The sequence below is a fragment of the Actinokineospora diospyrosa genome (assembly GCF_024171925.1).
Classification (GTDB): domain Bacteria; phylum Actinomycetota; class Actinomycetes; order Mycobacteriales; family Pseudonocardiaceae; genus Actinokineospora; species Actinokineospora diospyrosa.
This window is the reverse complement of the sequence record NZ_JAMTCO010000017.1, coordinates 115344-173014: the sequence shown is the minus strand read 5'-3', so window position 1 is coordinate 173014 and position 57671 is coordinate 115344. Positions and strand designations below refer to the sequence as shown.

The 57671-nt window shown below is 69.9% G+C and carries 25 protein-coding genes (2 of these 25 cut by a window edge); 21 read left to right on the top strand and 4 right to left on the bottom strand.

Going from position 1 to position 57671, the window contains the following annotated elements; genetic code table 11:
- The 3 genes in view from LV75_RS30390 to LV75_RS30380 are tightly spaced (at most 26 nt apart) and all read left to right on the top strand, a layout consistent with a single transcriptional unit that may run on beyond the window.
- On the top strand, window positions 1-606 hold the 3' portion of the coding sequence (locus tag LV75_RS30390) for a hypothetical protein (protein ID WP_253890795.1). It extends 315 nt beyond the left edge of the window; the window shows 606 of its 921 coding nt (coding positions 316-921); its start codon lies beyond the left edge, outside the window; the stop codon is at window positions 604-606.
- The gene (locus LV75_RS30385) at window positions 581-1585 is read left to right on the top strand and encodes a sensor histidine kinase (RefSeq protein WP_253890794.1); all 1005 of its coding nucleotides are present in this window, start codon (window positions 581-583) and stop codon (window positions 1583-1585) included. Before LV75_RS30390 ends, LV75_RS30385 begins: the two co-directional genes overlap by 26 nt.
- Window positions 1586-1611: 26 nt before the next feature.
- Window positions 1612-2274, top strand: coding sequence for a response regulator (locus LV75_RS30380; RefSeq protein ID WP_253890793.1), 663 nt, complete (start codon window positions 1612-1614; stop codon window positions 2272-2274).
- Here LV75_RS30380 and pip read toward each other — a convergent pair.
- From pip to LV75_RS30365, 3 genes are all read right to left on the bottom strand, one after another.
- Complete coding sequence (gene pip, locus LV75_RS30375) at window positions 2232-3203, bottom strand: prolyl aminopeptidase (RefSeq protein WP_253890792.1); 972 nt, start codon at window positions 3201-3203, stop codon at window positions 2232-2234. The genes LV75_RS30380 and pip overlap by 43 nt on opposite strands.
- Before the next feature lie 74 nt (window positions 3204-3277).
- Complete coding sequence (locus tag LV75_RS30370) at window positions 3278-3802, bottom strand: methylated-DNA--[protein]-cysteine S-methyltransferase (protein ID WP_253890835.1); 525 nt, start codon at window positions 3800-3802, stop codon at window positions 3278-3280.
- A gap of 36 nt (window positions 3803-3838) precedes the next feature.
- Entirely contained in the window at window positions 3839-5326 is a 1488-nt protein-coding gene (locus tag LV75_RS30365) for an AlkA N-terminal domain-containing protein (protein WP_253890791.1), read from the bottom strand.
- Window positions 5327-5626: 300 nt separating this feature from the next.
- On the opposite strand from LV75_RS30365, the gene LV75_RS30360 reads away from it, so the two are divergent.
- The 6 genes from LV75_RS30360 to LV75_RS30335 all read left to right on the top strand — a co-directional run bounded on the left by LV75_RS30360 (window position 5627) and on the right by LV75_RS30335 (window position 13281).
- Complete coding sequence (locus LV75_RS30360; protein ID WP_253890790.1) at window positions 5627-6934, top strand: B12-binding domain-containing radical SAM protein; 1308 nt, start codon at window positions 5627-5629, stop codon at window positions 6932-6934.
- Between the two features lie 11 nt (window positions 6935-6945).
- Window positions 6946-9186, top strand: a complete 2241-nt coding sequence (locus LV75_RS30355) for an ATP-grasp domain-containing protein (RefSeq protein WP_253890789.1) — start codon at window positions 6946-6948, stop codon at window positions 9184-9186.
- Window positions 9187-9744: a hypothetical protein gene (locus LV75_RS30350; protein ID WP_253890788.1), complete on the top strand. Its 558-nt coding sequence runs from the start codon at window positions 9187-9189 to the stop codon at window positions 9742-9744. It begins immediately after the preceding gene.
- Window positions 9745-9812: 68 nt separating this feature from the next.
- Window positions 9813-10781, top strand: coding sequence for a GlxA family transcriptional regulator (locus tag LV75_RS30345; RefSeq protein WP_253890787.1), 969 nt, complete (start codon window positions 9813-9815; stop codon window positions 10779-10781).
- A gap of 329 nt (window positions 10782-11110) precedes the next feature.
- The gene (locus LV75_RS30340; protein WP_253890786.1) at window positions 11111-12100 is read left to right on the top strand and encodes an SGNH/GDSL hydrolase family protein; all 990 of its coding nucleotides are present in this window, start codon (window positions 11111-11113) and stop codon (window positions 12098-12100) included.
- 152 nt (window positions 12101-12252) lie between these two features.
- The gene (locus tag LV75_RS30335; RefSeq protein ID WP_253890785.1) at window positions 12253-13281 is read left to right on the top strand and encodes a zinc-dependent alcohol dehydrogenase family protein; all 1029 of its coding nucleotides are present in this window, start codon (window positions 12253-12255) and stop codon (window positions 13279-13281) included.
- Here LV75_RS30335 and LV75_RS30330 read toward each other — a convergent pair whose 3' ends face one another.
- Window positions 13282-14310 carry an LLM class flavin-dependent oxidoreductase gene (locus LV75_RS30330; protein ID WP_253890834.1) on the bottom strand — a complete coding sequence of 343 codons (1029 nt, stop codon included), beginning with the start codon at window positions 14308-14310 and terminating at the stop codon, window positions 13282-13284. It lies immediately after the preceding gene.
- Between the two features lie 62 nt (window positions 14311-14372).
- Between LV75_RS30330 and LV75_RS30325 the strand changes: the two genes are divergently transcribed.
- From LV75_RS30325 to LV75_RS30270, 12 genes are all read left to right on the top strand, one after another.
- On the top strand, window positions 14373-14822 hold the full coding sequence (locus tag LV75_RS30325) for a MarR family winged helix-turn-helix transcriptional regulator (RefSeq protein WP_253890784.1): 450 nt from the start codon (window positions 14373-14375) through the stop codon (window positions 14820-14822).
- A 51-nt stretch (window positions 14823-14873) separates the two neighbouring features.
- Window positions 14874-15506, top strand: coding sequence for an HAD family hydrolase (locus LV75_RS30320; RefSeq protein ID WP_253890783.1), 633 nt, complete (start codon window positions 14874-14876; stop codon window positions 15504-15506).
- A 46-nt stretch (window positions 15507-15552) separates the two neighbouring features.
- A complete protein-coding gene (locus LV75_RS30315) occupies window positions 15553-16530 on the top strand; it encodes a FecCD family ABC transporter permease (RefSeq protein ID WP_253890782.1) in 978 nt (325 codons plus the stop codon).
- Complete coding sequence (locus LV75_RS30310) at window positions 16527-17567, top strand: FecCD family ABC transporter permease (protein WP_344799730.1); 1041 nt, start codon at window positions 16527-16529, stop codon at window positions 17565-17567. Before LV75_RS30315 ends, LV75_RS30310 begins: the two co-directional genes overlap by 4 nt.
- A 96-nt stretch (window positions 17568-17663) precedes the next feature.
- Complete coding sequence (locus LV75_RS30305) at window positions 17664-19298, top strand: ABC transporter ATP-binding protein (RefSeq protein ID WP_253890780.1); 1635 nt, start codon at window positions 17664-17666, stop codon at window positions 19296-19298.
- Entirely contained in the window at window positions 19291-20988 is a 1698-nt protein-coding gene (locus tag LV75_RS30300; protein WP_253890779.1) for an ABC transporter ATP-binding protein, read from the top strand. Before LV75_RS30305 ends, LV75_RS30300 begins: the two co-directional genes overlap by 8 nt.
- Window positions 20988-21794 (top strand): alpha/beta fold hydrolase, encoded by an 807-nt coding sequence (locus LV75_RS30295; protein WP_253890778.1) that lies wholly within the window; start codon window positions 20988-20990, stop codon window positions 21792-21794. Before LV75_RS30300 ends, LV75_RS30295 begins: the two co-directional genes overlap by 1 nt.
- Before the next feature lie 107 nt (window positions 21795-21901).
- The gene (locus LV75_RS30290; protein WP_253890777.1) at window positions 21902-22129 is read left to right on the top strand and encodes an MbtH family protein; all 228 of its coding nucleotides are present in this window, start codon (window positions 21902-21904) and stop codon (window positions 22127-22129) included.
- A gap of 2 nt (window positions 22130-22131) precedes the next feature.
- The gene (locus LV75_RS30285; RefSeq protein WP_253890776.1) at window positions 22132-22944 is read left to right on the top strand and encodes a siderophore-interacting protein; all 813 of its coding nucleotides are present in this window, start codon (window positions 22132-22134) and stop codon (window positions 22942-22944) included.
- 86 nt (window positions 22945-23030) lie between these two features.
- Window positions 23031-41972 carry a non-ribosomal peptide synthetase gene (locus LV75_RS30280; protein WP_253890775.1) on the top strand — a complete coding sequence of 6314 codons (18942 nt, stop codon included), beginning with the start codon at window positions 23031-23033 and terminating at the stop codon, window positions 41970-41972.
- Complete coding sequence (locus tag LV75_RS30275; RefSeq protein ID WP_253890774.1) at window positions 41969-50635, top strand: non-ribosomal peptide synthetase; 8667 nt, start codon at window positions 41969-41971, stop codon at window positions 50633-50635. The genes LV75_RS30280 and LV75_RS30275 overlap by 4 nt, the downstream gene beginning before the upstream one ends.
- Window positions 50632-57671, top strand: partial view of a non-ribosomal peptide synthetase gene (locus LV75_RS30270; protein ID WP_253890773.1) — the 5' portion only. Its footprint extends 7015 nt past the window's final position; only the first 7040 of its 14055 coding nucleotides appear in the window; the start codon lies at window positions 50632-50634; its stop codon lies beyond the right edge, outside the window. Before LV75_RS30275 ends, LV75_RS30270 begins: the two co-directional genes overlap by 4 nt.

Here is a 57671-nt window from a genome sequence, read left to right as displayed (position 1 = left end):
ATCTCCATGCAGGTGTGGCGCGGGCAGCCTTCGCACTTCAACAACACCTCGCCCTTCGACGAGAAGGTGTTCGAGTTGATGGGGCAGAGCGTGCTCGCCGTGGCCGCGGCGATCGGGCTGCTGCTGGTGTGGGCGGTGTTCGACCTGCGCGGCTCGGCCGTCGTGCGGGTCGCGGCGTTGGCGGGCATCACCGCCCAGGTGGTGGCGGGCTACATCGGGACCCGGCTCATCGCCGAGGGTGACGCCGTGGTCGCCGCGACCGGGCACGTGCCGGAGGACCTGGTGTTCGGCGCGGCGGGCAGCGCGAAACTCGCCCACGCGATCGGCATCCACGGCATCCAGGTGCTCGCCGTGCTGGCGATCTTGTTGGAGGGCACCAGGTTGGCGCCGCGGGCCCGGCTCTCGGCCATGCTGATCGCGACGGTCGGCTACGCGGGCGCCTACACCGCCGTCACCCTGACCGCCTACGACGGTCGACCGTGGACGGACCCGACCGTGTTGTTGGGCGTGCTCGGCCTGTTCGGCGTGGTAGGAGTTGCGGTGGGGTACCTGCGGGCCTTGATGGCTAGGGATGTGGCGGATGAGCGCACGGTGGTGGTTGCTTGACGGGGCCTTGGCCGTCGCGGCGTTCGCCGCGATGGTCGTGGTCGGCCCCGGCCCGTGGTGGCTCGCCGCCGCCGTGGCGGCGGGCCTGGCGTTGCGCAGGCGCGCGCCGCTGGCCGGGTACCTGCTGGGCACCGCCGCGCTGATGGGCGGCGGGTTGCTCGGCGTCGCGGACCCGATCGCCCCGTACGCCAACCTCATGGGCATGCACGCGCTGGGCGCCTTCGCCCCGGTGCGGCGGGCTCTGTGGGGGCCGGTGCTCGTGCTGCCCGGCGTGCTCGCCTACTACGCGCACCTGGACGAGCCCGCGGTGACGGTCACGGGCACGATGTTCTTCTGGCTGCTGGCCTGGGCGGTCGGTTTCGGGACCGCCCGCTCCAAGGAGCGCAGCGCGCTGATGCGCCGCGCGGCGGTCGCCGAGGAGCGGACCAGGATGGCGCGCGAGCTGCACGACCTGGTCGGGCACACGGTCAACGTGATGCTGGTGCAGGCGGGGGCGAGCCGGGTGGTGCTCGACCGGGACCCGGACAAGGCGCGGGAGCTGCTCGCGGGTGTGGAGCGGACCGGTCGCGAGGCCCTCGAGGAGCTCGACCGGGTGCTCGCCGCGCTGCGCCCGGAGGACCCGGACCTGGCGCGCTTGGCGGCCCGGATGACGGAGGTGGGGATGGCGGTCGACCTGCGGGTCGAGGTCGGTGCCCTGCCGGGGCCGGTGGAGTTCGCGGTGTACCGGATCGTCCAAGAGGCGCTGACCAACGCGCTGACCCACGGCGGGGCCCGGTCGGCGACGGTGTCGGTGCGGTCGGCGGGCGAGCAGGTCGCCGTCGAGGTGTGCGACCGGGGCCGCGGGCCGCGACCGGGTTACCGGGTCGGCCGCGGTCTGACCGGGATCGCGGAGCGGGCCGAGGTGCTGGGTGGGACCGTGGTGCACGGTGGTGGTGAGGGGGGTGGGTTCCAGCTGCGGGTCCTGCTCCCGATCTCGTGAACGGGGGTCGTGTGAACGGGGGGCGTGTGATCAGGGTCGTGCTCGCCGATGACGATCCGCTGCTGCTCGCGGGTGTGCGGGTGGTGCTGGGGACCGCGGGCGACATCGAGGTGGTCGGCGAGGCGGGCGACGGTGTCGCCGCCGTGGCCGTGACGCGGGACCTGGTGCCGGACGTGCTGCTGGTGGACGTGCGGATGCCCGGCTTCGACGGGGTCGAGGTGACCCGGCGGGTGGTGGCGGCGTGCCCGTCCACCGCGGTGCTGGTGCTGACGACGTTCCGCCACGACGAGTACGTCTGGGGCGCTCTGCGCTCGGGGGCGCGGGGTTTCCTGCTCAAGCGCGCCTCGCCGGAGCGGCTGATCGACGCGGTGCGGGTGGTGGCCCTGGGGGAGACCGTGCTGGACCCCGCGGTCACCGGCGACCTGGTGGACCGGTTCGTGCGCCAGGTGCCCGCGCCGGTGACCGATCCCCGGATCGGCCGGTTGACCGACCGCGAGACCCAGGTGCTGAAGCTGATCGCGTTCGGGCACAGCAACGCCGAGATCGCCGTCGCCCTGGTGATCGCGGAGTCGACGGCCAAGACGCACGTGAAGCGGGTCCTGGCCAAGATCGGCGTCCGCGACCGGGCCAGTGCCGTGGTGCTGGCCTACCGGACCGGGCTGGTGGTGCCGGGTGAATCCACGGCGTAGCGGTCCAGTGCTTCCCGTTTGAGGCGGTCGAGTTCCGCGCTGCCGGTGTGCCCGGCGTCTTCCACGACGACCAGTTCCGCGTCGGGCCACGCTTCCGCCAGCGTCCACGCGACCTCGACCGGTCCGCCGATGTCGTGGCGCCCGTGCAGGATCGTGCCGGGGATGCCCGTCAACCTGTTGGCGTCGCGCAGGAGTTGACCGTCCTCGAGCCACGCTTTGTTGGACCAGTAGTGGGTCACCAGTCGCACCAGCGTGTACAGGGCCTCGGTCGGGCGGTCGCTGTAGGGCTTGGTGTAGCCCGCCGGTTCCAGCGAGACAACGGTGTCTTCCCACGCCGTCCAGTCCCGCGCGGCCCGCTCGCGCACCGCGGCGTCCGAACTGGACACCAGGTCATGGTAGGCGGCGATCACGTCGTCGGCGTGGGAAGCGCCCGCGCGGAAGCGTTCCAGCGCCTCGGGGAAGAACGCGCCCACCCCGGAGGTGATCCACTCGAAGTCGGCGTACCGGGAGGTCGTCGCCGCGCTCAGCACGATTTCCGTTACGCGGTCGGGATGGCGCTGCGCGTAGGTGAGGATCAGCGTCGAGCCCCAGGAACCGCCGGAGAGCAGCCACCGGTCGATGCCCAGGTGCTCGCGCAGTGCCTCCATGTCGGCGACGAGGTGGTGGGTCGTGTTGTGGGTCAGGTCCGTGGTGTGCGCGCCCGCGTTCGGGGTGCTGCGGCCGCACCCGCGCTGGTCGAACTGGACGATGCGGTAGCGCGCGGGGTCGAAGTAGTCGCGGCTGGCCGGGTTGAGCCCGCTCCCCGGGCCGCCGTGCACGATCAGCGCGGGCTTGCCCCCGGGGTCGCCGGACTCCTCCCAGTGCACGAGGTGGCCGTGACCGACGTCGAGCAGGCCGTGGGCGCGTGGTTCACCGTGGGTGTAGAGCACCCGACCAATCTAACAGCACTGTTGCAATTCGTGGCCACCCCGTTGTCCTGGACGTGTCCTGGATGGGCGCCGTCTCAGACGAGCGTCGAGCCCTCGAGGGTGAGCAGGTGCCGCTTGGCAGGCAGGCCACCGCCGTAGCCGACCAGCGCGCCGCTGGCCCCGATGACCCGGTGGCACGGGATGATGATCGAGACCGGGTTGCGGCCGTTGGCCGTGCCGACCGCGCGCGAGGCCGCCGCGGTGCGCCCCAGCTGGTGGGCGAGCTGGCCGTAGGTGGTCGTGTGGCCCCACGGGATGGTCGTCAGCGCCTGCCACACCTCCCGCTGGAACGGCGTCCCGCGCGGCGCCAGCGGCAGGTCGAACTCGCGCAGCTCGTTGCCGAAGTACGCCGCCAGTTGGGCCTTCGCCGCGTCGAACGGAGCGCCGTCGCTGATCCAGTCCGCGCCGATCCCGGCGAAGTGGCGGTGCCCGATCCCCATGTAGAGACCGGTGATCGCCACGCCGTCGCTGGTGAGCAGCAGTTCGCCGACGGGGGAGTCGACCGTGTGGTAGCGGGTGGGGCCCGTCAGCGGGTCGGCGAGGGTGACGGGGGCGGACAGCGGCACGGGTTTCCTCGTTTCGAGCGGGGGACTGGGTCAGGCGGGCAGGAAGTTGATCGGGTGGTCGCCGGTGGCCCACAGGTACTGCACCGCGTAGGAGCGCCACGGCCGCCACGCCGCCGCGCGGGTGCTCAGCGCGGCCGGAGCGGTGGGTAACCCCAGCGACTGGGCGGCGACCCGGATCCCCAGGTCGCTGCCGACGAACGCGTCCGGGTCGCCCAGGGCGCGCATGGCGATCGTCTCGACCGTCCACGGCCCGATCCCGGGCAGCGCGGCCAGGTCCTCGCGCGCGGCCCGCCAGTCGCCGCCGGGGGACAGGTCGATGCGCGGCAGCGCGGCGACCAGCCCCAGCAGCGTCGCCCGGCGCGACCGCGGGAAGGCGAGGGTCTCCGGGTCGATCCCGGCGAGCGCGGCCACGTCCGGGAACAGGTGCGTCAGGCCGCCGCCGTCGTCGGTGATCGGCTCGCCGTGCGCCAGCACCAGCCGCGCGGCGTGGGTGCGGGCCGCCTGCGTGGACACCTGCTGGCCCAGCACGGCGCGCACGGCCATCTCGTCGCCGTCGACGGTGCGCGGCACCCGCCTGCCCGGTGTCCGGCGCACCAGCGGCGCCAGGACCGGGTCGGCGGCGAGCAGGTCGTCGACGGCCACCGGGTCGGCGTCGAGGTCGAGCAGGCGCCTGCACCGGCTGATCGCCACCGACACGTCCCGCAGGTCGGTCAGCGACAGGTCGCACCGCACGTGGTCCTGGCCGGGCCGCAGGCTCACCACGCCCGGCCCGTTGGGCAGCCGGACGCTGCGCCGGTAGGCGCCCGCGCGCCACTCCTCGACCCCGGGCACGGCGGTCGCGGCGAGGTGGCCGAAGACGTTGTCCGGGGCGAACGGCGCCCGGAACGGCAGCCGCACGGTCAACCCGCCCGACACCGGCCCCGCCTGTCCCGCCTGCCCCGCCTGTCCTGCCTGCCCGGTCGCCCGCCTGCGCAGGTCGGTCGGCGAGAGCGCGAACACCTCGCGCACGGTGTCGTTGAACGTCCGGATGCTGCCGAACCCCGCGGCCATGGCGACCTCGGTCATCGGCAGCGCGCTGGTCTCGATCAGCACCCTGGCCGTCTGCGCGCGCTGCGCCCTGGCCAGCGCCAGCGGCCCGGCGCCCAGTTCCGCGCGCAGTTGCCGCTCCACCTGCCGCACGCTGTAGCCCAGCCGCGCCGCCAGCGCGGGCACCCCGCCGGTGTCCACGACGCCGTCGGCGATCAGCCGCATCGCCCTGCCCACCAGGTCGGCCCGCTCGTTCCACTGCGGCGAGCCGGGCGAGGCGTCGGGCCGACACCGCTTGCACGCCCGGAAGCCTGCGTGCTGGGCCGCGGCCGCGCTCGGGTAGAACCGCATGTTGCGCGCCTTGGGCGGGACCACCGGGCAACTGGGCCTGCAGTAGATGCCGGTGCTCAGCACGGCGGTGAAGAACCAGCCGTCGAACCGCGCGTCACGCGACTGCACGGCGCGCACGCACCGCTCGGTGTCGGAGTGCATGTGCCCAGCATCGCCGGTCGCGACCGGCGACTCCAGCGGGAAAACGACATCACGCTCGGCCGCGCTGCGCCGCCCGGGTGGCCGCCGCGGCCGGGAATACCCTTTTGGTCCAGCGGGACGTCATTTCCGACTACCGAACGTGCCGAACCGCGGCTAGTTCCTGGAATTCCGCGACAACCATTGTCGTGGCGGAATCAGGAAACGGAACGGGGTTTTGTCGCTGGATCGTGTCGCGGTCGACGGGAATGGGTAACGGGGTCCGCCGGGACCACGATGCCTTCTCGAACGAAAGGAGACGCGGTGACCCGAGAACAGGTGCTGCTGGTGCACCCGGGAATCTACGACGAGGTCAATCCGCTCGCGTTCCCGCCGTGGGGCGCGATCACCATCGGGCACGCGGTGCGCGCGGCCGGGCACGGCGCGCGGGTGCTCGACCTCAACGGCGCCGACCCGGCGGCGAGCCTGGACGCCGAGTTCGCCGCGGTGCGCCCCACCGTGGTCGGGGTGACCGCCAAGCAGGGCGTCGCGGCGCGCCGCTTCCGGGCCGTGGTCGACCACCTCGCCCGGGTCGCCCCGGACGTCCCCGTGGTCGCGGGCGGGCCGCTGGTCAGCACCTTCCCCGACCCGCGGGCGCTGATCTGGACCGGCGTGCACACCCTGGTGCTCGGCGACGGCGAGCAGGCGATGGTGTCCTGGCTGGCGCGCCGCCCGCGCCCGGGCGGCCTGGTGCACGGCGCCGAGCCGCCCACCCTGGACGCGGTCGGCCTGCCGTCCTGGTGGTCGGGCCTGGCCGACTACGTGCACCCGGCGCGCAGTTGGCCGAACATGGCCGTGCCCGGCATCCACGTCGCCTCCGCGCGCGGCTGCACCAGGCGGTGCACCTTCTGCTACCTCAACGCGCACTACCCGAACGCGCGGTTCCGCTACGTCACCGCCGGGAAACTGCACGACGACCTGCTGGAACTGAACGCGGTCACCGGCGCCCGCGGATTCTACTTCGTCGACGACTGTTTCATCGACGCCCGGCAACGGCGGGTTCGCGACTTCTGCGCCCGCGCGATCGCCGACGGCGGCGGATTCCGCTTCGGCTGCGACGTCCAGTTGTCCGATCTCGACCGCTATCCCGAGTTGCTCGCGCTCATGCACCGCGCCGGGTTCCGCGCCCTTTATGTCGGGATCGAGTCCGCGTCGGCGCGGACCCGGCTGCTGCTGGCCAAGGGGCGGCTGCGCGGCGAGATCGCCGACGTGCTCAACCGGGCGCTCGACCTGGGGTTCGCGCTGCGCGCCTCGATCGGCATCGGCTGGCCTGGCGAGGACGCCGCCGACGCCCGCGCCACGCTGGACCTGATCGACTCGGTGCCCCGGCTGGCCTTCGACGCGTTCCGCTACTACCCGCTGCCGCACACCCCGCTCGGCGAGCGCTCGCACTGGACCCGCGCGCGGGCCCGGATGAGCCCGGCGGAGCTGTCGGCGACGGCGTTCCAGGACTACTCCGACCACAACGACAACCACTCCGCGATCCCCACCGCCGATTACGAGGCGCTGTGGGCGCAACTGCGCCACCGCGAGGACGAGCGCCTCGCCACCTACTTCGCCACCGAGCACTGAAGGGGACACCGGTGTCGACCACCCCCACCGTCGTGCTGTCCGGCGTGCACTCGGGCCCCAACCCCTCACCCGGGCTCGGCCTGGCCCGGTCGCTGCGGCTGGCCTGGCCCCGGCTGCGGCTCGAGGCGCTGGACTACTCGCCGCGTTCCACCGGGCTCAGCGCCCCGGAGTTCGACCGCACGCACATCCGCCCCGGTTGGCACACCGCCGATCTCGGCGCGCTGTGCGCGGGCCTGGTGTCCATCGTGGAGTCGGCTGGCGCGGTCTTCCTGCCCGGCCTCGACCTGGAGGCCGCGTTGCTCACCGAGCGCGCCCCCGGCCACCCGGCGCTGTTGCTGCCGCCAGCCGCCGCGTTCGACGTCGTTGCCAAGCCGGGCGAGACCGCCGCGTCGCTGCTCGGGCTCGCGGTACCCGAGCACCGCTTCGCCGAGGGCATCGAGGACGCCGCCGACTTCGCCGCCCGGCACGGCTGGCGGATCTGGGTCAAGGGACCGCGCTACCAGGCGGTCGCGGTCACCAACCGCGCCGAGTTGACCGGCGCGCTCGAGCGGGTGCGCGACACCTGGGGCGCGGAGAGCCTGCTGCAGCGCCACGTCGCGGGCACCGAGGAGTCGGTGGTGTTCGCCGCGCTCGACGGCGAACTGCTCGGCGCTTGCGCGATGCGCAAGACGATGGTCACCAGCGAGGGCAAGACCTGGGCTGGCGCGGTCGACCGGCTCGACCAGCCAACCCGCGCCCGGCTGGTCGACCTGGTCCGGGTCACCAGGTGGACTGGCGGCGGCGAGGTCGAGTTCGTGCGCGAGAGCGACACCGGCGTCCCGTACCTGCTGGAGGTCAACCCGCGGTTCCCGGCCTGGATCCACGGCGCCACCCTCGCCGGGGTCAACCTGCCCGCCCGGCTCGTCGCCGCCGCGACCGGGATCCCCCGCCACGAGCGGGAGAAGGCCCACTCGAGCGGGTTCGTGCGCGTCGTCGAGGAGATCCCGGCGGGCCCGCACGCCACCGGCGCGCTCGCGCCGACCCACCGCGCGGTCGCGCCGGAACCCGCCGCGGTCGGCAAGCACCCCTCCGGCATGCCGGTGCTCTCCCGCAGGCTCACCCCGGCGCGCCCCCGGCCGCGCCCGAGCGCGGTCGACCCGGTGCGCACCGCCGACATCGCCGCGGCGCTCGTGGTCGACCCGTACGAGTCGCCCGCGCGGGTCCTGTTCGGCGGGGTGCTCGACCGCGGCCTGGACCGGCTCACCGCGGTCTGCCGCGATGTCGAGGACGCCACCGGGGTGCCCACCCGCTTCGCCTACTCGGTCAAGACCAACCCCGACCCCCGGGTGCTCGACGCGGTGCTGCGCCGCGGCGCGCTGGTCGAGGTGATCTCGCAGGCCGAGGCCCGCCGCTGCGCCGAGGCGGGCTTCCCCGGCGACCGGGTCGTGCTCGGCGGCCCGGCGAAGTGGTGGCGCTTCGACGGCGGCCCGGTCAAGTTCGGCGCGGTGTTCTGCGACTCGGTCACCGACCTCGAGCGCACCGTCGACCTGCTCACCACCGGCGCGGTGTACGCCGACGTGGTCGGGCTGCGGCTCGCCCCGCCCACCGTCGCCTCCCGCTTCGGCATCGACGTCACCTGCCCGCGCACCTACCGCCGGGTCGCCGACGCGCTGCGCCGCGCCCCGCTCGGCCGGGTCGGGCTGCAGTTCCACCACGCCGCCAGCCAGATCGGGCTGCGCGCCTGGCTGCGCGAGTTCACCTCGGCGGTCACCGTCGCCGCCGACCTGCTGACCCGCGTCAACAGCCGCGCCCGCTGCGTCGACCTCGGCGGCGGGTGGCCGCCCTGGCTCGCCCGCGAGGAGCTCGGCAGCCAGCTGACCAGGGCGAGCCGGGTCGCGGTGCGCGAGCTCGGCTCGCTCGACCAGGTGCTGTTCGAGCCGGGCAAGTACCTGGTGGAACCGGCGATGGCGGTGTTCACCACCGTGCTCGACGTGCGCGACGGGCCGCTCGGGCGGGCCGCGGTCGTCGACGCCTCGATCGCCGAACTGCCCGACTGGGCCTCGCACCCGCACCCCGTGCTGTGGCGGGCCCCGGGTGCCCGGTGGCGCAAGCTGCCCGCCGGGGACGAGTCCGTGCTCGGTCGGCTGTGCATGGAGCACGACCGCCCGCGCGCCGGGCTCACCCTGCCCGACGGCATCGCCGCGGGCGACCACCTGCTGTTCCTCGACGCGGGCGCCTACGACGCCAGCATGAGCTACCGGTTCGGAGTCTGAGTGATGACACCCCCCGCCCAGTCGGCCGTCCCCGCGCTGCCCGCGAAGGTGCCCGACCAGCCGCCGTCCGCGCTGGTCGAGCACCCGGACTGCGTCGCGTGCGCCGACACCCGGTCCTGGCTGCTGGCGCACGACCGCGCCGAGGCGACCCCCGCCCGCGAGTGGGACACCACGACCTTCGGCCTCGGTTGGCTGTTCCGCTACTTCCGCTGGGGTCCCAGCCGGTGGCCGTTCGCCTGGTGCGACGTGCCCGGCGCGGCGCACCTGGACTGCGGGGTGCTCGCCTGCGTCGCCGGGATGGTGCTCACCGCGCGCGGGCTGCGCGTGGAGCGGGTCCAGCTGGTCGAGCGGGCCGCGGTGGAGGAGACCGCGCTGTGGCGGGCCAGGTGGCGCGCGGCGGGCTGCCCGGCCGGGTGGATCCTGTCCGACCGCGAGGTCTACCACGAGGTGTTGCTGGTGCACGCCGAGCCGGAACCGGTGCTGTTCGACCCCACCGAGCTGCGCCAGGTCGGCCAGGGCCGCGACCGTCCACTGTGGATGCGCAAGTGGGTGTGGTGAGCCCGTGGCGCGAAAGGTGGGGTACGCGTCGTTGACGCCTTCGCCGCGCACCGAACAACATGGGTGGTGTGCACAACGTCCAGCTGATGCTCTACGACGGCGTCAAGGGGCTCGACGTGGTCGGGCCGGTCGAGGTGTTCGCCTCGGCCAACGACGTCCTCACCGAGCGCGGCGGGGCGCCCGCCTACGCGATCACCACCGGCAGCCTCGGTGCGGTCGCCGTGCGGACCTCCGCGCGGCTGCGGCTGGTCCCCGACATCGACCTCGACGGCGCGCCCGCGCCGGACACCCTGGTCGCGCCAGGTGGCTGCGTACCGGGTGAGCTCGACCTGTCGCTGGTGTCGTGGCTGCGCGGCGCCGGTCCGCGCGCCGGGCGGCTGGTGTCGGTGTGCACCGGGGCGTTCGTGCTGGCCGAGGCCGGGTTCCTCGCCGGGCGCCGGGCCACCACGCACTGGGCGTACTGCGCCGAGTTGGCCGACCTGCACCCGGACATCACCGTGGTCGCCGAGCCGATCTTCGTGCGCGACGGCAACATCGCCACCTCGGCCGGGGTGAGCGCGGGCATCGACCTCGCGCTGGCGCTGGTGGAGGACGACCTCGGCCGCGACGTGGCGCTCACCGTCGCCAGGCACCTGGTGGTGTTCCTGCGCCGCCCGGGCAACCAGGCCCAGTTCAGCGCGCAGATGTCGGCGCAACTGGCGCACCGCGAACCGTTGCGCGACGTGCAGCGCTGGATCGCCGAGCACCCCGAGGCGGACCTGTCGGTGACCGCGCTGGCCAAGCACGCCGGGCTCTCGCCGCGGCACTTCACCCGCGCGTTCACCCAGGAGGTGGGGGTGGCGCCCGGCCGCTACGTCGACCAGGTCCGGCTCGAGGCGGCGCGGCTGCGGCTGGAGGACACCGACGACAGCGTCTCGCGGGTGGCGCGCGCCTGCGGGTACGGCACGCCGGAGGCGATGCGCCGCGCGTTCCTGCGCGCGCTCGCGGTGGGACCGGCGGAATACCGCCGCCGTTTCGCGTCCACTGTGGAGGGCTGATCCGCGCTGGGGGTGTGCCCCGGCTCCCCGGAATCCGGGGAGCCGGGGCGGGATCTGGCTCTCTTGCGCCATTCGGGGGTACCTGTGCCGGTGGTGTTTCTTCTAGCGTGACCCGCGATCGCCCACCTGACCGCGCTCGCCCGGCCGGTTCCCGTGGGCGGGTCTTGGGAGCAAGGCACGGCCGTGGGGCGGCTTATGCCCAGGCTGCCCCACGGTAGGGTCGCCGTCACCAGGGTGGGTGAGGCTGCTGGCGTCCGCCCTCTGTGGACGGTACGACTCGGGATGCCGCGCCGATCCGCGCGGCGCCGTCGCCCCGAGGAGCAGATCCGATGACGCGTGCCCACGTCAGACTCGCCACCGCGCTCGCCGTGACCTTGGCCGCGACCGTGCCCGCGTTGCCCGCCCACGCCGCTCCCGCCGCGCCGTACCAGTGGGTGGCGCTGGGGGATTCTTATGCCGCCGGTGCGATCCCCGCCGCCGGGGTCGAGCTCGCCGTGTCCGGCGGTCGCGACGGCTGTGGTCGGACGGCGGGTTCTTACCCGGAGTTGTTGCGCGAACGGCTGTCAGCGGTGTTCGACCTGACCAATGTGACCTGCGCGGGCGCGACCATCGCGAACCTCTACAACCAGCCGCAAGAACCCACCGGCTACAACTTGCCCTTCTTCGATGTGTTCGACCCGGATTACCCGTTCCCGGTAGTGCCACCGCAGATCGATGCCATCACCGAGAGCGCGAACCTGGTGACTATAGGCGTCGGTGGTAACACCTTCGGGTTCCTGGAGTTGGTCTACGCGTGTTTGCAATTGGGCAGCTACGCGGATAAGGACCTTGACCACCCTTGCAGTGACTACTTCACCTCTGGTGGTGACGGCGTACCTACCGTCACCGAACGGCTCACCATCGTCAGCCAGGAGTACGGCGACCTTATAGAGATGATCCGCGCGCAGGCGCCCAACGTCTCCGTGGTCGTCGTCGGCTACCCGTCGATCATCCCCGAGGACGTCAACACCTGTGTCTACGGCGACTCCCCGCGGGCACTGCGCAACTTCGCCACCGCCACGTACCCAGACCTGCGGTGGCTGCGCTCGGATGTGCTGGAGCGGCTCAACCAGGTGATCGCCCAGCAGGCCGCGATGCACAACGCGATCTATGTCGACACTTACACCGCCACGCTGGGACACGACGTGTGTAGGCCTGATGGGGCCAACTGGGTGGAGGGGATCGTCGACCGCTCCGGCGGTTGGGCGTTGATCCACCCCAATGCGGCGGGTCATGCGCGTATTGCGGACACCATCGAGGCAGTCCTGCCTCCTCGTTGAGCCATCGGTAGTACTGACTCAGGCTCGCTTATCGGGTGTGGTCTGCCGACTCTTGCCCTACCGCCGCTTCCGACCTTTGGCTTGCGACCCTTGACCATGCGTGGCCCGTCCCCGAATGCTGGACGGGTCCGCGCGTGGGAGGGAGACGGTCGGTGCGTGCCGTGGTGTTCGAGCAGTTCGGCGAGGACCCCTGGGTCGAGACGGTTCCCGACCCCACCCCGTCCCCGCGCGGGGTGGTCATCAGCGTCGCCGCGACCGGCCTGTGCCGCAGCGACTGGCACGGCTGGATCGGGCACGACCCGGACATCCGGCTGCCGCACGTGCCCGGCCACGAGCTGGCGGGCACCGTCGCGGCGGTCGGTGCGGACGTCACCCGGTGGCGGGAGGGCGACCGGGTCACCGTGCCGTTCGTCTGCGCGTGCGGCCGCTGCCCGTCCTGCGCCGCCGGTGACCAGCAGGTGTGCGAGCGGCAGACCCAGCCCGGGTTCACCCACTGGGGATCGTTCGCCGAGTACGTGGCCGTCGAGGACGCCGAGGTCAACCTGATCGGCCTGGCCGACGACATGCCGTTCGCGACCGCGGCTGGCCTGGGCTGCCGGGTGGCGACGGCGTTCCGCGCGGTGATCGCGCAGGGCCGGGTGGCGCCGGGGGAGTGGGTCGCCGTGCACGGCTGCGGCGGGGTCGGGCTCTCCGCGGTCGCTGTGGCGGTCGCCGCGGGGGCCAGGGTCCTCGCGGTCGACATCTCGTTCGCCGCGCTGGAGATGGCCGCGTCCCTTGGCGCGGTGACGTGCCTCAACCCGGTGACGACGGTGGACATCCCGGCCGCGATCATCGAGGCCACCCGCGGCGGGGCGCACTTGTCGCTAGACGCGCTGGGTAGCCCCGCCACGTGCGCGGCCTCGATCACCTGTCTACGCCGCCGTGGACGGCACGTGCAGGTGGGGCTGCTACCCAAGGACCCGCCGGTGCCGATGGCGCGGGTGATCGCCTACGAGTTGGAGATGCTGGGCAGCCACGGTATGCCTGCCCACGCCTACCCGGAGATGATGTCCATGGTGTCGACGGGAATCCTCCGCCCCGACCTGCTCATCACCCGCACCATCCCACTGGAGAAAGCGCCGTCAGCGCTAACGGCCATGGGCAACACCCCCGGCAACGGCGTCACCATGATCGAGCCGTGACTACTCGCCGAACTCCTTGCGGACCTGCGGCAGCACCTCGGTGCCCAGCAGTTCGATGGCGTTCATGACCTCCTTGTGCGGCACACCCGCCCAGTCCATCTGCATCGCATAGCGATCGGCCCCAACGAGCTTGCCCACGGTGATCATGCGGTCGGCGATCTCGTCCGGGCTCCCCGCGAAGAGCGCCTGGGCGTTGTGGGTGTAATTGTCGTAATCGGCGCGCGATGGCACAGACCAGCCGCGGGCCCGGGCGCCGTACTTCATGGTTTCCAACCAGTACGGGTAGAACGTGTCTTTGGCTTCCTGCGACTTCCGCGAGATGAAGCCGATAGCGCCCATGGTCACGTGCAACCCGGTCTGGCCGCCGCTCTCACCTGCCCGCCGGTAGAGGTCTACGAGCGGGGCGAACCTCTCCGGCTGCCCGCCGATGACCGCGTACACCACCGGTAGGCCCAACAGTCCCGCTCGGACGGACGACTGCGGGTTCCCGCCCGTGCCGACCGAGATGCGCAGGTGCTCGCCGTAGGGCCGCGGCAGGACGCGCGCGTCCTCCAGCGGCGGGCGGAACCGGCCCGACCAGGTGATCGGGTCCTCGCGGTCCAGGTGCAGCAGCAGCGCCAACTTCTCGTCGAACAGGTCGTCGTAGTCGCCGAGGTCCGCGCCGAAGAGGGGGAACGACTCGGTGAACGACCCCCGGCCCGCGAGCAGCTCGGCACGACCCCGGCTGAGCTGGTCGAGGGTGGTGAACTGCTGGTAGAGCCGGACCGGGTCCTCGGTGCTGAGCACGGTCACCGCGCTGCTGAGCGTGATCCGCTCGGTGATCGCCGCCGCCGCGGCCAGGACCGTGCCCGGGTTGGAGATGGCGTAGCTGTCGAGGTGGTGCTCACCGAGCCCGTAGAAGGACAGGCCGAGCTCGTCGGCGAGCTTGATGCGCTCCAGCGTGTTCGCCAGCGCCTCGGCCACCGTGACCTGCGCGCCGGTGACCGGGTCTGGGTGGCGGTCGGCGAAGCTGTAGATGCCGAGTTCCATGCGGGCCTCCATTCACCTTATGATGACACATCAACAAACTTGGTGGACGGGAGCTTCCCCGCATGTGGCTCAACGACCGCGAGGCCCGCGTCTGGCGGGCCCACCTGGCCCTGCACCGCGACCTCCAGGCCGTCCTGGAACGCCGCCTGGCCCGCGACAGCGGCCTCTCCCTCGCCGACTACGCCCTGCTCGTGCCCCTCTCGGAGTCCCCGGACGGCCTGGTCAGGGCCCGCGACCTGGCCACCGCCGTCGGCTGGGAGCGCAGCAGGCTCTCCCACCACCTCAGCCGCATGGAGTCCCGAGCCCTGATAACCCGGGAAACCTGCCCCGACGACGCCCGGGGCGCCATGGTCCGCCTCACCCCCGAGGGTCGAGCCGCCATCACCGCCGCCGCCCCAGACCACGTGGCGACCGTCCGAAGGACCTTCCTCGACCCTCTTACCGACGCCGACCTGGCCGCCCTCGACGACATCTACAGCCGCCTCTCGGCGGCGCTCGCAGCGGAGGAGTGACCGCTAGCGTGAGGGCGGCTCTCCGTGGTCGGTGAAGGTGAGGGAGGCGTAGTGGGGGTTCGCGATGTCGTGTGGCAGGCGAAGGCGGTGGTCTTCGACCTGGATGACACGTTGCTCATCACTCGAGTCGTCAAGTGGGCACACCACCAAGCCGTGGCTGCGCGGTTCTACGGGATTGAGCTCAGCGAAGACGAGCTAAGAGAGCACTGGGGCAAGCCGTACGACCAGTTGATCGGGCTCCTCTACCGCCACTCCGCACCTCTAGACGAGATGAAGGCCGCCAACCTCAGCCTCGAACACCTCTATCGCAAGACCGCTGCCACGGGAGCCCTGGACCTCGTTCAAGCCCTCCTCGACAACGGCACCCACGTAGGCGTCGTCACCTCCGCCAACACCGACCCCGCCATCACCGACCTCCACCACGCGGGCTTCTCCGCCGACCGCCTCGCGTTCGTGCACGGTGCCGATAGGACGACCAAGCACAAGCCCGACCCCGAGGTCTTCGCGGAAGCCCGGCGGATCCTCGCCAAGAGTGGCGTCCGCGACGCCGACACCGTCTACATCGGGGACGCGCTCATGGACCTGCACGCGGCCAGGGGTGCGGGCTTCGGGTTCGTCGGCGTTGGACCCGAGTTCGAGGTGGAGGGGGTCCAGTGGGTGCGCGACCTGGGCGAGCTAAGGTGAGCCTAACCTGAGTTCACAGGGTGGTCTTGGTGGTCTGGGAGGTGCGGTGCGGGTCGGCTTACTCGGGGTGGGGTTGGTCCTCGTCCTCCTGGCCAGCGTGGCGATCGGGTCCCGGACCATCCCCCTCTCGACCGTCTGGGACGTGCTGACCGGGGCGCTGCCCACCGGTGACGAGGCGACGATCATCTGGGACCGGCGGGTCCCGCGCACGCTGCTCGGCCTGCTCGTCGGCGTCGCGCTCGGCGTCGCTGGCGCGCTGATGCAGTCGCTGACCCGCAACCCGCTCGCCGACCCCGCCCTGCTCGGCGTCGACATCGGTGCCTCCACCGCGGTCGTGGCCGCCATCGCCTTCTTCGGCATCACCACCGTCGGCGGCTACATCTGGTTCGCCTTCCTCGGCGCCGCCGTCGCGTCCACCCTGGTCTACCTGCTCGGCTCGACCGGGCGCGCGGTGACCCCGGAGCGGATGGTGCTCGCAGGCGCGGCCATCACCGCGACCCTCGGCGCGTTCGTGGCCGCGACGATCGTGCTCGACCCGGCGGCGTTCCAGCAGTTCCGGTTCTGGCAGATCGGCTCGCTCGACCAGCGCGGCATGGACGTCGTGTCGCAGGTCCACTGGTTCATCCTCGCCGGGCTGCTCATCGCGGCCGGGCTGGCCGCGCCGCTCAACGCGATCGCACTCGGCGACGAGACCGGGCGCGCGCTCGGGGTCAACCTGAGCACCGTCCGGCTCGGTTCCGCGGCGGCGATCACCCTGCTCTGCGGGGCCGCGACGGCCGCGGTGGGGCCGATCGCGTTCATCGGGCTGACCGTGCCGCACATGGCCCGCGCCGTCGTCGGGCCGGACCTGCGGCGGGTGCTGCCGCTGTGCGCCCTGCTCGGTCCGGTGCTGCTGCTCGGCGCGGACGTGGTCGGCCGGTTGATCATCTCGCCCCGGGAGATGGAGGTCGGGATCATCACCGCCTTCGTCGGCGCCCCGGTGTTCATCGCGCTGTGCAGGCGCCGGAAACTGGCTCACCTATGAGCCTGGTGACCGGCATCCCCCTGCGCGTCGGTGGCCTGTCCACCCGAGCTCACCCCCGCGCGATCATCGTGGTCATCGCCTTGCTCGTGGCCACGCTTGGTCTCGCCGTGCTCGGCATGCTCACCGGCGACTTCCCCCTGAACCTGACCCAGTTGCTGAACACGCTCAACGGCGCGGGCACCGGCGGCCAGAAGTACATCGTCTTCGACCTGCGCCTGCCCAGGGTGACCATCGCGGTCATCGTCGGTGCCGCGCTGGGGATCAGCGGCGCGATCTTCCAGAGCCTGTCCCGCAACCCCCTGGGCAGCCCCGACATCATCGGCTTCTCCACCGGCTCCGCCACCGGCGCCATCCTCGTGCTGATCGTCTTCGGCGGCGGGATCACCGAGATCGCCCTGGGTTCTATCGCGGGCGGCATCGTCGCGGCGATCATCGTGTACGGACTCGCCTATAGGGCAGGCGTCCAGGGCTATCGACTGATCCTCATTGGCATCGGCGTCACAGCCGTCCTGGGTTCGCTGAACACCTACATCCTCACCAGGGCCGGTCTTCGTCAAGCCCAATCAGCCCAGGTTTGGCTCGTCGGCAGCCTTAACGGTCGGGGCTGGTCGGAAGTACTTCCGGTAGCTATAGCGCTCGCGCTCCTCCTTCCGGCCGCATTGGTGCTAGGCCGAAGGTTGGGTCTACTCGAGATGGGTGACGAGACCGCGACCATGCTCGGCATCCGCACCGAGCCCACCCGTCTCGCGCTTGTTGTCATCAGCGTTGCCCTTACAGCAGTGGCGACCGCGTGCGCGGGTCCTATCGCGTTCGTCGCACTTGCCGCGCCACAGTTGGCGCGTCGACTGGCCGGTTCGGCCGGGGTCGCCATATTGCCCGCCGCGGCCATGGGTGGGGCGCTATTGCTGGCAGGAGATGTGTTGTCGCAACGCGTTTTCGGCCAGAACGCGCTACCGGTCGGAGTTGCCACTGCCGCTCTCGGTGGGCTCTACCTTGCCTGGTTGTTGGCGAGTGAGTGGCGTTCCGGACGGCGCTGATCCATCACATTGACACCCCACCGGGTGGCAAGTAAGGATGACCTAACTTTTCTTAGCGCGCCCTGACTCGCGCGCGCCCACAGGGAGGACACCGGGGTGGATCTGCTGCGCAGCGGCCTGCGGGGGGAGCGGGTCGTGCTCGGCGCGGGCCTGGCCGCCACGGTGGTCCAACAGGCCGCGCTGCTCGCCCTGCCGTGGTGCGTCCAACACGGCCTCGACGAGGGCATCGCGCCCGGCGACACCGGCCGCACCGCGTTCTGGTCGGTCACCACCGCCGTGGTCGCCCTCGTCATGCTCACCGCCGCGATCGCGGGCAAGTGGTGGGCGAACCTGGCCGCCAACCGGATCGCGCACGCCCTGCGCGCCGACCTCGCGCACCGCGTCGGTGCCCTCGACCGCGCCGCCCTCGCGCCGTTCGGCCGAGGTGACCTCGCGATGCGGGTCACCAGGGACACCGAGATGATCACCGCCTGGGTGCAGGGGCTGACCCGCTGGTCGCGGGTCGCGGTGACCGTGCTGGTCGTGGTGCCCGCGGTCGCCGTGCTCGACCCGGTGCTGCTCACCGTGCTGCTGGTCGCGATGCCGCTGCTCGGCCTGCTCAACGCCCAGTTCCCCGGCCGGTACCGCGCCGCCAACGAGCGCCTCTCCGGCGCGCACGGTACCCGCGCGGACGCGGTGGAGGACCTGCTCTCGGCCAGCGCCGCGGTGCGCGGCCTTGGCGGCGAGCAGGTGCTGGTGCGCAGGCACACCGAGGTCAGCGCGCACGTCACCCGGCACACCCTGGGCGTGGCCCGGATCTCGGCGTGGTGGGTCTCCGCCCCGCCCGCGCTGCTGCGGCTGGCCGTGGCGATCGGCCTCGCGGTCGGCGGGCTCGCCGCCATCGACGGCCGGATCAGCGTCGGCTCCCTGGTCGCCTTCACCTCCTGGATGATCACCATGACGGTCGCCGTGACCGTCCTGGTCGACCTGCTGGTCAACCGCGGCCAGGCCAGGGTCGCCGCGGCGCGCGTGGCCGAGGTGCTGGCCGCCCGCCCCGCCGTCGCCGCCCCCGCCGACCCGCGGCCGCTGCCCGAGACCGGCATGCTCGCCGCCGTCGGCGTCACCGCGGTGCGCGAGGGCCGCACCGTGCTCGACCCGGTCGACCTGGTCGCCGGTCCGGGGGAGTTGGTCGTCGTGACCGGCCCGACCGGGTCCGGCAAGTCGGTGCTGGTGCGGTTGCTGTGCCGGTTGGACGATCCCGAGCACGGCACCGTCCACTTCGGAGGGATCGACCTGCGGCTGGCCGACCCGGAGCAGGTGTGGCGCCGCATCGGCGTGGTGCCGCAGCGCCCGGTGGTGCTATCCGGCACGATCCGCGACAACATCACTCTTGACCGGGACATCGATCTCGACCTCGTGCGTGAGGCCTGCCGCGTCGCCGCCCTCGACGAGTTCATCGAGGGCCTCCCCGACGGTTACGACACCGTCGTGGGCGAGCGCGGTGAGACTCTCTCCGGCGGGCAGGTCCAACGGCTCGCGTTGGCTCGGGGTCTGCTGGACAAGCCGCCGGTCCTGGTGCTCGATGACGTCACCTCCGCGGTCGACGCCGACACCGAGCGCACCATCTTGCGCAGGCTGCGCGACTGGTCTCCCGACACCGCGATCATCTTCGTCACGCACCGCCCGGCCGTTGTCGCCGCCGCGGACCGCTTGATCACCCTCGCCGAAGACATGGAGGTCGTCGGTGGCTGAGATCCGCACCCTCGCCGAGGCGCCGTCCACCAAGGGTGTGCTGCGCCGCTTCTGGCCCTACCTGCGGTCGCACCGCTGGCGCATCGCGGCCGCCCTGCTCACCACCGCCGCGGCCACCGCGGCCGTGGTCGGCATCGCCCCGGTCATCGGGTCGGGCGTGGACGCGGTGCTCGGCAAGGACCGGGACGGGTTGTGGCTGGCGGTGTTCGTCCTCGTCGGACTGACGCTGTGCAGGCTCGTGCTGCTCGCCGCCGCCGAGTTGCAGCTCACCTCGGTCGGCGAGCGGGTCGTGCGGCACCTGCGGGAACTGGTCGTGGACCGGCTCGCGACCGCGCCGCTGCGCTTCATCGAGGCGCACCGCACCGGTGACCTGCTGCGCCGCAGCACCGGCGAGGTCGCCGAATTGGCCCAGTTCGTCCGCGCCAGCCTGCCCGACCTGCTCGGCGCCCTGATCACGCTGAGCATGACGATCGTGGTCCTGCTCGCCTACTCCTGGCTGCTGACCCTGATCCTGCTGGCGGTCTTCGTGCCCGCCGCGGTGCTGGTGCTGCGCTGGTTCGAGCGCGACGCCGACGACGCGTTCGGCGACCAGGCCGCCGCCGAGGCCACCATGGCCGCCCAGTTCACCGAGTTCGTCGCGGCGGGGGAGACGCTGCGGCTCGGCGGCGGTGTCGGTGCTCGGTTGCGCCGCTTCGGCCGATCGAACGATGAGGCACTTAAAGCGGCCAACCGCACGGTCGCGGTGCAGAACCGCCTAGAGACGATGAGTCTGCTTGAGGGCCTCTCCACCGCCGTGCTGCTGCTCCTCGGCGTGTGGTTCGTGACCTCCGACCAGATCAGCGTCGGCACCGTCGTGGTGTTCGTGCTGGCCACCAGGAACCTGTTCGAGGGCGTACTCAACCTCTCCGAGCTCTTGGCCGAGATGCAGCTCGCCCGCGTTGGCCTTGCCCGACTGCTCGACCTCCTGGACGCGACCGAGCGGCAAGGTAAGAGCGGCGCGTCCGCTACGGCTCCCGAGCGCGCGGAACTGTCCACTTCGGATCTTGGCTATGCCTACGTCAACGGATCCGAGGTACTGCACGATGTTTCGGTGTCCTTCACCGAAGGCGACCGCGCTGGGCTGGTAGGCCAAACGGGCTCCGGTAAGACAACCCTCGCCAAGCTGCTTAGCGGCCTCTACACCCCTGACCGCGGCAAGGTCACCTTCGGCGGGGTCGACCTCGCCGACCTCGATGAGGCTGACCTGCGTGGCAGGCTTGTCCTCGTCCCGCAACAGGTCCACCTGGTCGATGGCACGATCGCCGATAACCTCGCCTTGGCGCCGACAGCGCCAACTCGCCAGGACATGGTCGCCGCCGTGCACGCGCTCGGCCTCGACGATTGGGTGGCGTCGTTGCCCGATGGCCTCGACACGGTCGTCGGGCGTCGCGGTGATCGGCTCTCCGCGGGGGAGCGGCAGATCCTCGGTCTGGTCCGGGCCTCGCTCGTCGACCCGGCGGTCCTGATCCTCGACGAGGCCACCGCCGACATCGACCCGCAGACCTCGGCCCGCCTGGAACGGGCTGTCGACCGGCTGCACACCGGCCGTACCCTCATCGTCATCGCCCACCGCGAGGCCACCATCGAGCGGCTGCCGCGCGTGGTCCGGCTCGCTGAGGGAAGGGTCGTCCACGAAGAAAGGGCCATCTAGTGCCGGTAGTCGACCTCAACGGCATCAGTCTGAGCTACCACGACAAGGGCACCGGTGACCCTGTCCTGATGCTGATGGGCACTGGCAGCTCAGGCCGCGTGTGGCACCTGCACCAGCAGCCCGCTCTTGTCGCCGCCGGGTACCGCGTGATCACCGTGGACAACCGGGGCATCGCGCCCACCTCCGAGTGCGCTGATGGCATCACCGTGCCCGACATGGCAGCCGATGTCGTTGCCCTTGCCGAGCACTTGGAGCTCCCGAAGATCGCTCTTGTCGGTACATCCCTCGGCGCGCGCATCGCCGTTGAGGTCGCTGCGACCCGGCCCGGGTTGGTCGACCGGCTCGTGCTGATCGCGACCCGCTCCCGTCAAGAGGCGCTGCACGCCGCCTTCGACGCGGGCGAGTTGGAGTTGGCGGCCGCGGGCATTCGATTGCCGCCGCGCTATCACGCAGCTTCTACAGCTTTGTGGAACCTTTCTCCGCGCACGCTGTTCGACACCGACAAAGCGCGGGAATGGCTCGACATCCTCGAGTTCGCCACCCAGCCCGCGGGGCCCGGCGTGCTGGCGCAGATGGCGATCGTGGACGATCCCGGACTGCTCGCCCACTGCGCCCGGATCACCGCGTCCACGCTGGTCATCGCCTTCGCCGACGATGTGGTCACCCCGCCGCACCTGAGTCGTGAGGTCGCCGCCGCGATCCCCGGCGCTGGCTTCGAGGTGGTCGCCGACGGGGGGCATTACGGCTATTTGGAGCAGCCCGGCGCGGTCAACGCGCTGCTGCTGGACTTTTTCGGCCACCGTTGATCTCGACTGTGTGACCGAACGCGCACCGGGGTGGCTGGCACTTTTCCCGACCGGCGAATTAGGTTAGCCTAACCAACGATTCCGGTATCCCCTGAGGAGTGCGCGCGATGTCGACCAACCCGTTCGACGACGAGAACGGCACCTTCCACGCCCTCGTCAACGACGAGGGCCAGTACTCGCTGTGGCCGACGTTCGTCGACGTCCCGGCGGGCTGGCAGGTCGTGTTCGGCCCGGACACCCGCGCCGCCGTGCTCGCCCACATCGAGGCCACCTGGACCGACATGCGCCCGCGCAGCCTGGCCCAGCGGATGGACGCCGACCGGGCGAGCGCCTGACCGTGGGCGCGCCAGCGGTGGCGGGCCGGGGCCCGGCCGGACGCGATTCGTTGCGCCCGTACCGGCTCACCGTGGCCAGGACCACCAGGGTCACCCCGCACACCGTGCGGATCACCCTGACCGGGGCGGATCTGGCGCACTACACCGAGGTCGGGCCGGAACCCCGCTGCAAGGTGCTGCTGCCGCCCGCCCCGGGTGCCGAGGTAGTGGTACCGGACGCGGTCCCGTTCTGGGACGCGATGCGCGCCATCCCGGAGAGCTTGCGCCCGATCGTGCGGACCTACACGGTGCGGGCGGCGCGACCGGACGAGCGTGAACTCGACATCGACTTCGTATTGCACGGCGACACCGGCCCCGCCTCGCGCTGGGCTGCTGCCGCGCGGGAAGGCGACAAGATCGGCCTCTATGGCTGCCTGAGCAGCTTTGGCCCACCTACCGACACGAGCGCTTACCTGCTGGTCGGCGACGAGACAGCGCTGCCCGCGATCAGCGGGATCGCCGCGTCACTCCCGGCAGGTGTGCCTGCCCGGGTGCTGGTGGAGGTCGATTCCGCGGCCGAGGAGCAGCCGTTGCGGTCCGCGGCCGACCTGTCGGTCACCTGGCTGCACCGCGATGGCGCCGAACCGGGTACGGGAACCCGGCTCGCCGACGCCGTGCGCGCCGAGTCGGTCGACCCGCGCACCTACGCGTGGGTCGCGGGGGAGTCCTCGGCCGTGCAGGCCGTGCGCGCGACCCTGGTGCTGGAGCGGGACCTCACCAAGCAGCGCGTGTACTTCAGCGGCTACTGGCGGCGTGGGCACGCCGAGGACGAGTAGACCGCTTCCTCCGATGAAATCCAACCGACGCCGGGACGACACGGGTCCCGGCGCGGTGAAGGCCGTCCCGGAAAGGGTGTGCGGGGATGTCTGTCCGAGTGGGTCTCTCGCCCGCGCAACAGGCGCTGTGGTTCGCTCAGCGGCTCGACGCCACCGGCGCCGGGTACACCGTTGCCGAGGCGGTTGAGCTCCGCGGACCGCTTGACGCACCGGCGTTCTTGCGCGCCCTTACCGCTATCGCGGGTGAGGTCGAGGCACTGGGCACGGTGTTCACCGTGGACGGCGACGAGGTCACTCAGCTCCCTGGCGCTGTCGAGGTCCCGGTAGACCTAGTGGACCTGAGCGGTGCACCTGACCCACGGGTGGCTGCCCGGCGCTGGATGGACGACGACCTAGCCCGGCCGGTCGACTTGGTCGAGGGACCAGTGGCCGCGCAAGCGTTGCTCGTGCTGGGGCCCGAGCACCACCTGTGGTACCTACGAGCGCACCACATCGTGCTCGACGGTTACGGGTTCTCGTTGGTCGGACGCCGGGTGGCGGAGGTCTACCGGGCCCTTACCGCTGGAGAGCAAGCTGGCCCCAATCCGTTCGCGCCGGTGTCGGCGTATGTAGCGGAGCAGGCGAAGTACCACGCTTCGGACAAGTTCGACGCAGACCGCCAGTGGTGGGCTGAGCGAGTCGCTGATCTGCCTGAGGTCGTGTCGCCTTCGAGCGTGACCGAGTCGGCGGTGGGGTTCCGCCGCCTGCGCGGCAGCATTGCCTTGCAGCTGGACGCGTTGCACGGTCCGGCTCTGGTAGCGGCAGCGGTCGGCTTGCTGGTGCACCGGACTACCGGGGCCGACGAGGTCGTGTTGGGCCTGCCGATGATGGGGCGGCTCGGTTCAGTGTCGGCGCGTATCCCGACGACGACGGTCAACGTCCTGCCGCTGCGGGTCGCGGTGTCGCCTGGCATGACAGTGGGGGATCTGCTCGCAGCTGTGCGTGGCGAGATGCGAGCGGTCAGTCCACACCAGACCTATCGCGGTGAGGACGTGCGCCGGGACGCGCACCTGCTCGCTGCGGGGCGTCGGTTGGTCGGTCCGTGGGTGAACCTGAAGCCGTACCGGGCGGAGTTGGATTTCGGCGGGGTCGAGTCGGGCGTGCACTACTTGGCGGCCGGACCCGTGGAAGACCTGTCGTTCACGGTCTACAGCGCGCAGGGGTCGCTGGAGGTCGAGGTCGACGGCAACCCCGCCCGGTACACCGACGCGGACCTCTCCGGCTACCTCGACGCGTTCGCCACCGTGCTGCGCGGCCTGGTTGAGGCACAGGCAGATCTGCCGACGGGTCGGTTGGGTCTGGTGGACGAGCCTGTTTCGGCAGTGGGGCCGGCTCTTACCCGCCCAGCTGCTGGGCTGGCTGAACTGGTCGTGGCGCAGGCGGAGCGCACTCCGGACCGGGTAGCTGTGCGAGATGGCTCGCGCTCGATGACCTACCGCGAGCTGGTGGAGCGCGTCGGCGGGATCGCGGCCGCGTTGCGGGAGCGTGGAGCTGGACCTGAAACGGTTGTGGCGGTAGCCCTACCTCGCACGGTTGACCTTGTCGCGACGCTGTTGGCGGTTGCTTCGACTGGCGCCGCATACCTGCCGCTGGACTTAGGTTTCCCGGCAGACCGCTTGGAGTACATGCTCGCGGACTCCTCGCCTGTGCTCGTTGTAGGTGCTGGCGGACTGCAGCTCGACTCGATCGGCACCGGCCCTGCTAGCCCTGTCAGCCCTGTCGCGGTGAGTTTCGACCAGGCCGCGTATGTGCTCTACACCTCGGGATCCACGGGCCGCCCCAAGGGCGTGGTGGTCCCGTCAGGCGCGTTGGTCAACTTCCTGTTGGACATGGTCGAGCGGTTCGCTCTTGGCGCCGACGACGTGTTGGTCGCGGTGACGACGGTCGGGTTCGACATCTCCGCGCTGGAGTTGTTCGTCCCGTTGCTCTCCGGTGCCACTGTCCGGTTGGTGGACGGCGACACGGCACGCGATCCGGCCCTGCTGTCCGCTGTCATCGCCGATGGCGCCACCGTCATGCAGGCGACTCCGTCGCTCTGGCAAGCACTGGTCGCCGCGCATCCCGGCGCCATCAAGGGACTGCGGGTCTTGGTCGGCGGGGAAGGACTCCCAGGTGACCTAGCCCGGGAGCTCATCCGCTCTCGTGGTGTCACGAACCTCTATGGGCCTACCGAGACCACAATCTGGTCGACCGCGCACGACTTGGCTGGCGCCGAGACCGCCATCGGGCGGCCTATCGCCAACACAACCGTTTATGTGCTTGATGGTGCTCTTAAGCCTGTGCCCGCAGGGGTGGCTGGTGAGCTCTACATCGCCGGTGATGGCCTGGCGCGCGGGTACCACGCCCGGCCGGGGCTGAGCGCGGAGCGCTTCACCGCCGACCCGTTCGGGGCGCCCGGTAGCCGCATGTACCGCACCGGTGACCTCGCCCGGTATGGACAAGACGGACTTCTGCACGTCCTTGGCCGAGTCGACCACCAGGTGAAGGTGCGCGGATTCCGCATCGAGCTCGGAGAGATCGAGACCGTCCTCGCCCGGCATCCCGCGGTTGAGCGGGCTGTCGTGGTGGCGCACGGCGCGAGCCTGGCGGAACAACGACTGGTCGCCTACCTCGTCCCGTCCGTGCCAGACGATCTGACCGAATGGGCCCGGGCAGCTCTACCGGAGTACATGGTGCCCTCAGCGCTCGTAGGCCTCGGCGAGATTCCCTTGACTCCCAACGGCAAGGTAGACCGTCGTGCGTTGCCTGCGCCGGATGTTGTCGGCGGTGGGCGGGCGCCGCGCAACCCGCGCGAGCGCGCGCTGTGCGATCTCGTGGGCGAGGTCCTAGGCGTTCGCAGCGTCGGCATTGACGACGACTTCTTCGCTCTTGGCGGTACCTCGCTGCTGGCGACTCGATTGAGTGTTCGGGCTCGGGTCGAACTGGGCGTGGAACTGTCCATCCGATCGGTGTTCGACGCGCCGACGGTGGCCGGGTTGGTAGATCACCTCACGGCAGCCGCCGCCGTAACCGGTCCGCGCGCGGGGGAGCGGCCGGAGCGGGTGCCGTTGTCGTTCGCGCAGCGCCGGCTGTGGTTCGTTCACGAGCTCGATGGTCCGGACCCGACCTACCACATTCCCCTGCTGCTGCAGTTCAACGAGCAAGTAGATGTCACTGCGCTGCGTGCGGCGGTAGCGGATGTCGCGCAACGGCACGAAGTTCTGCGCACTGTCGTCGCCACTGACGCTGACGGGATCGCCTACCAGGTCATCGGACAAGCTTGGCCTACCGTCATCGAGGGTGGTTCTGTCGATGAGGCTGCGCGTGCGCCCTTCGACCTACGCACGGACGCGCCACTTCGAGTACATGTCCTCGAATACGCTGTCCTGCTCGTCTTGCACCACATCGCTGGCGACGAATGGTCGCTAGGACCGTTGGTAGCCGACCTAGAGGTCGCATACAAGGCCAGGGTGGCCGGTTCAACGCCATCGTTGTCCCCGTTGGCCGTGCAATACGCGGACTTCACGGTATGGCAGCGGGGACTGGCTGAGGACGGCCTGGAGTTCTGGGCCGAGACCCTGCGTGGCGCGCCGGACGAGGTCGGCCTCAGGCCAGACCACCCCCGCCCCGCACGAGCCTCGCACCGCGGCGACACAGTGCCGCTGGAGATCCCGGCCGATCTGCACGCCGCCGTGCGCGCGCTCGCGCTGAAGTCCGGCACGAGTGTGTTCATGGTCCTGCACGCCGCAGTCGCTGCCGTGCTCGCACGCTCGGGTGCGGGAACCGACATCGTCATCGGCACACCCACCGCGGGCCGGGTCGACCCGGTACTGGACCCGCTGATCGGCTTCTTCGTGAACACCGTGCCGTTGCGCACGGATGTCTCCGGCGACCCTTCCTTCGCCGCGCTGCTGGCTCGTGTTCGCGCGGCGGACCTGGCCGCCTTCGACCACCAGAACACCCCGTTCGAGCGGCTCGTGGAGACCGTGGCGCCACGCCGGTCCGCGGGCAGGCACCCGGTGTTCCAGGTGCTGTTCGCGTACCACCCGGAGCTCCCAACCCCGTCCGCTGAACTCGTGCACACCGGTACGGCGAAGTTCGACCTGACGGTTGACGTGTCCGAGAGCGCCGACGGTGTGACCGGGTTCGTCGAGTTCGCCGAGGACCTGTACCGCCGCGCGACGATCGAGGCGTTCGCCGCGCGCCTAGTGACCTTCCTGCTTGCCGTAGTGGCGTCACCGGATGTCCCTGTGGAGTCGGTGGAGCTGCTGTCTTCCGCCGAACGCGCGGCCGTGACCTCCTTGTGGCAGGGCGCCCGCGTGCCGGTGGCCGGTGAGTCGATCCCCGCACTGTTCGCGGCACAGGTTCACGATCACCCATCTGACACCGCCGTGATCGTCGACGGCGGCACGAGCCTCACCTACGCGGGACTCGACGTTCAGGTGTCCGCGCTCGCGACCGAGCTGCGGTCTCGCGGTGTTAGAGCGGGTTCCGTCGTCGGCGTGCTGTTGGAGCGTTCAGCTGCTCTTATCGTGGCTCTGCTCGCCGTCCAACGTGCCGGTGGCGCCTACCTTCCGTTGGACCCCGACTACCCACTTGAGCGCCTGTCGTTCATGCTCGCTGACGCCGCCCCGACAGTGGTGATCTCGTTCCCCGGCGGGCCTGCCTTGGTCGAGGACCCGCTCGTCCTCGATGGCACCTATCCGTGGAAGCCGTCCACGGCACCGGAGGTGAACGGTGACCGCGCGGCCTATGTGATCTACACGTCCGGATCGACTGGTCGTCCCAAGGGCACTGTGGTCCCACAGTCGGGGATCGTGAACCGGCTTGCGTGGATGCAGGCCGAGTACGGCCTCACCCAAGGGGAGCGGGTGCTGCAGAAGACGCCCGCCAGCTTCGACGTGTCGGTGTGGGAGTTCTTCTGGCCGCTGATCACCGGCGCCACCCTCGTGTTCGCGAAGCCGGGCGGGCACCGCGATCCGGCGTACCTGGCCGAGGTGATCGAGCGGCACGACGTCAGCACGGTCCACTTCGTGCCGTCCATGCTGCGCGCGTTCGTGGCCGACCCGGCTGCCAAGCGAGTCAGCTCGCTGCGCAGAGTGCTGTGCTCAGGCGAAGCCCTACCGGAGGACCTACGAGACGAGTTCCGATCGGTTAGCTCCGCCGAGCTGCACAACCTGTACGGGCCTACCGAGGCATCTGTCGACGTCACCGCAGCTCAGGTTGCCGACGCTGGAACTGTCTCTATTGGACGCCCGGTGTGGAACACCCAGACCTACGTCCTGGACCGCAACCTGCGCCCGGTTCCCCCACGCATCCCGGGCGAGCTGTACCTGGCGGGTGTACAGCTCGCCTGGGGCTACCTCAACCGGCCGGGGCTGACTGCAGAGCGATTCGTCGCGAATCCGTTCGCGCCGGGAAGGCTCTACCGCACCGGCGACCTCGCCCAGTGGAACAACGGCCTCTTGGAGTACCTGGGCCGTGTTGACGACCAGGTCAAGCTGCGCGGGTTCCGCATCGAACTCGGAGAGGTAGAGGCGGCCATGATGGCCGTCGATGGCGTCACCCACGCCGTCGCCGCTGTCCGGCAAGACAGGCTCATCGGTTACGTGGTTCCCGCCGACGCCAGCACTCGCGTCAAGGACGAACTCGCAAAGACACTTCCCGCTCACCTAGTGCCGTCAGTCGTGGTGGGCATCGACAGTGTCCCGCTGAGCCCTAGCGGTAAGACAGACCGCAAGGCGCTACCGGAGCCGCAGGCAATCACCGACGTAACGCGCGCACCGGCGAACGCCGTCGAGGAGTTTCTCTGTGCTGCCTACGCCGACTTGCTCGGACTGGACGCGGTCGGTGTTGAGGACGACTTCTTCGCTCTAGGCGGCCACTCTCTGCTGGCCACCCGGTTGGTCAACCGAATCCGCACGGGGCTAAGCGCCGAGCTGTCGGTAAGAGACGTCTTCGAGGCCTCCACCGTCGCTGGCCTGGCCGCCCGCACGGACGTAGCCGCTACTCATCGCCCGGTTCCCGGGGAACTAGTTCGTCCCGAACTCCCCCCGTTGTCCGCGGCCCAGCAGCGCCTCTGGTTCGCCTATCGCGTCGAGGGGCCTTCCCCGACCTACAACATCCCCTTCACCGCCCGCCTCACCGGCGACATCGACATCCCCGCTCTCCAAGCGGCGCTGAACGATCTGGCCGTCCGCCACGAAGCGCTGCGCACGATCCTCACCGACACCCACCAGGTCATCACCGAACGGCAGCCCACCCTCGATGTGGTCCCCACAACCGAGGCAGAGCTACCTGCGCTGCTTACGTCCGCCGCCGAGCACGCGTTCGACCTCGCTACCGACATCCCGGTCCGCGCCTGGATCTTCACAACGGAGACGGCATCCGTCCTGCTCGTCCTCGTGCACCACATCGCCGCTGACGAGTGGTCCGAGGCGACCCTCTGGGCTGAGCTGGGCACGGCCTATAGCGCGCGCAAGGCAGGCCAAGCGCCGGTATTCGCGCCACTGCCGGTCCAGTACGCCGACTACGCCGTCTGGCAACGAACCCTCCTCGACACCGTCGCCGACACCCAGCTCGCCTATTGGCGCCGCGCGCTCGACGGCCTGCCCGACGAGATCCCCCTGCCCACCGACCGGCCCCGGCCCGCCGCGAGCGACCACCGCGGTGCCAGGGTGCGCGCCGAGCTCGGCGCCGACACCCACCGGGCACTCACCGAGCTCGCCGCCGACCAGGGCGCGTCCCTGTTCATGGTGGGCCACGCCGCCGTCGCCGCCCTGCTCACCGGCCTCGGCGCGGGCACCGACATCCCGCTCGGCGCGCCCGTCGCGGGCCGCGTCGACGAGCGACTCGACGGGCTCATCGGCTTCCTGGTCAACACCGTCGTGCTGCGCTTGAACACCGCGGGCGACCCGTCGTTCACGGACTTGATCGCCCGCGCCCGCACCGCCGACCTGGCCGCCTATGCCCACCAGGACGTGCCGTTCGACCGCGTCGTGGACGACCTGGCGCCGACCCGGCTGCTCGGCCGCAACCCGCTGTTCCAGACCATGCTCGTGCACCGCGCCGCCCCGACGGCCCGCCCTGGCCTGCCCGGCCACGGTGGCGACGTCGAGCCGGTCGAGCTGACCACCGCCAAGGTCGACCTCACGATCACCCTGGCCGAGCGCGCCGAGGGCGGCATCGACATCTCCGTCGACCACGCCACCGCGCTGTTCGATCACGCCACCGCAGTTGACCTCGCCTGGCGGCTCACGACTCTGCTCGAGGCGATCGCGGCCGACCCCGGGGCTCGGTTGTCCACCGTCGACATCCGCACGGCCACGGAGCGAACCTGGCCGGTGTCCCACCCGCTCCCTGAAGGCGCGCGCACCTTGCCGGAGTTGCTCGCCGCCCAGATCACCGCTCGGCCGGACGCCATCGCGTTGGTGGCCGACGAGACGCTCACTTTCGGCGAGCTGGGGTCACGGGTGCGCAAGCTCGCGCACCACCTGACCAGGCTCGGGGTCCGTACCGAAGACATCGTCGCCGTCGCCCTGCCCCGGACCACGAACCTCGTCGTGGCTCTGCTTGCCGTGATCGAGGCAGGCGCCTCTTACCTGCCGTTGGACCCGGACTACCCCCGTGCCCGACTTGACCACGTCCTCAGCGACGCCCGGCCGGTTCTCCTCATCACCGACAGCCTCGCGGCGGACGTGCCGACCCTGCACCCGGATGACCCGGCGATCGCAGGTAGCCCTGACACTCCGCTCAACCGGCTACCGCACGCCGACAGCGCCGCCTACGTGATCTACACGTCGGGGTCCACCGGCCTGCCCAAGGGCGTCTCGGTCGCTCACCGCCAGATCACCTCTCTATTCAGCGCCAACCACGCCGATGTCTTCGAGCCTGTAGCGGCCGGTGGGCGCCTCAAGGTCGCGCACGGGTTCTCCTTCGCCTTCGACGCGTCTTGGCAGCCCTTGCTGTGGCTGCTCGATGGACACGAGCTGCACTTGCTCACCCGCGACGAGTACGCCGACCCGGCCTCTTACCTCGCCGCCGTCACCGAGCGCCAGATCGACTTCGTCGAGGCCACCCCCAGCACCATCGCCATGCTCGTCGACCGCGGTTTGCTCGAGACTGGCGTTAGGGCCGTCGCGATGGGTGGCGAAGCCGTGCCCACTGCGCTGTGGGATCGATTGGCCAATCATTCCCAAGACCTGCACGACTTCCGGGCGTTCGACTTCTATGGCCCGACCGAGACCACCGTCATGGTCACGATGGCCACGATCACCGGCGACACACCCAACATCGGTGCGCCGGTCGCGGGTTCCACCGCCTACGTCCTCGACGAGTGGCTGCGGCCCACGCCTGCCGGCGTCGTCGGCGAGCTCTATGTCGGAGGAGCCCAGGTCGCGCGTGGCTACCTGAACCGACCGGCACTGACCGCCGAGAAGTTCGTGGCCAACCCCTTCGGCGAAGGCAGGCTCTACCGCACCGGTGACCTTGTCCGCCGCGATAGGGACGGCTCGCTGAGGTTCGCGGGCCGCTCCGACGACCAGGTCAAGATCCGCGGATTCCGCGTCGAACTCGGCGAGGTCGAGGCAGCCCTATCCGCGTTGCCCGGTGTCCGCACCGCCGCTGTCGTTCTCCGCGACCGACGGCTGGTCGGCTATGTCACCCCCGAATCAGTCGACGCCGCCGCCGTTCGCGCAGCCCTTAAGGACACCCTGCCTGAGCAGGCTGTACCGGGTGCTGTTGTCGCCTTGGCACAGTTGCCGCTTACTGCCAACGGCAAGGTCGACCGCGCGGCCTTGCCAGAACCCGACTTCACGGCTGTGGTGTCGTCCAAGCGTCCGGAAACCCCTGCCGAGCGTGCGTTGGCGGAGGTCTTCGCGACGGTGTTGGGCCTGCCGTCGGTCGGCATCGATGACGACTTCTTCGCCATCGGCGGCGACAGCATCATGTCCATCCAGTTGGTCACTGCTGCCCGAGCCGCTGGCATCGGCATCGCACCACGTGATGTCTTCGAACGCCGCACCGTCCAAGTTCTTGCCGCACATAGCTCTACCGTCGCGACCGGACTAGTCGGCTCGCCTACTGGCGAGATGCCCTTCACCCCCGTCATGCGGGACCTGGTCGAGCGGGGCGGCCCTAACCGCCGGTTCGCCCAAACCACGGTGCTGGTCACTCCTGAAGGTCTCACCGAGGACACCCTCAGGCTCGCTATTGGTCGGGTCCTCGCGACCCACAGCATCCTGGGCGCCCGTCTTACCGACACCGGGCTGACCATTGGCGATGCCCCCCGCCTCAGCGATGTGCTGCGAGTTGGTGCGTGGGACGTGGCTGAGGCACTCGACGCGCTCGACCCCCGGGCAGGCTCGATGATCGCCTTCCGCTGGGACGGTGTCGGCAGGCTCCTCATCGCTGCCCACCACCTTGTGGTCGATGGCGTCTCTTGGCGAGTACTCGCAGGCGACCTTGCCGCAGCGTGCGATGGCGACTTGCCCGCGGAGTCCACCGCGTTCCGGCTCTGGGCACGGGAACTCATCACCCGACCCAGGACCGACGGCGACTTCTGGCGAGCATTGCTCAATGAGCCGGTTCGACCCTGGGGAACAGAGCCCCTGGATCCTGCTCGCGATACCGCAGGCTCTACCCGTATCGAACGGGTTGAGCTGGACCCGGAGACCACCTCGACCCTGCTGACCACGCTGCCCCGCCGCTTCGGCGCGGGCGTGCGGGAGGCCATCCTCGCGGGGCTTGCCGCCGTGGCCGGTGGTCCGACACGAGTCGACATCGAGGGGCATGGTCGCGAGGAGCAGGCCGTCCCCGGCGCGGACCTGACCCGTTCCGTCGGTTGGTTCACCTCGCTGCACCCGCTGCGCTTGGCAGGTGGGCTCAAGCAGATCAAGGAACAGGCACGCGCGGTGCCCGACAATGGCATCGGCTACGGCCTCATCGGAGGCCCTGCCTCCGAGGTCTTGGTCAACTACCTGGGCCGGTTCACTCTGGACGGCCGACCCTGGACACCGGCCCCTGATGCCAACGCGCTCGGTGGCGGTACAGAACCGCAGATGCCGGTAAGCCATGCCATCGCAGTTAACGCTGCCGTGGAAGACCGCGCTGATGGTGCTGTTCTCGTCGCAGAGTGGACCTACGCTCCCGGCGCCTGCGCAGCTATTGATGTCGCCGATACTGCCTCGGCCTGGGCCGCAGCAGTCACCGCTCTCGCTGCGGACGCCCGTTCGTCCAACGTTGTCGAACACACGCCGTCTGACTTCCCACTCGTGGCACTTCCCCAGTCCGATGTGGATGCCCTGGGCGCTACCTACCCGACGTTGACCGACATCTGGCCTCTTAGCCCGCTCCAGACAGGGCTGCTCTACCTGGCTGAGATGAACGACGTCTACACCGTCCAGCTAGTGCTCGACCTCGAAGGCGACATCGACCAGGTTCGCCTGCGGGCGGCCGTTGGCGCTCTGCTCGACCGACACCCCAACCTGCGCACCTCATTCCTGACAACGGAATCAGGCACGCCGGTCCAGGTGGTCTCGCCGCTGAACGGGATCCCCTTCCAGACCGCTGAGGACCTGGACACCTTCCTGGAAGAGGACCGAGCGCGCGGGTTCGACATCGCGGCCGGGCCGCTTGTGCGGTTCACCCTGGTCGGCTCCAGGCTCGTAGTCACGAATCACCACCTGGTGCTCGACGGCTGGTCAGGTCCGCTGCTGGTGCGTGACCTCATCGCCCTCTACTCCGGCACTGACCTGCCCGAGGTCGGTGACTACCGCCGCTACCTCGCTTCCCTCGCCGAACGCGACACCACCCCGTGGCAGACCGCGCTCGACGGCACTACCGAGCCCACGATCCTTGCGCCAGCCGCGCAGGTCTCCGGTGCCCCGCGCGAGGTAGTCGTACCGGTGCGCGGTGACCTCGCCGAGATCGCCCGCACACACCGGGTCACGGTCAATACCGTCATCCAGGTCGCGTGGGGGCTCACCCTGGCCCGGCTGCTGGGCCGCGACGACGTCCTCTTTGGCGCCACCGTGTCTGGTCGCTCGAGCACGGTCGAAGGCATCGCCGACATGGTCGGGCTGTTCATCAACACCGTGCCCGTCCGGATCCGGCTCGACCCGGCGGAGTCACCCGCTGCCCTGCTCGGTCGCGTCCAGGACGAGCAGGCGGCGCTCATCGACCACCACGACGTGGGCCTCGCCGAGATCCAGCGGCTTGCGGGCGTGGGCGAGCTGTTCGACACCCTGTTGGTCGTCGAGAGCTACCCCGTTGCCGAGCAGTCCACGCAGGCGGAACTCCGGGTCACCGGCGCCGTCGGCCATGACGCGACGCACTACCCCATCGCCGTAGTGGCCCACCCGGGCCAAGACCTGCGGTTGCGCTACCACGGCGAAATCGGTGACCTTCCCGAGCGCCTCGCTATCGCGCTGGACAACCTCGCCACTGCGGAGCGCGTCGGCCAGATCGACCTCTTGGCCGAAGCCGAGCGCCGCACGGTCCTTGACGCGTTCAACGACACGGCCGAACCCGAGGTGACCCGCACTCTTACCGCGATGGTCGCCGACCGAATGGCAGCCGCACCCGACTCGGTCGCCGTTGTCGACGGATCGCGCAGGCTCACCTACGGCGAGCTGGACGCACTTACCGCGTCCCTGGCCGCGAAGCTGCAAGCCGAAGGCGTTGGGCCAGAGGTCACCGTTGGCATCGCCTTGCCGCGTTCCGCGGAGATGGTCGTGGCACTCGTGGCGGTGCTGCGCGCTGGCGGCGCGTTCGTCCCCGTCGACCCGACCTGGCCCGCCGACCGCCGTGACCGTGTCGTGGCCGACTCCCGAGCGGTCGTCGCGATCACGGGTGCCGACCCCGTCCCGCTGCCCGTGCCCACGGTCGTCGCCGACCTGGACACGTGGCCGCACCCGGCGGCGACACCCGCCCCGGTCCCGGTCGCCGGTCTCGGTCTGGCCTACGTGATCTTCACGTCCGGGTCGACCGGTGTGCCCAAGGGCGCGATGATCCGGCACGAGGCCATCAGCGCCCGCCTGCACTGGCAGAAGGGGCTGCTCGGCTTCGGCACCGACGACGCCACCCTGTTCAAGGCGCCACTGGCGTTCGACATCTCCATCAACGAGATCTTCCTACCGCTGGTCCACGGCGGACGGGTGGTCGTCGCGGCGGCGGGCGGCGAGCGCGACCCGGACTACCTGCTCGACGTGATCGACAGCGAAGGCGTCACCTTCGTCTACCTACCGTCGTCGATGCTGGACGCGTTGCTGACAGCGGCAACCGAGCCCGGATCTCTCTCCGGGCTCCGGCACGTGTGGTGCGGCGGCGAGGTGCTGACGCCTGACCTGTTCGACCGCTTCCGCCGCAGGCTCGACACCACGATGTACCACGGCTACGGACCCGCCGAAGCCACGATCGGTGTGTCGCACGTGGTCTATCGCGACGCCGCCGAGCGCATCGCGACCTCCATCGGCAAGCCCAACCCGAACACGCGCCTCTATGTACTAGACCCGAATCTGCGGCCTGTGCCCGTTGGCCAGGCAGGGGAGCTCTACGCGGGCGGCTACCTCCTCGGCCGTGGCTACGTCAACGCTCCTGACCTCACTGCGAACCGGTTCATCGCGGACCCGTTCGGTCCCGCGGGCTCACGGCTCTACCGCACCGGTGACCTCGCCCGGTGGAACGCGGACGGTTCGCTCGACTTCGTCGGTCGGGCAGACAACCAGGTCAAGGTCCGCGGCATGCGACTGGAGCTCGAAGAGGTCGAGTCCGGCCTTTCCGCGCACCCCGCCGTGCGCCGCGCGGTCGTCACCGTTCGCAAGTCCTCGCTGGTGGCCTACATCGTTCCCGATAGCGCCGTTCCCGATGGCTCTGGTCCCGATGGCTCTGGTCCCGCTAGCGCGGTCACTGCGGCCGAGCTGTCCGACTGGGCGAGGTCGGTCCTGCCGGACTACATGGTCCCGTCGACCTTCGTGCTCATGGATGTCCTGCCGACCACCGTTAACGGCAAGGTCGACCGGGCGGCCCTACCTGAGCCGGAGCGGGTAGTCACAGCTACTCGCGCACCCGCCACTGCGGCCGAAGCCGCTCTTGTCAGCTTGGTGGCCGAGGTTCTTGGCCTCGACGTGGTTGGGGCAACAGACGACTTCTTCGCTCTCGGCGGCGACAGCATCATCTCGATGCAACTGGTCGCACGCGCTCGAGCGGCTGGCATCCGTTTCACTACCCGTCAGGTCTTCGAAGCCCGCACAATCGCTGCTCTGGCCGCGATCGCCGAGTTCGGCGCGGCAGCGCCAACACTGCCGGACAACGCGGTCGGCGAGATCCCCCTGACTCCCGTGATGCGCGACCTCGTCGCCCGAGGTGGGCCCATCAATCGGTTCCACCAGTCACGGCTCTTGCTCGCCCCAGCCACGCTCACTCTTGACAGCTTCGCCGCCGCACTGGCAGCCGTGCTCGACACGCACGCAGTCCTCCGCACCCGTCTAGAGCGCGACACCTTGATTGTCGGCGATGCCCCCGAGGTCGTCACCCGTGTCGACGCTGTCGGCCACTACGGCCCGCAGTGGAGTAAGACCCTGCACGACGCCACCGAACAGGCGATCGCCGGGCTGAACCCCACCGAAGGCAACATGGTTCGCGTCGTCTGGCTCGACCGTGGCCCCGGCGAACCCGGCCGCGTCCTGATCGTCGCGCACCACCTGGTCATCGACGGCGTGTCGTGGCGCGTCCTCGTGCCCGCCCTGGCCGCCGCCGTCAACGGTGAACGCCTCGATACGCCCACCTTGTCGTTCCGGGGCTGGGCAACCGCCCTTGTTAAGCAAAGCCGAGACACTGAACTCCCGGCATGGCAAGAGATCATCGCCCCGGCGCACAACATCAGTGCTCGCCCGCTAGATGCGGCCATCGATACCGTAGGCACCGCAAGGACCTTGACTGTCACCATCCCCAACGCGGCCACCTTGCTTAGCGCGGTCCCAACGGCCTTTCACACCGGCCCGACCGAGGTCCTCCTCTCGGCACTTGCCACCGCTGTCGGCGAGCCGATCGTGGTCGACCTAGAGGGACACGGCCGCTCTGATGACGTCACCGACACCGTTGGCTGGTTCACCAACATCCACCCCGTCAGGCTCACCCCGGGCGATAGCCCTGCCGCGACTCTCAAGCTCACCAAGGACGCCGTCCGCGCGGTCCCCGGTGACGGTCTCGGCTACGGCCTGCTGCGCGAACAGCTTCCCGCCACGACCCAAGACATCCTGGTCAACTACCTGGGTCGGATCGGCGTGGGCGAATCCGGCGACTGGTCCACCGCTCCGGAAGCTGCCGCGCTGACCAGCGGCGCCGACGACGCACTGCCCGTCGGCCACCCCATCGCCCTCAACATCCTCGCTGACGACGACGCGCTCACCGCGCACTTCGCCTGGGTCGGCGCCGTCGCCGACGAGACCGTGCGCGACCTCGCCGACCGGTGGGCCGCCGCCCTCGCGGCGCTCGCCACGACCACCGGCGGCGGGCACTCCCCGTCCGACTGGCCGCTGGCGGCGCTCACCCAGGCCGAGGTCGACGAGATCGACCAGCTCGGCGAGATCGACCAGGTCGACCAGGTCACCGGGATCGGCAGCGGTCACGCCGTCGCCGACGTCTGGTCGACCACGCCGCTGCAGGAAGGGCTGCTGTTCCTCTCCCGCTTCGACGAGTCCGAGGTGGACGTCTACACCACGCAGCAGGTGCTCACCCTGCGCGGCGCGGTCGACGGCAATCGTTTGCGCGCCGCTGCCCAGGCCGTGGTCGACCGGCACGCCACGCTGCGCGCCGCGTTCCCGACCCTGGCCACCGGCCGCCTCGTCCAGGTGATCGCCAGCCAGGTCCACGTACCGTGGCGGGAAGCGACCGCGAGCACCGCGGCCGAGGCCCAGGCGCTGGTCGACGCCGAGCGCGCCACCCGCTTCGACCTCGCGACCGCCCCGCTGATCCGGTTCCTGCTGGTGCGGTTGCCCGGTGACGAGGCGCGACTGGTCCTCACCAACCACCACGCCATCCTCGACGGCTGGTCGACCCCGCTGCTGGCCCGCGAACTGTTCGCCCGTTACGCCGGGCAAGAACCGCCCGCTGTCCGGTCCTACCGGGAACACCTCACCGACCTCGCCGCACGCGACCACGACGCCGCCCAAGCCGCCTGGCGTCTCGCTCTAGCCGAGCTCGACGCGCCGACCTTGGTCGCGCCCGACGCGCCCCGCGCGGGTGTGCTGCCTGGTCAACTTGACCTAACGCTGTCCGCCGAGACCGCGGCAGCGTTGACGTCAACTGTCCGCGGTATCGGTGTCACGCTCAACGCGGCCGTGCAAGCCGCGTGGGGTCTTGTACTTGCCACGCACACCGGCCGGAACGACATCGTCTTCGGCGCCACGGTGTCCGGCCGCGACGGCGACATCCCGGGTGTCGAGTCGATGATCGGCCTGTTCATCAACACCGTGCCCGTGCGGGTCCGGTTGGACCCGGCCGAATCGGTAGCCGCGCTGCTGGCCCGTCTGCACGGCGAACAGGCCGCGCTGCTCGACCACCAGCACGTCGGGCTGGCCGATATCCAGCGCACTGCGGGCCTCGGTGACCTGTTCGACACGCTCACCGTGTTCGAGAGCTACCCGGTCGACTCCGACGCACTAGAGCGAGCGGAGACCGCTGCGGGATTCCGAGTCACCGAGGTCGTCGGCCGCGATGCCACCCACTACCCGCTGACGCTGTTGGTCCTACCGGGCGCTCAGACAACACTCACCTTGCGCTACCGCCCGGACATCTTTGACGAGTCCGCCGCGAACGCGCTCCTCAGACGAGTGATCCGAGCGCTTGAGGCCATCGCCCAGCAGGCAAACCAATCGGTGGGCTCCCTGTCACTGCTCACTCTCGACGAGCGTTACGACGCTTTGACGGCATGGCAGGGCCAAACGGTCGCCGTTGACGCCACCACCCTGCCCGCGCTGTTCAAGGCACGAGTCGCCGATACGCCCAACGCCACTGCTGTTGTTGTCGATGACGGCCCAACGTTGACCTACGCCGAGTTGGACAGGCGCGTCGCGACCCTGGCTGGTGTTCTTGCCGCTAGAGGTGTCCGGCCGGGTTCTGTAGTAGGCGTGCGGTTGGAGCGGTCCGCTGCCCTGATCGTGTCGCTGCTCGCGGTGCAACGGGCTGGCGGCGCGTACCTGCCGCTGGACCCGGACTACCCGCAAGACCGGCTCGCGATGATGGTCGCCGACGCCGCCCCGACGGTGGTCCTCACGAGCGACCCCAGCGACGGCGGGCTTCTCTTTGACTCCGACGGTTTCGTGGGGGAATTGGCCCCACCTCTCGTTGATGAGGTCACCTCCCAGGATCGGGCTGCCTACGTCATCTACACCTCTGGGTCGACCGGTCGGCCCAAGGGCGTTGTCGTTCCGCATTCCGGCATTGTCAACAGGCTCCTGTGGATGCAGGCCGAGTACGGCCTAACGCCAGGGGAGCGGGTGCTGCAGAAGACCCCAGCGAGCTTCGACGTGTCGGTGTGGGAGTTCTTCTGGCCGCTGATCACCGGCGCCACTCTTGTGTTCGCCAAGCCAGGTGGGCACCGCGACCCTGCTTACCTCGCCGAGGTCATCGAGCGACACGACGTCACTACGGTCCACTTCGTACCGTCGATGCTGCGCGCGTTCGTGGCCGACCAGGCATCCCACACCGTCACGACACTGCGACGAGTCCTCTGCTCCGGGGAGGCGCTCCCGGCGGACCTACGTGATGAGTTCCGAGCGGTGTCCGGCGCCGAGTTGCACAACCTCTATGGCCCGACAGAGGCGTCGGTTGACGTCACCGCGGTCCAGGTCGCCAACACTGGGTCGGTTCCTATCGGACGCCCCGTCTGGAACACCCAGACCTACGTCCTCGATTCATTCCTGCGACCGGTACCGCCTGGCCTACCGGGCGAGCTGTATCTCGCGGGCGATCAGCTCGCGTGGGGCTACCTCAACCGACCTGGCCTTACCGCGGGCAGGTTCGTAGCCAACCCCTTCGGCCCCGGGCGGCTCTACCGCACCGGCGACCTCGCCCGCTGGCGGGATGGGGTCCTCGACTACCTGGGCCGCGCTGACGACCAGATCAAGCTGCGCGGGTTCCGCATCGAGCTCGGCGAGATCGAGGCAGCCCTGTCGGTACATGTCACCCAGGCCGTTGCCGCTGTCGTCGACGACCGACTCATCGGTTACCTCGTCGGTGACTTCGACACAGATGTTCTCCGCGTCGAGCTCGGTAAGACCCTGCCCGACCACATGGTGCCGTCGGCGTTCGTCAGCCTTGACCGCATCCCGCTCACCCCTAGCGGTAAGACCGACAGGAAGGCCCTACCGAAGCCCGACTTCGCGTCCCTGGTCACGGATCGCGAAGCGGCGACCAACATCGAGCGAGTCCTCGCCGATCTAGTCGCTACCGTGCTCGGGTTGTCCAAGGTCGGCGTAGACGACGACTTCTTCACCCTGGGCGGCGACAGCATCGTCTCCATCCAACTGGTCGGGCGTGCCCGCGCCGCCGGGATCCGGTTCTCCCCGCGCGACGTCTTCGAGCGGCGCACGGTGGCTGGGATCGCGCTCGTCGCCGAGACCGACCACCGCGAGCCGGAGGCCGAGGGTGATGGCATCGGCATGGTGCCGTTCACCCCGATCATGCGCGACACCCTCGCCCGCGGCGGGCCGCTCGGCAGGTTCTCCCAGGCGAGGCTGCTGCGGACCCCGGTCGACCTCGACTTCGACCGCCTCATCCAGGCCGTGGCCGCTGTCCGCGCCCGGCACCACGTCCTGCGCGCCCAGCTCACCGACGACGGGCTGCTCGTGCCGGAGGTGGCACCCGCCGACGTGGTCCGCAGGGTCGACGCCACCGCGTTCACCGACGCCCAGTTGGCCGCTGCTGCCGCTGCCGTCGCCGACGAGCTCGACCCCGCCACTGGCGAGGTGCTGCGAGCCGTCTGGTTCGACCGTGGCGGGGTCGAGGGCAGGCTCCTGGTGGTCGCCCACCACTTCGTGGTCGACGGCGTCTCCTGGCGCGTTCTGGAGCCCGATCTGGTCAAGGCGTACCGGGGCGAGCCGCTGGACCCGGTCGGCACCTCGTTCCGCCAGTGGGCACTCGGGTTGGCCGAAGCCGACCGCAAGGTCGAACTCGACCACTGGGGCGACCTGGCCGACTGCTCCAGCGCGCTCATCGCGAACCGGGAAGTCGACGCCAACGACACCGTCGCCACCGGCCGCGAACTCCGGTTGACGTTGTCAGCGCAGGAAACGCTGCCGTTGCTGACAACCGTGCCGGAACTGTTCCACGGCACCGTCAACGACATCCTCCTCGCCGGATTCGCCATCGCCGCTGCCGCGACCCGGAGCAACATCGCCCGCGTAGTCGACGTGGAAGGGCACGGGCGCGAGGAACAGGTCGTGCCGGGGGCAGACCTATCGCGCACCGTTGGCTGGTTCACCACCGTCTACCCGATCCGGCTCGACTTGACCGGCATCGACGCCGCCGACGCCTTCGCGGGCGGCCCGTCGGTGGACGCGGCCGTGAAGAGGGTCAAGGAGCACCTGCGGGCCGTGCCGGACAACGGGATCGGCCACGGCATCCTCGGTGACACCGGCATCGGCAGGCGGGAGGTGCTCGTCAACTACCTCGGCCGGTTCGGTTCCGCCACCGAGACCGGACCCTGGACGGCGGCACCCGAGGCCGCGGCCCTCGGCGGCGGGGTCGACCCCGCCATGCCCATCACCCACGCGGTCCAGGTCAACGCCGTCACCGTGGACGGGCCCGACGGGCCGACGCTAAGCGCGACCTGGGCGTGGGGCGCCGCCGCGGTCGACGACACCGCGGTGCGGGACCTGGCCGAGGCCTGGTTCACCGCGCTGCGCGCGATCACCCGGTCCGGCGGCGGTGGCCACACCCCGTCCGACCTCACCTTCAGTGACCTGTCGCAGGACGAACTCGATGAGTTCGAGTCGGAGTGGAATCTGTGAACACGCGCAAGTCCGGACTGGAAGACGTCCTGCCCCTCTCGCCGCTGCAGCAGGGGCTGCTCTTCCACAGCGAGTACGCCACCGAGGCCGATGACCCCTACCTGGTCCAGTTCGTGCTGGACCTGGAGGGGCCACTTGAGCCTGCCGTCCTCAAGGTCGCCGCGCAGGCGCTGATCGACCGGCACGCCAACCTGCGCGCCTGCTTCCGGCGGCGCAAGAACGGCGAGGTGCTCGCCCCGGTCCCGCGCGTGGTGGAGCTGCCCTGGAGCGAACTGGATCTGGATGAGTCCGACTGGGACGGTGTTCTTGCCGCCGACCGAGTTGAGCGATTCGACCTGGCCCAGGCTCCGCTGCTGCGCGTGTTGCTCGCCAAGCTCGGTCCCAACAGGCACCGGTTGCTGCTGACCTACCACCACATCCTCTTGGACGGGTGGTCCACGCCGCTGCTGGCTCGCGAACTGTTCCAGCTCTACACCGCGAAGGGCGACGCGTCGAAGCTACCGGCGGTCCGCCCGTACAAGGACTACCTGTCCTGGCTGCGTAACAAGGACGCTGACGCGGCTCGCTCCACCTGGGCTGAGGCGCTGCGCGGCGTAGAGGAACCCACCTTGCTTGCCCCTGGTGCGGACCCGTCCGGGTCGGCCGAGCAGACGCCTATCGCGTTGCCGGATGGCCTGCTCGACGGCATGGCCAACCTCGGCCGCTCGGCGGGCGTCACGCTCAACACCGTGGTGCAGGCCGCTTGGGCGCTGCTGCTGGCACGCACCCTGGGCCGCCAAGACGTTGTCTTCGGGGCCACTGTGTCCGGGCGTCCGGCAGACCTACCCGGCGTCGAGTCGATGATCGGCCTGTTCATCAACACCGTGCCCGTGCGGGTCAGGCTGGACCCGGCTGAGACGGTGACCGCGCTGCTGGCGCGAGTGCAGGCAGAGCAAGCGCGGGTTATGGACCACCAGCAGTTGGGGCTGGCCGACATCCAGCGGACCGTGGGCATCGGCGAACTGTTCGACACGCTCACCGTGTTCGAGAGCTACTTCGTTGACACTGCCGCTCTCGAGAGCGCTGAGGCCGCTACCGGCCTGCGGGTACGCGCGGGGGAGACCCGCGACGCCACCCACTACCCGGCCACCCTGGTCGCGACCGGTGGCGAGCTGCTCCTGAAGTACCGGCCCGGGCTGGTCGACCCGGACGCGCTCGCCACCCGACTCGTCCGCGTCTTAAGCGCGCTGGTGGCCGACCCCACTTCCCCCGTCGCGAAGATCGATGGGCTGTCGGACACCGAGCGCGGCAACCTCGTCCACGGTTGGAACCCGACCGGACAACGGGGTGCGGCCGCCACGATCCCGGCCCGGTTCGCTGAGCAGGTCGGTCGCGCGCCAGAAGCGCTTGCCCTTGTCGCTGGGTCGGAGCGGCTCACCTACGCGGAGCTGGATGCTCGGTCGGACCGCCTCGCCCGGGTTCTCGTCGAGCGTGGGGCGCGACCCGGTGGGATTGTTGCGATCGGCTTGCCCCGCTCGGCGAATCTTGTCGTCGCAGTGTTGGCCGTGCTCAAGTCCGGCGCGGCATACCTGCCGCTCGATCCCAGCTACCCCCGTGCGCGCCTAGACCTCATGCTGGCGGACGCAGCACCTACGCTCCTCGTCAGCGACCTCGACGACTTCGATGTCCCGACGGTGTCACCCACCGACAGCACTATCGGCACCGACGAGCCGCTTGGCCAGGTAGAGCTGTCGCCGGACAACCCCGCCTATGTCATCTACACCTCTGGCTCTACCGGAACCCCCAAGGGCGTCCTGGTGCCTCACCGCACCGTGGACCGGCTTCTTAGCGCCACCGACCACTGGTTCGGGTTCGGAGCCAACGACGTGTGGACGCTGTTCCACTCGTACGCCTTCGACTTCTCCGTGTGGGAACTGTGGGGCGCCCTCTTGCGTGGGGGAACCCTCGTCGTCGTCGACCACGCCACGAGCCGATCTCCAGAGGCGTTCCTCGAACTCCTCGAACGGGAGCGGGTAACGGTTCTCAACCAGACCCCGTCCGCGTTCCACCAACTCGACGCTGCTGACGCTGCCCGGGGTGGGGTTGACCTCGCGCTGCGGTACGTCATCTTCGGCGGTGAAGCGCTAGAGCCCCGCAAACTGGCCAGCTGGTTCGAGCGCCACGCAGACGACGCGCCACGCCTGGTCAACATGTACGGGATCACCGAGACCACCGTGCACGTCACCTACCTGCCGTTGACGCGCGCTAGCGCCGCCGAGGGAACCCCAGACATCGGCGTCCCCATCCCAGATCTCCGCGCTTACGTCCTCGACGACGGCCTAGGTCTCACCGCTCCTGGGGTGGTTGGCGAGCTCTATGTGGCGGGCGAGGGTCTTGCCGATGGCTACCTCAACCGTCCCGGGCTGACCTCAACGCGGTTCGTTGCCAACCCGTTCGGGCAGGGTCGCCTTTACCGCTCGGGCGACCTCGCCAGGTGGCGCTCGGACGGCACACTGGAGTACTTCGGCCGCGCGGACGGGCAGGTCAAACTGCGTGGGTTCCGCATTGAGCTGGGTGAGATCGAGGCAGTCCTATCGGCTCACCCGGACGTTGCGCACGCTGTTGCCGTTGTCCGTGAGGACCGCACCACCCGACTCGTCGCCTACGTCGTGCCGACCGCCGGCGCGGCACTAGAGGGCCTGCGGGAGTGGGCCGCGCGGGATCTTCCCGAGCACATGGTCCCCGCTGCGGTCGTCGTACTCGACCGCATTCCGCTAACCCCCAACGGCAAGGTCGACCGCGCCGCGCTTCCTGCCCCGGACTTCGCGGGTCTTACCACTGCCAGGCAGGCCGAGACCGAAGCAGAACGGACCCTCGCGGCTGTCTTCGCCGAGGTCCTCGGCGTGCCTACCGTCGGCATGGACGACGACTTCTTCGCCCTTGGCGGCGATAGCATCATCTCGATCCAGCTCGTCGCCCGCGCCCGCGCCGAAGGGCTGCGGTTCTCCCCGCGTGACGTCTTCGAGCGCCGGACGGTCGCCCGCCTCGCCGAGGTCGCCACCGAACCCGCAGCTGTCGTCACCACCTCCGGCACTGGCACGCTGCCGTTGACCCCGATCATGCGGGAGCTCCTCGGCCGGGGTGGCCCGATCACCCGCGTCGCCCAGGCTCGGCTGCTCATCGCCCCCGCCGGGCTCACCCCCGCGAAGCTGACCGCCGCTGTCCAGTCCGTTGTGGACACCCATGACGTGCTGCGCTCCCGGCTCGTGGGCGCCGAACTGGAGGTCCGGCCGGTTGGATCGGTCACCGCCGCGGTGCGCCAGGTCGAGGGCACCGACTTCGCCGCCGAAGCGGCCCGCTCCTACGCGGAGCTCGACCCCGCCGCCGGTGAGGTTCTGCGGGTCGTGTGGTTCGCGCCGGACCGGCTGCTGATCATCGCGCACCACTTGGTCGTCGACGGCGTGTCCTGGCGGATCATCGTCCCGGACCTCGCCGACGCGGTCGAGGGCAAGGCGCTCGCCCCGGTCGGCACCTCGTTCCGCGAGTGGGCGACCGCGCTCGCGGCGCAGGACCGCGCGACCGAGCTCGACTACTGGCGCACCGCGCTGGAGGGCATCGGGGGTCGGCGGATCGTCCCCACGCGCGACACCGTGTCCACCGTGCGGTCCGTGCGCGTGTCGGTGTCCCAGGAGACCACGGCCAGGCTGCTCGGGGCGGTCCCGGCCGCCTATCACGCCGGGGTCGAGGACGTCCTGCTGACCGCGTTGACCTTGGCCCTCGCCTCTACGCGGGGCGTCCCGTGGCACGTTGTGGACCGAGAGGGGCACGGTCGCGTCGAGGATGCTGTCCCAGGGGCCGACCTGCACCGGACGGTCGGCTGGTTCACCACACTGCACCCGGTCCGGCTCGATCTGTCCGGCGTGGACATCGCCGACGCGGTAGCAGGTGGACCGGCGGCCGGGTTGGCGCTCAAGCAGGTCAAGGAGCTCCTACGAGCTGTGCCGGGCGACGGCATCGGGTTTGGTCTGTTGCGCGACTCGCTGCCCGCAGCCTCCCCCGAGGTCCTCTTCAACTACCTCGGCCGGTTTGGCTCACCTGGTTCGGCGGCTGGTTCTGCGGTGGCCTGGTCGGGCGCGCCGGAAGCGGCCGCACTCGGCGGAGACGCCAACCCCGAACTCCCCGCCAGCCACCCGCTGACGATCAACGCCGTCACCGCCGACGGCGCGCTCACGGCCACGTTCTCCTGGCCCGCCGCCCTGTTCGACCAGGCCGAGGTCGACCGGTTGGCCGCGGCCTGGGTCAGTGCCCTCGACGCCATCGACCGGCACGCCGCGACCGGCGCCACCGGCCGCACCCCCTCGGACTTCCCCCTGGTCGACCTCGGCCAAGGCGAGGTCGACGCCCTGGTCGAGGCGCACCCCGGCCTGGTCGACGTGTGGCGGCCGACGCCGCTTCAGCAGGGCATCGCGTTCCTGTCGCGCTTCGACGACACCGGCACCGACGTCTACACCGTGCAGTTCGCCTGCGAGCTGACCGGGCCGCTGGACCCCGCCCGCCTGCGCGCGGCCGGGCAAGCCCTTCTCGACCGCCATGACACGCTCCGCGCGGCTATCGCCCACATCGGCTCCGGTGACCCTGTCTTGGTCGTGCAGCCGCAGGTAGACCTGCCGTGGCGCGAGGTCGACGGCAGCGACTGGGACGAGGTGGTAGCGCAAGACCAGCAGACGCGGTTCGACGTGACTACCGCCCCGCTGGTCCGTTTTACCCTCGGGAAGGTCAGCGAGGACTACCACCGGCTGCTCTTGTCGTTCCACCACGTCCTCTTGGACGGCTGGTCTACGCCGTTGCTGGTGCGGGAACTCTTCGAGCTCTACGCGGGCAACGCGTTGCCCGCTGTACGGCCCTACCGCGACTTCCTCAACTGGCTGTCCCAACGTGACGCTGGCGTCCAACCGTGGGCGGAAGCGCTTGCGGGAGCTGAGTCCACACTGGTCGCTCCCGCTGGTGCTGCACGTTCGGGCGCATTGCCACGCCGTGTGGAGTTGGCACTGCCTGAAGGACTCTCGCAGGTAGCGCGAGAGTGCGGCGTCACGCTCAACACACTCGTGCAGGCTGCGTGGGGGCTGACCGTCGCGCGCGGTCTCGGGCGCCAAGATGTCGTCTTCGGGGCCACCGTGTCCGGTCGTCCGGCAGACCTACCTGGCGTCGAGTCGATGATCGGTCTGTTCATCAACACGTTGCCGGTGCGCGTGCGCCTTGACCCTGCCGAGACCGTGGCGGCGTTGCTCACGCGAGTCCAGGCAGAGCAAGCCGCCCTGCTCGACCACCAGCACGTCGGGCTCGCCGACATCCACCGCGCCGTCGGCGTGGGGGAGCTGTTCGACACGCTGACCGTGTTCGAGAGCTTCCCGATCGACACTGCCGCGCTGGACCGGGCCGAGACCGCCGCCGGGTTCCAGGTGAGCGGCGTGACCGGTGCCGACGCCACGAACTACCCCATCACCCTCACCGTCGGCGCGGGTCTGTCGGCCTGGCTGGACGTGCGTGACGACCTGATTTCCGCAGAGCTGGTGACCGCGTGGGCTGAGCGGTTCGTGCGCGCTATTAGCGCATTCGCGGCTCCGGGCACGCGGGTACGCGACCTGGACCTGATGTCCAACGAGGAACGGTCCGCTGTTGTCGTTGCCGGGCCGGTCGTCGAGGTCACCGATTCCTCCGTGCTCGACGTTCTAGCCCGGCAGGACTCCTCTACGCGGGCCGTGGTCGGGCCGGATGCCGAGCTCACCTACGGCGAGCTGGCTGCTAGATCCGACCAGATTGCCGGGCTCCTTCAGTCTCGCGGCGTACAGCCCGGCGATGTGGTGGCGTTGGCGCTACCGCCCTCCGCTGGGCTTATCGCGGCGATCATCGGTGTGTGGAAAGCCGGGGCTGCTTACCTCGTGCTCGACCCCGAGTACCCGGCCGACCGGCTGCGGCACATGGTCGAGCAGGCGCGGCCCGCGCTGACCCTGACCATCGCGGCCGTCGGTCTGCCGGGAGCCGTCGAGATCGACTCGGTGTCGGGGTACTCGTTCACCGGTGGCCCGGTCTCCGGCGCCGCCTACGTGATCTTCACGTCCGGGTCCACCGGGCGACCGAAGGGCGTTCTCGTCGAACACGCGGGCCTGGTGAACCTCTTGGCGTCGCACCAAGCGTCGGTGATGCGGCCCGGGTCCGTCCTACAGGCGGCATCGTTCTCGTTCGACGCCTCACTCGACCCGCTGCTGTGGATGATCGCAGGCCACGAGATGCACGTCGTGGCCGAGCCGAGCGTGGCGTACGTGCGCGACAACGGCATCGCCTACGTGGACGCCGCGCCCTCGCTGCTCGGCCAGCTGGTGTCCGACGGATTGTTGTCTTCCGGGGTGTCCGTTGTGGGCACTGGCGGTGAAGCCATTGGTTCCGCGTTGTGGGCGGAGTTGGCCGCGAGTTCGGTTGAGGCGTTCAACTTCTACGGGCCGACTGAGTGCACCGTGGACGCCGTGGTGGCGCCCGTTGTCGGTTCGGACGTGGTGATCGGGCGTCCGGTCGCGAACTCGACCGTGTACGTGTTGGACTCGGCTCTCGGGTTGGTGGCGCCGGGTGTTGTTGGTGAGTTGTACGTGGGTGGGCCAGGCGTGGCGCGGGGCTACCTGGGGCAGCCCGGGTTGACGGCGTCGCGGTTTGTGGCGAACCCCTTTGGTGCGGGGCGGTTGTACCGCACGGGTGACCTGGTGCGGTGGTCGGCGGGCTCGCTGGAGTTCCTGGGGCGCCTCGATGACCAGGTGAAGGTCCGCGGGTTCCGGGTCGAGCTGGGTGAGGTCGAGACCGTCCTGGCCGAGCACCCGGCGGTGACCGCCGCCATCGCAACAGTGCGAGACGGCCGACTGATCGCCCATGTGATCGGCACGACCGACCTCCGTGCTCACGCGGCGTCGTTGTTGCCCGACCACATGGTCCCGTCCGCATTCGTTGCGGTGGACGAGTTCCCGTTGCAGCCCAACGGCAAGGTCGACCGCGCCGCGCTGCCCGACCCCGACTTCGCCGCGCTGGTCTCCGCCCGGGCCGCGACCACCGAGGTCGAGGCCACCCTGGTCGAGATCTTCGCCGCCGTCCTCGGCCTGCCCACCGTCGGCGTGGACGACGACTTCTTCGCCCTCGGCGGCGACAGCATCGTGTCGATCCAGCTGGTCAGCCGCGCCCGCGCCGAAGGGCTGCGGTTCTCCCCGCGCGACGTCTTCGAACAACGCACCGTCGCGGCCTTGGCCCTGATCGCCGAACCCGACAAGCCAACGCCCATCGCCGACGACGGCACCGGCCTGATCCCGTTCACCCCGATCATGCGCTCCCTCCTGGAGGTCGGCGGCCCTATAGGCCGTTTCGCTCAGGTGCAGGTGCTGCGTGCCCCCGCCGACCTGACTGCCGCGCGTCTTGTGGTCGCCGTCCAGAAGCTCGTGGACACCCACTCGGTACTCCGCGCCCAACTCGTCTCCGACGGCCTCCAGGTCCCCGATTCCCTCGATGCCGTGGATGTCGTCTCCCGGGTTTCTGGCCCTCTAGACGTCGATTCGGTTCTCGACTCCCTCGATCCGTGTGCTGGATCGATGATTCGTGTCGCGTGGTTCCCTGACGCCTCCAACGTGGTTGTAGCGGTCCATCACCTGGTGGTGGATGGGGTGTCGTGGCGGATCTTGTTGCCGGACTTGGTGGCGGCGTATGGGGGCGCTGAGCTGGAGCCGGTTGGGACGTCGTTCCGGGGTTGGGCCCTGGGGTTGACCGAGGCTGCGCGGGCCAGGGGCGAGGAGTTGGCGCACTGGCGGGCAGCGGTTGCTGGGGATGCGGCGCCGCTGGGGGATCGCGAGCTCGATGGGGACAAGGTCTCCCAGTTGAAGCAGGTAGTGACAACGGTCCCTGATGACGTTGCCGAGCCGCTCTTGGGAGCTGTGCCTGAGTTGTTCCACGCTGAGGTCGACGACATCCTGTTGACTGGGTTTGCGTTGGGTCTTGCGCGGTGGTCGGCGCGTTATCGCGGGCAGCAGCGCAGCGCGATCACTGTGGACCTCGAGTCGCACGGTCGTGATGAAGATGCCGTCCCCGGGGCGGACCTACACCGCACAGTCGGCTGGTTCACCAGCGTCTACCCCGTCCGCCTCGACCTCGCTGGCGTTGACGTCGCCGATGCGGTGGCGGGGGGACCTGCGGCAGGTAGGGCTGTCAAGCAGGTCAAGGAATGTCTGCGCGCGACGCCCGGTAGCGGTATCGGCTTCGGTTTGCTCCGCCACCTCAACCCAGAGTTAGGTAGCAGGCAGCAAGTCCTCTTCAACTACCTGGGCCGATTCGACACCTCTTCGTCTACCGGTCCGTGGTCGTCCCTACCGGGTATCGGTGGGGGAGCCGACGCGGATATGCCTGCCGAGTACCCGTTGCAGGTGGACATCACCACCATCGACGGGCCTGAGTTCCGCATTGCCTGGACCTACCCCGACGGGGTCTTCACCGAGCGCGACATCCGCGACCTCGCCACCTGCGTCGCCGGGGCGCTGCGCGCGGTGGCCGAGCACAGTGCCGAAGCGGGCGCTGGCGGCCTGACCCCATCCGACCTGCTGGTTCCTGGTTTCGCCCAGGAGCAGATCGACCGCTTCGAGGCGAACTGGAGAAACCTGTGACCCTGCAGGACATCTGGCCCCTGTCCCCGCTGCAGGAGGGCCTGCTGTTCCTCTCCGGCTACGACGAGTCCGAAGTGGACATCTACACGGTCCAGACCGTGCTGGAGGTCGAGGGACCGCTCGACGCCGAGCTGATGCGCGAGTCGGCGGGCGCGCTGTTGCGCAGGCACCCCAACCTGCGGGTCTGCTTCACCACCGAGGAGCGCCCGGTGCAGCTCGTGCCCGCCAGGGTCGCGCTGCCGTGGACCGAGGTCGACACCACCGAGGCCGAGTGGCAGGCCCTGGTCGAGCGCGACCGCGCCACCCGGTTCGACCTGGAGCGACCGCCGCTGATCCGGTTCCTGCTCGCCCGGCTCGGCCCCGACCGGTACCGGTTGCTGGTCACCAACCACCACATCCTGCTCGACGGGTGGTCCACGCCGCTGCTGCTCGGTGAGTTGTTCGAGATCTACGGCGCGCGCGGCGACACCGGTGGCCTGCGCCGCGTCCGCCCGTTCCGCGACTACCTCGTCTGGCTGAGCCGCCAGGACCGCGACCTCGGTGAGAAGACCTGGGCCGACGCGCTGGCGGGCGTCACCGAGCCCACCCTGGTCGGCCCGCCCGGCGCGGCCAACTCCGGCTCTCTTACCCAGCGCGTCCCGGTGCCTGTCCCCGCAGACCTGGCTAAGAGCCTCGGCGACCTCGCCAGGCGCCTACGCGTCACCGTCAACACGCTGCTGCAGACCGCGTGGGGTCTTGTCCTTGCCCGTCACCTGGGCCGCTCCGACGTCGTATTCGGTGCCACTGTCTCCGGTCGCCCGGCAGACCTACCTGGCGTTGAATCGATGATCGGCCTGTTTATCAATACCGTTCCTGTGCGCGTGCGGCTCGACCCGGCGGAGACCGTCACCGCGCTGCTTACCCGCGTGCAGGCCGAGCAGGCGCGGGTCATGGACCACCAGTACGTCGGCCTGTCCCGCGTGCAGCGCGGCACCGGGCTGCCGGAGCTGTTCGACACCATCACCGTGTTCGAGAGCTACCCGGTCGACACCGAGGCGCTCGGCCGCGCGGAGGACGCGGCGGGCCTGCGCGTGGTCGGCGTCCAGGGCACGGACGACACCAACTACCCGCTGACCCTGACCGCCGAGGCCTCCGACGGGCTCGAGGTCTGGATCGACCACCGGCCCGATGTCGTCGACACCGAGGCCACGGGGCTGTTCGCCGCCCGGCTCGTCGCGGCGCTGACCGCGTTCGTCACCGACGCCGAGGCGCCAGTTCGCATGCTTGACCTGATGACGTCCACTGAGCGCGCGTCCATCGCGGCGCTCGGTCGCGGCGTGTTGATCGGTGTTGTGCAAACCTCGGTGCTGCAAGCGTTTGCGACTACAGTCGCGGACACGCCTGAAAACATCGCGGTCACCGACTCGGCGCGGTCTCTTACGTTCGCGGAGTTGGACGAGCGGTCGGACTGGCTGGCGGGATGGCTCCAGACCCAGGGCGTCGCGCGTGAAGCCGTGGTTGCGTCAATGCTGCCGCGCTCTGTTGACGCTATCGTCGCGCTGCTCGCCATCTGGAAGGCGGGTGCGGTACACCTACCTGTTGACCCCGGATACCCAGCCGACCGCATCCGCTTCATGCTGGACGACGCGCAGCCCGCACTGGTTCTGTCCGCCATCGAAGACGACATGTCAGCGCCGCCCGCTCCGGTTGTCGTCGATGGCGCTGCCTACATGATCTACACGTCGGGCTCCACCGGTAGGCCTAAGGGCGTCGTGGTCGAGCATGCCGGTCTGGTGAACCTGCTTGCGTCGCACCGGTCCGTGATGTGTCCAGGGCCTGTTCTGCACGCCGCGTCGTTCTCCTTTGACGCTTCGCTAGACCCGTTGCTGTGGTTGTTCGCCGGAAGCACACTGCACATCGCCGACGACAACCTGATGCGCGACTCGCGCGCCATGGTCGACTACGTGCGGGCGAACGGCATCTCATACGTTGACTCCGCACCGCTGCTACTCGGGCAGTTGGTATCCGACGGGTTGCTGACGTCGGGCGTGTCGGTCGTGGGCACCGGCGGCGAGGCCATCGGCGCTGCGCTGTGGGCGGAGTTGGCCGGGAGTTCGGTTGAGGCGTTCAACTTCTACGGACCGACCGAGTGCACTGTGGACGCGGTCGTGGCGCCCATTGTCGGCTCGGACGTGGTGATCGGCCGCCCTGTCGCGAACTCCACCGTGTACGTGCTGGATTCGGCCCTCGGGCTGGTCGCACCGGGCGTCGTGGGTGAGCTGTACGTCGGCGGGCCGGGCGTTGCGCGCGGGTACTTGGGCCAGCCTGGGTTGACGGCGTCGCGGTTTGTGGCGAATCCGTTCGGCGACGGTCGGTTGTATCGCACGGGTGACGTGGTGCGGTGGTCGTCGGGCTCGCTGGAGTTCCTGGGCCGCGTGGACGACCAGGTAAAGGTTCGCGGGTTCCGGGTGGAGCTGGGTGAGGTCGAGGCCGTGCTGGCCGAGGTCGCCTCGCAGGTGACCGTCGCGGTCCGCGACTCCCGACTCATCGCTTACGTCGTTGGCGCTAACGCTGACTCGGTACGCGATCACGCCAAGGCAGTGCTACCTGAGCACATGGTCCCCTCGGCAGTCGTGGTGCTTGATGAGTTCCCCACGTTGCCCAGCGGCAAGGTCAACCGCGCCGCGCTTCCCGCGCCGGACTTAAGCGGGCTCGTAACCGTCGGCAGGGAACCCCGCACGGAGACCGAGTCCTTGCTGCGCGACCTGTTCGCCGCAGTGTTGGGTCTGCCTTCGGTCGGTATGGACGATGACTTCTTCACCCTTGGCGGCGACAGCATCGTCTCCATCCAACTGGTCAGCCGTGCCCGCGCTGCTGGTCTTACCCTGTCTCCGCGCGATGTCTTCGAGCAGCGCACGGTCGCTGCGCTCGCTGCCGCTGTTAAGACGGAACCAGCGGCGGTCGAAGAGGAGGGGGCAGCCATTGGGCACGCTCCCCTTACGCCGATCATGCACGACCTCTTGGCTAATGGCGGGCCAATCAACCGCTTCGCTCAGGTGCAGGTGCTGCGTGCCCCCGTCGACCTGACCGCCGCGCGTCTTGTTGCTGCTGTGCAGAAGCTGGTCGATGTGCACGCAATCCTGCGTGCTCGCCTGGTCGCCGACGGTCTTCAGGTCCCCGATTCCCTCGACGCGGTCGATGTCGTCTCCCGGGTTTCTGGCTCTCTAGACGTCGATTCGGTTCTCGAGACACTTGATCCGTCTGCTGGTTCGATGATTCGTGTCGCGTGGTTCCCTGACGCCTCAGGTGTGGTTGTGGCTATCCATCACTTGGTGGTGGATGGGGTGTCGTGGCGGATTCTGTTGCCGGATCTGGTGGCGGCGTATGGGGGCGCTGACCTGGAGCCGGTGGGGACGTCGTTCCGGCGGTGGGCGCAGGGATTGGTGGCTGCCGCGGAGCGGTCGGACGAGGTGGAGTTCTGGGCGGCCACGGTGGCGGGCGATGAGCCGTTGCTGGGGGCCAGGGCGCTAGAGCAGACCGACACGTTGGCTACGGCGCGGAACGCGCGGACTGAGGTTGGGGAGTTGCCCAACGAGGTCGCGGGGCGGTTCAAGGCCGAGGTCGACGACATTCTGCTTGCGGGGTTGGCGGTCGCCGTGGGGCGGTGGCGGGGGAGGACCTCGCTGTTGCTGGACCGCGAGGCGCATGGGCGCGATGAGGATCTCGTGCCTGGGGCGGACTTGCACCGCACGGTCGGGTGGTTCACCAGTCTCTACCCGGTCCGCCTCGACGGGATCGATGCGCGGGATGCGTCGGCGACGGTGAAGCGGGTTAAGGAGAGTTTGCGGGCCACGCCAGGCAGTGGGGCGGGCTTTGGGTTGTTGCGCCACCTCAACGCTGACACCGCGGGCAGGCTTACCGCGAAGCCGCAGGTACTCGTTAACTATCTCGGCCGGTTTGAATCTGCCACGCAGCAAGGGCCCTGGACGCCGGTAGAGGCGGGTATCGCGGGCGGCGCCGACAAGGACATGCCGCTTGAGCACGCCCTGCAGATCGACATCGTGGCTATCGGGACGACTCTTACCGTCGACTGGACTTGGCCCGACGGCGTGTTCACTGACGCCGAGATCGAGGTACTTAGCGGGCACTGGCGCGACGCCCTGGCTGAGCTCTCTTCCGCTACCGGCGGACGCACCCCCTCCGACTTCCCTCTAGTCACCCTCGACCAGCCCGAGGTCGACTCCCTCCTCGCCGACGGCGTCACCGACATCTGGCCGTTGTCCCCGCTGCAAGAGGGCCTGCTTTTCCTCTCCGGCCTTGAGGGCGCCGATGTGTACACCGTGCAGACAGTGCTCAACATCGACGGTGACGTAGACGCCGCGCGGCTGCGCAGTGCGGCAGACGCGCTACTGGCGAGGCACGCGAACCTGCGGGTGTGCTTCCGGAGCCGTCCTAACGGCGAGCTCTTGCAACTCGTCCGCGACGTGCGCGCACCGTGGCGGGAGGTCACCGGCGACGAGTCCGTCATCGCGGAGGACCTAGACACGCCTTTCGACCCCGGAACCGGCCCGCTGATCCGGTTCCTGCTGCTCCGCCTGCCCGACGGCGGCCAGCGCCTGGTGATCACCAACCACCACGTCCTGCTCGACGGCTGGTCGACCCCGCTGCTGGGTCAGGAGCTCTTCCAGCTCTACGGCGGCGAGACACCCCCGGCGCCGCGCCCGTTCACCGACTACCTCACCTGGTTGTCCGCACAGGACAAGACGGCGGCCGCGGCCGCGTGGGCCAAGGCGCTCGACGGCACCGAGCCGACCCTCACGGCGAAGCCGACCAGCACCACGGTCCGCCCTGAGAAGGTCGACGTCGACCTATCGCGTGCGCTCGGCGCCCGACTTGCCGACACCGCCCGCGCTCTTGGCGTCACCCTGAACACCGCTATTCAGCTCGCCTGGGGTCTTGTCCTTGCCCGCCACTTGGGCCGTGAGGACGTCGTCTTCGGAGCCACGGTGTCCGGTCGACCGGCAGACCTACCTGGCGTCGAATCGATGATCGGTCTGTTCATCAACACGGTCGCCGTCCGCGTCCAGCTCGACCCGCGTGAGACCGTGGCCGAAGCCGCCCGCCGAGTGCAGGCAGAGCAATCAGCCCTGATCGAGCACCAGCACCTCGGGTTGGCCGACATCCGTCGCGCCACCGGGCTGTCCGAGCTGTTCGACAGCCTTACGGTGTTCGAGAGCTACCCGGTCGACACCGACGCTCTTGGCCGTGCCGAGAAGTCGGCAGGGCTACGCGTCACCGGTGTGTCCGGCACCGACGCCACCGACTACCCGTTGACGCTGACCGCTGAGGTTGGCGAGACGCTAGAGCTGTCGTTGGAGTACCGGCCCGACGTCCTCGACCGCGATAGCGCTACCCGGCTCGCCGACGGCCTAGTGCGCGTCCTGGACACGATCGCCGAAGACCCGAAGCGCCCGCTCCACAGCATCACCCTCGTCACCGACCAGGACCTGGGCGTCCAGGTGAGTTTCGGCCCCGAGGCCACCGTCTCGGGCTCTGTCCTGGACGTGTTTGACCGTCAGGTCGCCGCCACCCCGAACGCCACTGCGGTCGTCGACGTCCAGAACCGGCGGACTTACGCCGACCTCGACACCCAAGCCCGGGCCATCGCGGGGCACCTCGTCGACAACGGCGTCCGCCCCGGCGACGTGGTGGGACTTTCGCTGACCGCCTCGGCCGACCTAGTCGCGGCCATCCTCGGCGTGTGGCGGGCAGGTGCGGCCTACCTGGTGCTTGACCCGGCATATCCCGCTGAGCGCCTCTCCTACATGGTCGCCGACGCCCAGCCCACCGTTGTTCTGACCGATGTCAGCGTCGACGGCTCCTTCGACGGCACCCCAGCTCTCAGCGCCGCCTACGTCCTCTACACCTCCGGGTCCACCGGTAGGCCTAAGGGCGTTGTCGTCGAGCACCAGAACCTCGCGAACTTGCTCGCGTCGCACCAAGCGCTCGTGATGCCGTCGCAGCGCCAACGAGTGGTCAACGCCGCGTCGTTCGCCTTCGACGCCTCGGTGGACGGGCTCCTGTGGATGGTCGCCGGACACGAGCTGCACATCGTGAGCTCCGATCCGGCCGCGCTGGTCGCTTACGTCCACGAACACGGCATCGACTACCTCGATGCCGCTCCTGCTCTCCTTGCCCACCTCGTCGACGACGGCCTGCTGGATACCGGCATCTCCTTCATCGGCACCGGCGGTGAGGCGGTCGGCGACGCACTCTGGAAGCAACTCGCGGCATCTAACGTCACTGCGTTCAACTTCTATGGCCCCACTGAGACAACAGTTGACGCTGCCTTCGCGCGCATCGAGGGATCTCTACCGGTCATCGGTAACCCCGTCGCGAACACTGAGGTCTATGTCCTCAACCGGAGCCTCGGCCGCGTGCCGACTGGTGTCCCGGGTGAGCTGTACCTCGGTGGTGCAGGTGTCACCCGCGGCTACCTCAACCAGCCCGGCCTGACCGCCTCACGGTTCGTCCCCAACTTCATCTCCGGCCACGGTCGTCTCTATCGCACCGGCGACCTCGTGCAGTGGACTCCCGATGGCAAGCTGGAGTTCCTTGGCCGGGTCGATGACCAGATCAAGGTGCGCGGTTTCCGCATCGAGCCCGGCGAGATCGAAGCCACGCTGACGGACGACGCCACGGTTGCCCAAGCGACTGTTATCGCCCGTGATCACCAACTCTTTGCCTACGTCATCGCATCAGCCGGTCAAACAGCCGACCCCGCCGGTCTTCGTAACCAGCTCGCGGTGGTCCTACCTGAGCACATGGTCCCCGCGGCGATCGTTGTGCTCGACGCGTTCCCGACCCTGCCAAGCGGCAAGGTCGACCGTAAGGCCCTCCCCGCGCCCGACTACGCCACCAGCACCGCACGACCGCGCACTCCCGCCGAAGAGATCGTTGCGGCCCTGTGCGCCGAGGTGCTGGACCTGCCCTCGGTCGGTCCGGACGACGACTTCTTCGCCATCGGCGGCCACTCACTGCTCGCCACCCGACTCGT

Coding starts and splice junctions, on each gene's coding strand:
- LV75_RS30385 (WP_253890794.1), top strand. CDS start 581: ATGAGCGCACGGTGGTGGTTGCTTGACGGGGCCTTGGCCGTCGCGGCG.
- LV75_RS30365 (WP_253890791.1), bottom strand. CDS start 5,326: ATGCACTCCGACACCGAGCGGTGCGTGCGCGCCGTGCAGTCGCGTGAC.
- LV75_RS30340 (WP_253890786.1), top strand. CDS start 11,111: ATGACGCGTGCCCACGTCAGACTCGCCACCGCGCTCGCCGTGACCTTG.
- LV75_RS30330 (WP_253890834.1), bottom strand. CDS start 14,310: ATGGAACTCGGCATCTACAGCTTCGCCGACCGCCACCCAGACCCGGTC.
- LV75_RS30325 (WP_253890784.1), top strand. CDS start 14,373: ATGTGGCTCAACGACCGCGAGGCCCGCGTCTGGCGGGCCCACCTGGCC.
- LV75_RS30310 (WP_344799730.1), top strand. CDS start 16,527: ATGAGCCTGGTGACCGGCATCCCCCTGCGCGTCGGTGGCCTGTCCACC.
- LV75_RS30290 (WP_253890777.1), top strand. CDS start 21,902: ATGTCGACCAACCCGTTCGACGACGAGAACGGCACCTTCCACGCCCTC.
- LV75_RS30280 (WP_253890775.1), top strand. CDS start 23,031: ATGTCTGTCCGAGTGGGTCTCTCGCCCGCGCAACAGGCGCTGTGGTTC.